This window comes from Bacillus sp. EB106-02-03-XG38 (assembly GCF_058792175.1).
In genome coordinates this window covers 137,546-195,216 of record NZ_JBYTED010000007.1, presented here as the reverse complement: position 1 = coordinate 195,216, position 57,671 = coordinate 137,546, and the positions used below count along the sequence as shown (strand labels likewise).

The 57,671-nt window shown below is 36.7% G+C and carries 54 protein-coding genes and 2 riboswitches (2 of these 56 running past the window's edge); of the genes, 36 read left to right on the top strand and 18 right to left on the bottom strand.

Annotation, left to right across the window (positions count from 1 at the left end):
- From purN to purD, 3 genes are all read left to right on the top strand, one after another.
- Window positions 1–45: the 3' portion of a phosphoribosylglycinamide formyltransferase gene (purN, locus tag AC3WTI_RS25190; RefSeq protein ID WP_087957391.1), read on the top strand. The gene continues 543 nt to the left of window position 1, outside the view; the window shows 45 of its 588 coding nt (coding positions 544–588); its start codon lies beyond the left edge, outside the window; it ends in the stop codon at window positions 43–45.
- A 24-nt stretch (window positions 46–69) separates the two neighbouring features.
- Window positions 70–1,605, top strand: a complete 1,536-nt coding sequence (gene purH / locus AC3WTI_RS25185; RefSeq protein WP_097840599.1) for a bifunctional phosphoribosylaminoimidazolecarboxamide formyltransferase/IMP cyclohydrolase — start codon at window positions 70–72, stop codon at window positions 1,603–1,605.
- A 221-nt stretch (window positions 1,606–1,826) separates the two neighbouring features.
- The gene (gene purD / locus AC3WTI_RS25180; protein ID WP_087957389.1) at window positions 1,827–3,098 is read left to right on the top strand and encodes a phosphoribosylamine--glycine ligase; all 1,272 of its coding nucleotides are present in this window, start codon (window positions 1,827–1,829) and stop codon (window positions 3,096–3,098) included.
- A 52-nt stretch (window positions 3,099–3,150) separates the two neighbouring features.
- On the opposite strand, the gene AC3WTI_RS25175 is transcribed toward purD, so the two are convergent.
- The 4 genes from AC3WTI_RS25175 to AC3WTI_RS25160 form a co-directional block, all read right to left on the bottom strand.
- Window positions 3,151–3,633 carry a DUF4362 domain-containing protein gene (locus AC3WTI_RS25175; protein ID WP_097840598.1) on the bottom strand — a complete coding sequence of 161 codons (483 nt, stop codon included), beginning with the start codon at window positions 3,631–3,633 and terminating at the stop codon, window positions 3,151–3,153.
- A gap of 108 nt (window positions 3,634–3,741) precedes the next feature.
- The gene (locus tag AC3WTI_RS25170; RefSeq protein ID WP_087957387.1) at window positions 3,742–3,906 is read right to left on the bottom strand and encodes a type II toxin-antitoxin system antitoxin; all 165 of its coding nucleotides are present in this window, start codon (window positions 3,904–3,906) and stop codon (window positions 3,742–3,744) included.
- Between the two features lie 16 nt (window positions 3,907–3,922).
- Window positions 3,923–4,768, bottom strand: a complete 846-nt coding sequence (locus AC3WTI_RS25165) for an SPFH domain-containing protein (RefSeq protein ID WP_087957386.1) — start codon at window positions 4,766–4,768, stop codon at window positions 3,923–3,925.
- Window positions 4,769–4,977: 209 nt separating this feature from the next.
- Window positions 4,978–5,355: a YgaP family membrane protein gene (locus AC3WTI_RS25160; RefSeq protein ID WP_097840597.1), complete on the bottom strand. Its 378-nt coding sequence runs from the start codon at window positions 5,353–5,355 to the stop codon at window positions 4,978–4,980.
- 338 nt (window positions 5,356–5,693) lie between these two features.
- Between AC3WTI_RS25160 and pcrB the strand changes: the two genes are divergently transcribed.
- The 7 genes from pcrB (at window position 5,694) to AC3WTI_RS25125 (ending at window position 14,766) form a co-directional block, all read left to right on the top strand.
- Window positions 5,694–6,383 (top strand): heptaprenylglyceryl phosphate synthase, encoded by a 690-nt coding sequence (pcrB, locus tag AC3WTI_RS25155; RefSeq protein ID WP_000272090.1) that lies wholly within the window; start codon window positions 5,694–5,696, stop codon window positions 6,381–6,383.
- A 12-nt stretch (window positions 6,384–6,395) separates the two neighbouring features.
- Window positions 6,396–8,645: a DNA helicase PcrA gene (gene pcrA / locus AC3WTI_RS25150; protein ID WP_142305800.1), complete on the top strand. Its 2,250-nt coding sequence runs from the start codon at window positions 6,396–6,398 to the stop codon at window positions 8,643–8,645.
- Between the two features lie 15 nt (window positions 8,646–8,660).
- A complete protein-coding gene (ligA, locus tag AC3WTI_RS25145) occupies window positions 8,661–10,670 on the top strand; it encodes an NAD-dependent DNA ligase LigA (protein ID WP_071757775.1) in 2,010 nt (669 codons plus the stop codon).
- A 16-nt stretch (window positions 10,671–10,686) separates the two neighbouring features.
- Complete coding sequence (locus AC3WTI_RS25140) at window positions 10,687–11,871, top strand: CamS family sex pheromone protein (RefSeq protein ID WP_001979866.1); 1,185 nt, start codon at window positions 10,687–10,689, stop codon at window positions 11,869–11,871.
- A gap of 95 nt (window positions 11,872–11,966) precedes the next feature.
- Window positions 11,967–12,737, top strand: a complete 771-nt coding sequence (locus AC3WTI_RS25135; RefSeq protein WP_097840595.1) for a TSUP family transporter — start codon at window positions 11,967–11,969, stop codon at window positions 12,735–12,737.
- 152 nt (window positions 12,738–12,889) lie between these two features.
- Entirely contained in the window at window positions 12,890–14,437 is a 1,548-nt protein-coding gene (gene pruA, locus AC3WTI_RS25130; protein ID WP_060629323.1) for an L-glutamate gamma-semialdehyde dehydrogenase, read from the top strand.
- 179 nt (window positions 14,438–14,616) lie between these two features.
- Window positions 14,617–14,766, top strand: coding sequence for a hypothetical protein (locus AC3WTI_RS25125; RefSeq protein ID WP_000521652.1), 150 nt, complete (start codon window positions 14,617–14,619; stop codon window positions 14,764–14,766).
- A 230-nt stretch (window positions 14,767–14,996) separates the two neighbouring features.
- Here AC3WTI_RS25125 and AC3WTI_RS25120 read toward each other — a convergent pair whose 3' ends face one another.
- Window positions 14,997–15,560, bottom strand: a complete 564-nt coding sequence (locus tag AC3WTI_RS25120) for a cysteine hydrolase family protein (RefSeq protein WP_097840594.1) — start codon at window positions 15,558–15,560, stop codon at window positions 14,997–14,999.
- 242 nt (window positions 15,561–15,802) lie between these two features.
- Window positions 15,803–15,909: riboswitch (SAM riboswitch) on the top strand.
- Between the two features lie 123 nt (window positions 15,910–16,032).
- On the opposite strand from AC3WTI_RS25120, the gene AC3WTI_RS25115 reads away from it, so the two are divergent.
- From AC3WTI_RS25115 to AC3WTI_RS25105, 3 genes are read left to right on the top strand one after another with little or no spacing between them, the layout of a single operon-like run.
- Complete coding sequence (locus tag AC3WTI_RS25115; RefSeq protein ID WP_097840593.1) at window positions 16,033–17,052, top strand: methionine ABC transporter ATP-binding protein; 1,020 nt, start codon at window positions 16,033–16,035, stop codon at window positions 17,050–17,052.
- Complete coding sequence (locus tag AC3WTI_RS25110; RefSeq protein ID WP_087957380.1) at window positions 17,042–17,707, top strand: methionine ABC transporter permease; 666 nt, start codon at window positions 17,042–17,044, stop codon at window positions 17,705–17,707. Before AC3WTI_RS25115 ends, AC3WTI_RS25110 begins: the two co-directional genes overlap by 11 nt.
- Window positions 17,708–17,728: 21 nt before the next feature.
- Window positions 17,729–18,583 carry a MetQ/NlpA family ABC transporter substrate-binding protein gene (locus tag AC3WTI_RS25105; protein ID WP_098903162.1) on the top strand — a complete coding sequence of 285 codons (855 nt, stop codon included), beginning with the start codon at window positions 17,729–17,731 and terminating at the stop codon, window positions 18,581–18,583.
- Window positions 18,584–18,751: 168 nt separating this feature from the next.
- On the opposite strand, the gene AC3WTI_RS25100 is transcribed toward AC3WTI_RS25105, so the two are convergent.
- The 4 genes from AC3WTI_RS25100 to AC3WTI_RS25085 all read right to left on the bottom strand — a co-directional run bounded on the left by AC3WTI_RS25100 (window position 18,752) and on the right by AC3WTI_RS25085 (window position 21,206).
- Window positions 18,752–19,219, bottom strand: a complete 468-nt coding sequence (locus tag AC3WTI_RS25100; protein WP_142305802.1) for an HXXEE domain-containing protein — start codon at window positions 19,217–19,219, stop codon at window positions 18,752–18,754.
- Window positions 19,220–19,280: 61 nt separating this feature from the next.
- Window positions 19,281–19,472, bottom strand: a complete 192-nt coding sequence (locus tag AC3WTI_RS25095; protein ID WP_087957377.1) for a DUF3926 domain-containing protein — start codon at window positions 19,470–19,472, stop codon at window positions 19,281–19,283.
- A complete protein-coding gene (locus AC3WTI_RS25090) occupies window positions 19,465–20,646 on the bottom strand; it encodes an ArsA family ATPase (RefSeq protein ID WP_087957376.1) in 1,182 nt (393 codons plus the stop codon). The genes AC3WTI_RS25095 and AC3WTI_RS25090 overlap by 8 nt, the downstream gene beginning before the upstream one ends.
- A 77-nt stretch (window positions 20,647–20,723) precedes the next feature.
- Window positions 20,724–21,206: a MarR family winged helix-turn-helix transcriptional regulator gene (locus AC3WTI_RS25085; protein ID WP_000942477.1), complete on the bottom strand. Its 483-nt coding sequence runs from the start codon at window positions 21,204–21,206 to the stop codon at window positions 20,724–20,726.
- A 231-nt stretch (window positions 21,207–21,437) separates the two neighbouring features.
- Here AC3WTI_RS25085 and AC3WTI_RS25080 point away from each other — a divergent pair, with 231 nt between their 5' ends.
- The 10 genes from AC3WTI_RS25080 to AC3WTI_RS25035 all read left to right on the top strand — a co-directional run bounded on the left by AC3WTI_RS25080 (window position 21,438) and on the right by AC3WTI_RS25035 (window position 32,101).
- Window positions 21,438–21,674 carry a YiaA/YiaB family inner membrane protein gene (locus AC3WTI_RS25080; protein WP_001254393.1) on the top strand — a complete coding sequence of 79 codons (237 nt, stop codon included), beginning with the start codon at window positions 21,438–21,440 and terminating at the stop codon, window positions 21,672–21,674.
- 141 nt (window positions 21,675–21,815) lie between these two features.
- A complete protein-coding gene (gene gatC, locus AC3WTI_RS25075; RefSeq protein ID WP_000086999.1) occupies window positions 21,816–22,106 on the top strand; it encodes an Asp-tRNA(Asn)/Glu-tRNA(Gln) amidotransferase subunit GatC in 291 nt (96 codons plus the stop codon).
- A gap of 15 nt (window positions 22,107–22,121) precedes the next feature.
- A complete protein-coding gene (gene gatA / locus AC3WTI_RS25070) occupies window positions 22,122–23,579 on the top strand; it encodes an Asp-tRNA(Asn)/Glu-tRNA(Gln) amidotransferase subunit GatA (RefSeq protein ID WP_000051449.1) in 1,458 nt (485 codons plus the stop codon).
- A gap of 14 nt (window positions 23,580–23,593) precedes the next feature.
- Complete coding sequence (gene gatB, locus AC3WTI_RS25065; RefSeq protein ID WP_060629333.1) at window positions 23,594–25,021, top strand: Asp-tRNA(Asn)/Glu-tRNA(Gln) amidotransferase subunit GatB; 1,428 nt, start codon at window positions 23,594–23,596, stop codon at window positions 25,019–25,021.
- A 470-nt stretch (window positions 25,022–25,491) separates the two neighbouring features.
- Window positions 25,492–26,397, top strand: coding sequence for a diacylglycerol kinase (locus tag AC3WTI_RS25060; protein WP_000977671.1), 906 nt, complete (start codon window positions 25,492–25,494; stop codon window positions 26,395–26,397).
- A gap of 137 nt (window positions 26,398–26,534) precedes the next feature.
- Window positions 26,535–27,281 carry an HAD family hydrolase gene (locus AC3WTI_RS25055; RefSeq protein WP_087957375.1) on the top strand — a complete coding sequence of 249 codons (747 nt, stop codon included), beginning with the start codon at window positions 26,535–26,537 and terminating at the stop codon, window positions 27,279–27,281.
- Window positions 27,282–27,435: 154 nt separating this feature from the next.
- Complete coding sequence (gabT, locus tag AC3WTI_RS25050) at window positions 27,436–28,800, top strand: 4-aminobutyrate--2-oxoglutarate transaminase (RefSeq protein ID WP_087957374.1); 1,365 nt, start codon at window positions 27,436–27,438, stop codon at window positions 28,798–28,800.
- 117 nt (window positions 28,801–28,917) lie between these two features.
- Window positions 28,918–30,285 carry a sigma-54 interaction domain-containing protein gene (locus tag AC3WTI_RS25045; RefSeq protein ID WP_087957373.1) on the top strand — a complete coding sequence of 456 codons (1,368 nt, stop codon included), beginning with the start codon at window positions 28,918–28,920 and terminating at the stop codon, window positions 30,283–30,285.
- Window positions 30,278–31,729 carry an NADP-dependent succinate-semialdehyde dehydrogenase gene (gene gabD, locus AC3WTI_RS25040; protein WP_071757782.1) on the top strand — a complete coding sequence of 484 codons (1,452 nt, stop codon included), beginning with the start codon at window positions 30,278–30,280 and terminating at the stop codon, window positions 31,727–31,729. Before AC3WTI_RS25045 ends, gabD begins: the two co-directional genes overlap by 8 nt.
- Window positions 31,730–31,777: 48 nt before the next feature.
- Complete coding sequence (locus AC3WTI_RS25035; RefSeq protein WP_097840589.1) at window positions 31,778–32,101, top strand: DMT family transporter; 324 nt, start codon at window positions 31,778–31,780, stop codon at window positions 32,099–32,101.
- 40 nt (window positions 32,102–32,141) lie between these two features.
- Here the strand turns inward: AC3WTI_RS25035 and AC3WTI_RS25030 are convergent, their stop codons facing one another.
- The 3 genes from AC3WTI_RS25030 to AC3WTI_RS25020 all read right to left on the bottom strand — a co-directional run bounded on the left by AC3WTI_RS25030 (window position 32,142) and on the right by AC3WTI_RS25020 (window position 35,821).
- Window positions 32,142–33,371: an aminopeptidase gene (locus tag AC3WTI_RS25030; RefSeq protein ID WP_087957371.1), complete on the bottom strand. Its 1,230-nt coding sequence runs from the start codon at window positions 33,369–33,371 to the stop codon at window positions 32,142–32,144.
- 116 nt (window positions 33,372–33,487) lie between these two features.
- Window positions 33,488–34,570 (bottom strand): polysaccharide deacetylase family protein, encoded by a 1,083-nt coding sequence (locus AC3WTI_RS25025; RefSeq protein ID WP_087957370.1) that lies wholly within the window; start codon window positions 34,568–34,570, stop codon window positions 33,488–33,490.
- 147 nt (window positions 34,571–34,717) lie between these two features.
- Complete coding sequence (locus AC3WTI_RS25020) at window positions 34,718–35,821, bottom strand: polysaccharide deacetylase family protein (RefSeq protein WP_087957369.1); 1,104 nt, start codon at window positions 35,819–35,821, stop codon at window positions 34,718–34,720.
- A 152-nt stretch (window positions 35,822–35,973) separates the two neighbouring features.
- Between AC3WTI_RS25020 and AC3WTI_RS25015 the strand changes: the two genes are divergently transcribed.
- Entirely contained in the window at window positions 35,974–36,135 is a 162-nt protein-coding gene (locus AC3WTI_RS25015; RefSeq protein ID WP_179192024.1) for a hypothetical protein, read from the top strand.
- Here the strand turns inward: AC3WTI_RS25015 and AC3WTI_RS25010 are convergent.
- A complete protein-coding gene (locus AC3WTI_RS25010; RefSeq protein WP_087957368.1) occupies window positions 36,103–37,299 on the bottom strand; it encodes a NupC/NupG family nucleoside CNT transporter in 1,197 nt (398 codons plus the stop codon). The genes AC3WTI_RS25015 and AC3WTI_RS25010 overlap by 33 nt on opposite strands.
- A gap of 202 nt (window positions 37,300–37,501) precedes the next feature.
- Window positions 37,502–37,603: riboswitch (purine riboswitch) on the bottom strand.
- Between the two features lie 121 nt (window positions 37,604–37,724).
- Here AC3WTI_RS25010 and rlmD point away from each other — a divergent pair.
- The 5 genes from rlmD (at window position 37,725) to AC3WTI_RS24985 (ending at window position 44,210) form a co-directional block, all read left to right on the top strand.
- Window positions 37,725–39,101 carry a 23S rRNA (uracil(1939)-C(5))-methyltransferase RlmD gene (gene rlmD, locus AC3WTI_RS25005; RefSeq protein WP_087957367.1) on the top strand — a complete coding sequence of 459 codons (1,377 nt, stop codon included), beginning with the start codon at window positions 37,725–37,727 and terminating at the stop codon, window positions 39,099–39,101.
- A 96-nt stretch (window positions 39,102–39,197) separates the two neighbouring features.
- Window positions 39,198–40,187 (top strand): tRNA dihydrouridine synthase, encoded by a 990-nt coding sequence (locus tag AC3WTI_RS25000; protein ID WP_087957366.1) that lies wholly within the window; start codon window positions 39,198–39,200, stop codon window positions 40,185–40,187.
- A 157-nt stretch (window positions 40,188–40,344) separates the two neighbouring features.
- Window positions 40,345–42,363 (top strand): GAF domain-containing sensor histidine kinase, encoded by a 2,019-nt coding sequence (locus AC3WTI_RS24995; protein WP_097840587.1) that lies wholly within the window; start codon window positions 40,345–40,347, stop codon window positions 42,361–42,363.
- A 525-nt stretch (window positions 42,364–42,888) separates the two neighbouring features.
- Window positions 42,889–43,407, top strand: coding sequence for a YehS family protein (locus AC3WTI_RS24990; protein ID WP_063262717.1), 519 nt, complete (start codon window positions 42,889–42,891; stop codon window positions 43,405–43,407).
- Between the two features lie 95 nt (window positions 43,408–43,502).
- Window positions 43,503–44,210, top strand: coding sequence for a M48 family metallopeptidase (locus AC3WTI_RS24985; RefSeq protein ID WP_097840586.1), 708 nt, complete (start codon window positions 43,503–43,505; stop codon window positions 44,208–44,210).
- A gap of 188 nt (window positions 44,211–44,398) precedes the next feature.
- On the opposite strand, the gene AC3WTI_RS24980 is transcribed toward AC3WTI_RS24985, so the two are convergent.
- Both AC3WTI_RS24980 and AC3WTI_RS24975 read right to left on the bottom strand, forming a co-directional pair.
- The gene (locus tag AC3WTI_RS24980) at window positions 44,399–45,094 is read right to left on the bottom strand and encodes an N-acetyltransferase (RefSeq protein WP_097840585.1); all 696 of its coding nucleotides are present in this window, start codon (window positions 45,092–45,094) and stop codon (window positions 44,399–44,401) included.
- Window positions 45,095–45,109: 15 nt separating this feature from the next.
- Complete coding sequence (locus AC3WTI_RS24975; RefSeq protein WP_087957362.1) at window positions 45,110–46,219, bottom strand: mandelate racemase/muconate lactonizing enzyme family protein; 1,110 nt, start codon at window positions 46,217–46,219, stop codon at window positions 45,110–45,112.
- A 92-nt stretch (window positions 46,220–46,311) separates the two neighbouring features.
- Here AC3WTI_RS24975 and AC3WTI_RS24970 point away from each other — a divergent pair, with 92 nt between their 5' ends.
- Window positions 46,312–47,583, top strand: a complete 1,272-nt coding sequence (locus AC3WTI_RS24970; RefSeq protein ID WP_087957361.1) for a transcriptional regulator — start codon at window positions 46,312–46,314, stop codon at window positions 47,581–47,583.
- Here AC3WTI_RS24970 and nhaC read toward each other — a convergent pair.
- Complete coding sequence (gene nhaC, locus AC3WTI_RS24965; RefSeq protein ID WP_253621466.1) at window positions 47,572–48,993, bottom strand: Na+/H+ antiporter NhaC; 1,422 nt, start codon at window positions 48,991–48,993, stop codon at window positions 47,572–47,574. The genes AC3WTI_RS24970 and nhaC overlap by 12 nt on opposite strands.
- A 278-nt stretch (window positions 48,994–49,271) precedes the next feature.
- Between nhaC and AC3WTI_RS24960 the strand changes: the two genes are divergently transcribed.
- The 3 genes from AC3WTI_RS24960 (at window position 49,272) to AC3WTI_RS24950 (ending at window position 51,960) form a co-directional block, all read left to right on the top strand.
- Entirely contained in the window at window positions 49,272–50,387 is a 1,116-nt protein-coding gene (locus AC3WTI_RS24960) for a M20 peptidase aminoacylase family protein (protein ID WP_087957359.1), read from the top strand.
- A 214-nt stretch (window positions 50,388–50,601) separates the two neighbouring features.
- The gene (locus AC3WTI_RS24955) at window positions 50,602–51,210 is read left to right on the top strand and encodes an SAM-dependent methyltransferase (RefSeq protein WP_087957358.1); all 609 of its coding nucleotides are present in this window, start codon (window positions 50,602–50,604) and stop codon (window positions 51,208–51,210) included.
- 3 nt (window positions 51,211–51,213) lie between these two features.
- A complete protein-coding gene (locus AC3WTI_RS24950; protein WP_097840584.1) occupies window positions 51,214–51,960 on the top strand; it encodes a hypothetical protein in 747 nt (248 codons plus the stop codon).
- A 41-nt stretch (window positions 51,961–52,001) separates the two neighbouring features.
- On the opposite strand, the gene ahpF is transcribed toward AC3WTI_RS24950, so the two are convergent.
- Both ahpF and ahpC read right to left on the bottom strand, forming a co-directional pair.
- On the bottom strand, window positions 52,002–53,528 hold the full coding sequence (gene ahpF / locus AC3WTI_RS24945; RefSeq protein WP_087957356.1) for an alkyl hydroperoxide reductase subunit F: 1,527 nt from the start codon (window positions 53,526–53,528) through the stop codon (window positions 52,002–52,004).
- Between the two features lie 14 nt (window positions 53,529–53,542).
- Window positions 53,543–54,106 carry an alkyl hydroperoxide reductase subunit C gene (gene ahpC, locus AC3WTI_RS24940; protein WP_097840583.1) on the bottom strand — a complete coding sequence of 188 codons (564 nt, stop codon included), beginning with the start codon at window positions 54,104–54,106 and terminating at the stop codon, window positions 53,543–53,545.
- 589 nt (window positions 54,107–54,695) lie between these two features.
- Here ahpC and mtnK point away from each other — a divergent pair.
- The 3 genes in view from mtnK to AC3WTI_RS24925 are tightly spaced (at most 54 nt apart) and all read left to right on the top strand, a layout consistent with a single transcriptional unit that may run on beyond the window.
- Entirely contained in the window at window positions 54,696–55,925 is a 1,230-nt protein-coding gene (gene mtnK, locus AC3WTI_RS24935) for an S-methyl-5-thioribose kinase (protein ID WP_087957354.1), read from the top strand.
- Window positions 55,926–55,937: 12 nt separating this feature from the next.
- On the top strand, window positions 55,938–56,981 hold the full coding sequence (gene mtnA / locus AC3WTI_RS24930) for an S-methyl-5-thioribose-1-phosphate isomerase (protein ID WP_492304472.1): 1,044 nt from the start codon (window positions 55,938–55,940) through the stop codon (window positions 56,979–56,981).
- Window positions 56,982–57,035: 54 nt separating this feature from the next.
- Window positions 57,036–57,671, top strand: the 5' portion of a protein-coding gene (locus AC3WTI_RS24925) for an L-fuculose-phosphate aldolase (RefSeq protein ID WP_000926562.1). 6 nt of this gene lie beyond the right edge of the window; the window shows 636 of its 642 coding nt (coding positions 1–636); the start codon lies at window positions 57,036–57,038; its stop codon lies off the right edge, out of view.

The window sequence follows — 57,671 nt, the reverse complement described above, 5'->3', positions numbered from 1 at the left end:
GTGAATCAAATTGTTCAATCTGTGAAAGAACCAACTGTTAACTAACATACAACCAGGGGTGAAGGATAAATGAAAAAGCGTGCATTAGTAAGTGTTTCAGATAAAACAGGAGTAGTAGAATTTGTTAAAGGTTTACTAGAACAAGGGATCGAAGTTATATCAACAGGTGGTACGAAAAAATTACTAGAAGAAAACGGCTTACAAGTAATTGGTATTTCTGAAGTAACTGGATTCCCAGAAATTATGGATGGCCGCGTAAAAACATTACATCCAAACATTCATGGTGGTCTATTAGCAGTTCGCGATAATGAAACGCATGTAGCGCAAATGAATGAGTTAGGTATAGAGCCAATTGATTTTGTTGTTGTTAACTTATACCCATTCAAAGAAACAATCGCTAAGCCTGATGTAACATTTGCTGATGCAATTGAAAATATTGATATCGGTGGCCCAACAATGATTCGCTCTGCTGCGAAAAATCATAAATTTGTATCGGTAATTGTAGATCCAGTAGATTACGATGTTGTATTAGCAGAACTGAAAGAGAACGGTGAAGTGAAAGAAGAAACAAAACGTAAATTAGCAGCGAAAGTATTCCGTCATACAGCAGCATATGATGCGTTAATCTCTAACTACTTAACAGAGCAAATGGGTGAAGAAAGCCCAGAAACATTAACAGTGACATTTGAGAAAAAGCAAGATTTACGTTATGGCGAGAACCCACATCAAAAAGCAACTTTCTATAAAGCACCATTTGCTGTAACTTCTTCTGTTGCGTACGCAGAACAATTACACGGTAAAGAATTATCTTATAACAATATTAACGATGCAGATGCAGCGCTTAGTATCGTGAAAGAATTTACAGAGCCAGCAGTAGTAGCAGTAAAACATATGAATCCATGTGGTGTTGGAGTAGGAACTGATATTCATGAAGCATACACGCGTGCTTATGAAGCAGATCCAGTATCAATCTTTGGAGGTATTATCGCAGCAAATCGTGAAATTGATAAAGCTACAGCAGAAAAGTTACATGAAATTTTCTTAGAAATTGTTATCGCACCTTCTTTCTCAAAAGAAGCTTTAGAAGTGTTGCAAAGTAAGAAAAACTTACGCTTACTAACTGTAAATATTGAAAAAGCGACAAGTGCAAGTAAAAAACTAACTTCTGTACAAGGCGGTCTTCTTGTTCAAGAGGAAGATACGTTATCATTAGATGAAAGTACAATTTCAATTCCAACGAAACGTGAACCGTCAGAGCAAGAGTGGAAAGATTTAAAACTAGCTTGGAAAGTTGTAAAACATGTGAAATCAAACGCAATTGTTTTAGCGAATGATAACATGACAGTTGGTGTAGGGGCAGGACAGATGAACCGTGTAGGTTCTGCAAAAATTTCCATCACACAAGCTGGTGAAAAAGCACAAGGTAGCGCGCTTGCATCAGATGCTTTCTTCCCAATGCCAGATACAGTAGAAGCAGCAGCAAAAGCAGGAATTACAGCAATCATTCAACCAGGCGGATCAATCCGTGACGAAGATTCTATCAAAGTGGCAGATAAGTATGGGATTGCGATGGTGTTCACTGGCGTACGTCATTTCAAACACTAATAGAGGATGTTTAAAAGGTCCGATCAAGATAATTGTCGCAAGTTGTCGTTGCATTGCCAGTGCGGTACTCATGTAGGAAAACTACACTCCGTGTCCTCCTGTCAAATGCGCCTCGACCTGCTCGGCTCTCTTGAACCTCCTTTTTAAACTTGTATTGATATGAAAACAAACTAGGAGCATAGCTTCTAGTTTGTACTTATTTAAGTATTGGGGGATGAAATATGAATGTTTTAGTAATCGGCCGCGGTGGGCGTGAGCATGCTTTAGCTTGGAAGTTTGCACAATCTGCAAAAGTGAAAAAGGTATATGTAGCACCGGGTAATGAAGGGATGCGCGATGTTGCAACACCGGTTGATATTGATGAGAATGATTTTGATGCATTAGTTTTATTTGCTAAAGAGAATAAGGTTGAATTAACTTTCGTTGGACCAGAAATTCCTCTTATGAATGGAATTGTTGATCGCTTTAAAGAAGAGGGACTTCGTGTATTTGGTCCAAATAAAGCGGCTGCTGTTATTGAAGGTAGTAAAGCTTTTACGAAAGAATTAATGAAAAAATATAATATTCCAACTGCGGCATATGAAACTTTTACAGACTATGAAGAAGCAGTACAGTATATTGAAAAAGTTGGTGCGCCAATCGTTATTAAAGCTGACGGTCTAGCTGCTGGTAAAGGTGTAACAGTAGCGATGACGCTTGAAGAGGCATTACAAGCTGCGAAAGAAATGCTACAAGATGTAAAGTTCGGCGAAGCGAGTAAGAAGGTCGTTATTGAAGAGTTTTTAGATGGACAAGAATTTTCATTAATGGCATTTGTGAATGGAACAACTGTGCATCCGATGGTAATTGCTCAAGATCATAAACGAGCTTTTGATGGTGATAACGGTCCAAATACAGGCGGAATGGGTGCATATTCTCCAGTACCACAAATTTCAGAATCGGCAGTTCAAGAGGCGATAAAAACAGTATTACATCCAACTGCTAAAGCGATGATAGAAGAAGGTCGATCGTTTACAGGAATTTTATATGCAGGACTTATTTTAACAAATGATGGTCCAAAGGTAATTGAATTTAATGCACGCTTTGGTGATCCTGAAACGGAAGTTGTATTACCTCGCTTAGAAAATGATTTAGTGGATGTATGTAACGCTGTATTAGATGAAAGTGAATTAACGTTACAATGGTCAGAGGAAGCGGTAATCGGTGTTGTACTTGCTTCGAAAGGATATCCAGAAGCATATAAAAAAGGTGACATTATTAAAGGATTAGATGCATTGCAAGATGTAATTGTGTTTCATTCAGGTACAGCAATGAAACATGGTGATTTTGTAACAAACGGTGGCCGTGTACTATTTGTTGCTTGTAAGGCAAATAGTTTACAAGAAGCGAAAGATAAGGTGTATAAAGAAATCGGTAACATTGAGAGTGATGGTCTATTTTACCGAAGTGATATAGGATATCGTGCAATTGGGCATGAGATGACGAGAAGCTAGTAATATAAAAAGCGGAGAATGATGTAGTTCATTCTCCGCTTTTTATATTATTCTATTTAGGAACTTTTACAAGATCAATAATGTCAGGGCATTGTAATTGATAAGTTATTGCTGTTGATGAAACTTTCTTTGGAATTTTTTGACAAGTACTATTGGAATATTGAATGTCTTTGTTTTCTGTATTTCGATCGCTTGTTTTTGAGTAATCAACATCATAATACAAAGATGTTGTTTCTTTTCCTTTTTTTACTGTTAAATCTATGATGAGAGGCTCATCTTTTTCGTTAAATCGAGTGATTCGAACGGAGTGACTCTTATTTGAATTATATTTTTTAATGAAGGTATCTAATTTTTCGATATTGTACACTGTGTAATTTCTTTGAATGACATCACCATATTTTTCGGCGGTTTCAAAGCTATATTCTTTATTCGATGTATCAATCGTTGGGCGTTTATTTGAGCAAGCGACAAGATTGAATGAGAGTAATGCAATATAGAATAAACAAGTTTGTTTATAGTAGTGTTTTACAGTCAAATCTAATCACCTCTATTAATAATTTTATATATTAATTTTACGATATAATTATAAAGAAAACATCATTATAGTATTAAAAAAATCCCACTGATTTCTCAGCGGGATTTTTTATGCCTCTTTATCTTTTTTCAATTTTCCTTTTTGCTTTGCCATTTCTCGAAGTAAATACTCGATGTGTGCATTGACGCTACGAAACTCATCATTCGCCCATTTTTCGATGACTGCGTGTAATTCAGGATCAATACGTAATGGAAAGCTTTTCTTTTTAGCCATAATGATTTACAACCTTTTAGTATAGGCTTCCTGTATTAATAACTGGTTGCGCACCTTTATCTGAAACGATGGCAACTAATAAGTTGTTTACCATATTTGCTTTACGCTCGTCATCGAGTTCCAGTACGCCTTCTTCATCTAACATATGGATTGAATCTTTTGCCATCTTCACAGCACCTTCAACAATCTCTTTTCTAGCAGCCAATACTGCTTTTGCTTGTTGACGTTGTAGCATTGCATGGGCAATTTCTGTTGCGTAAGCTAAATGTGTTAAACGAGTTTCTAATACTTCTACGCCAGCGATTTCAAGGCGTGCTTCTAACTCACGTTTTAATTCTTCAGATACTTCCTCAGTATTTCCACGCAATGTAACGCAATTATCATCTTGGAAATTGTCATAAGGATACTTCGTTGCAACGTGGCGGATTGCCGTTTCACTTTGAATTTCTACAAATCGATCATAATGTTCAACGCCGAACATTGCTTTTGCAGAATCAACAACTTTATAGACGATAACAGCTGCAATTTCAATTGGATTTCCATCAACATCATTTACTTTCAATTTCTTACTATTAAAGTTTTCGACACGTAACGATACAGTTTGACGGAACGCGAATGGAATCGTTAAAAATAAACCGTTTTGACGAATTGTTCCTAAATAATTACCGAAAAACGTAATGACTTTCGCTTGGTTTGGTTGAACAATACCAATGCCTGTAGCAAGAACTGCGGCTAAAATAATAGTTAATGCTGCTCCTATAAAAATTTCTTGCACGAGGAAAAATACACCGATAGCGGCTAAAATTAAAATCCCGATAATACCGAGAAAACCATTTACATAAAATACTTGTTTTTCTTTCATATGATCGCCTCCTGATATAAAAATGATATCACTTTTATATCATTTTAAGCAAGGGGTTTACACCTAATTTTCTGAAATTTGTTAAGTGATATCTTTTATGTATGAAAAACAAGAATATACGTTCTGTTTTATGGTAAAATAAAGAAGACTTAACCGCCCACTGCAGCAGCTAAGTCTCTTTGAGAGCATCTTGCATCGTGACAAATGATTCAAAGCGGTTTTGCCAGGATTATATCTTCAATCGCTGACTCAATCTCTTTGTCAGAAGCGTCATAACTTCCATTTGACCGTGGTTTGTCATGATTGGAAGTTTGGTTCACTTCTTCTTTAGTATGTCCCTTTTCAGCAAAATTCATGCTAGGCATTTTAAATGCCCCCATATTCATGTATTTTCCGAATTTCCACATTTCAACAATAGGGCAGAAACGAACAATTCCCTCTGCAATTTTCATTGCACCAATCCATAGCAAGACGTTAGACCAAATGCACCACGGCTTGCGTACAAGTTTAGCGCTACTACAGCCGAAGAGGACAAGTCCGAGTGTAATTCGAATTAGTGCATTTATTGTACCGATGTTTTGCTTCATTAGAAAAACACTCCTTTTTATGAAAGTTGAAATAGATAATACTATTTCTCTTATTAGTATCCCGTGTGTTTTTTTGTATATGTAATCCAACATTTGACGTTGAAAAAGATGTTGGAATGTGCGTGTGTGCAAGTAGCTTTTTTTGTTATAATGAAAGAATGCATAAAAAGAAGTTCAAAATTAAATCCTCTCGTTTGAAAAAATGTGGAAGAGGGAATTCCAAACTTAATTCTCCGTTTTAAACAAATATTTAAGATGAAGTAAAAAAAATCCTAATGAAAATAAACTGTTATTTTGAACAGAAATATACATCAATAGAGAAAAGAAAGGGTGTTTTCATGTACGATATTTCCGGGTGGAAACATGTATTTAAGCTTGATCCAAATAAGGAGTTAAGTGATGAACATTTAGAAATGATTTGTGAGTCTGGAACAGATGCTGTTATTGTAGGCGGAAGTGATGGAGTAACAATTGATAATGTACTACACATGCTAGTTAGCATTCGTAGATATGCAGTTCCTTGTGTGTTAGAGGTTTCTGATGTAGAAGCAATTACACCAGGATTTGATTTTTATTATATCCCAAGCGTTTTAAATAGCCGAAAAGTAGAATGGGTAACAGGCGTTCATCATGAGGCTTTGAAAGAATTTGGGGATATTATGGATTGGGACGAAATTTTCATGGAAGGGTATTGTGTTTTAAATCCTGAAGCGAAAGTAGCCCAGCTTACAGATGCGAAATGCGATGTAACAGAAGATGATGTGATTGCATACGCGCGTTTAGCAGACAAGCTCTTACGTTTACCGATATTTTATTTAGAATATAGCGGTACGTATGGAGACGTTGAACTTGTTAAAAATGTGAAAGCAGAATTGAAACAAGCGAAGTTGTATTACGGCGGCGGTATTTCTAATGCTGAACAAGCGAAGGAGATGGCGCAGTACGCTGATACGGTAGTTGTTGGAAATATTATTTATGATGATATAAAAGCAGCGTTAAAAACGGTTAAAGCAGTAAAAGGAGAGTAGGTGCAGGCGTATATGAGTACGACAGATAGGTTATTAAATGGTTTAAATCCGCAGCAACAAAAAGCAGTACAAACAACGAACGGACCACTTCTATTAATGGCAGGCGCAGGTAGTGGTAAAACACGTGTGTTAACACATCGTATTGCGTATTTACTTGGTGAAAAAGGTATAGCGCCGTGGAATGTACTAGCTATTACCTTCACAAATAAAGCCGCTCGTGAAATGCGCGAGCGTATTGATACACTTGTCGGACCAGAAGCAGAAGATATTTGGATTTCTACGTTCCACTCTATGTGTGTACGTATTTTACGACGTGATATCGATCGTATTGGTATTAATCGTAACTTTACAATTTTAGATTCAGGCGATCAGTTAACTGTAGTCAAAAAAATTATGAAAGAGCGCAATATTGATCCGAAGAAATTTGAACCGCGCTCTATTTTAGCTGGTATTAGTAATGCGAAAAATGAATTGTTATCTGCAGATAAATACGCAAAAAAAATTACAATCGCTGATCCATATGAAAAATTAACGAGCGATGTATATACAGAATATCAAAAACGTCTTCTGAAAAATAACTCATTAGACTTTGATGATTTAATTATGACAACGATTCAGTTATTTGAACGTGTTCCAGAAGTACTAGAGTTTTATCAGCGTAAGTTCCAATATATTCACGTGGATGAGTATCAAGATACGAATAAAGCGCAGTACCTTCTTGTTAAACATTTAGCTGCACGCTTTAAAAATTTATGCGTTGTAGGTGACTCTGATCAGTCTATTTATCGCTGGCGTGGTGCTGACATTTCTAACATTTTGTCATTCGAAAAAGACTACGAGAATGCACAAGTTATTTTGTTAGAACAAAACTATCGTTCGTCACAAAATATTTTAAATGCAGCGAATGCTGTTATTGAAAAAAATACGAATCGTAAGCCGAAGAAGTTATGGACAGATAATGAAGTTGGAAGCAAAATTTCATACTACCGTGCTGCAACGGAAAAAGACGAAGCGTACTTTGTTGCGAAAAAAATTCGTGATGATATTCAAATGGGAAAACGAAAATATACTGATTTTGCAGTGTTATATCGTACGAATGCGCAGTCTCGTATGGTCGAGGAGATTTTCCTGAAATCTAATATTCCTTACAAAATTGTCGGCGGTACGAAGTTCTATGATCGTAAAGAGATTAAAGATATTTTGGCGTATTTACGTTTAATTGGAAATCCAGATGATGAAATTAGTTTCGCACGTATTATAAATGTGCCAAAGCGTGGAATTGGTGCGACTTCTATCGATAAAATTATTAATTACGGTGTGCAAAATGGAATTTCATTAACGGCTGTATTCGATGAGATTGAGCATGTTGGAGTAAGTGCAAAGGTTACAAAGGCAGTGAAAGAATTTGCAGGTTTATTACACAATTGGGTAAATATGCAAGAGTATTTATCTGTTACAGAATTGGTAGAAGAAGTTATTGAAAAAACAGGCTATCGCGATATGTTGAAAAACGAGCGTACGTTAGAAGCGGAAGGCCGTCTAGAGAACTTAGATGAGTTTTTATCTGTTACGCAAACATTTGAATCTCAAAGCGAAGATAAGAGCCTTGTTGCATTCTTAACAGACTTAGCACTTGTTGCTGATATTGATCGTGTAGATGAAGATCCAACTGCTGGTGAGGAAGTTATTTTAATGACGATGCACTCAGCGAAAGGATTAGAATTCCCAGTTGTCTTTATTGTCGGTTTAGAGGAAGGAATATTCCCGCATACTCGCTCTCTAATGGAAGAAGATGAAATGCAAGAAGAGCGCCGTCTTGCTTATGTAGGTATTACTCGTGCAGAAGAAGAGCTGTATTTATCAAATGCACAAATGCGTACTTTATTTGGTAGAACAAGTATGAACGCCGCATCTCGATTTATTACAGAAATCCCGGCAGAATTAGTGGAATCATTAAATGAAACAGCACCAAAGCGTGAAACTTCGTTTGGTGCAAAAGGAAGAACGGCTAGTAGCAGTAAAACGACAGTCACAACTACAACACGCTCTCGTTCAGCTTTCGCGCGTCCTGCAGCTAAGACGACAGGCGGTGAACAAATCGGCTGGGCAGTAGGCGATAAAGCTTCTCACCAAAAATGGGGAGTTGGTACAGTTGTAAGTGTAAAAGGTGAAGGTGATGCAAAAGAATTAGATATTGCGTTCCCAAGCCCAATTGGTGTTAAACGTTTGTTAGCAAAATTTGCACCTGTGACGAAACAATAGGAAAGGAATGAGGATATGTCAAAAGAGATAGCAAAACAACGTATAGAAGAACTGCGTGATTTGTTAAATACATTTAACTATCAATATCACGTATTAGACAATCCTTCTGTTTCTGATGCGGAGTATGACCGTAATATGCAGGAGCTTATAAAATTAGAAGCAGAGAATCCAGAGTTTATGAGTGAAGACTCTCCCTCAATTCGCGTTGGGGGAACTGTTCTTGATATATTTGAAAAAGTAACACATAAGTCACCGATGTTAAGTTTAGGAAACGCATTTAACGAGGGAGATTTACGTGATTTTGACCGACGAGTACGCCAAGGAATTGATGATGCGAATGTAAGATATATTTGTGAATTAAAAATTGACGGACTTGCTGTTTCACTTCATTATGAAAAAGGGCGCTTCATTCAAGGGGCAACACGCGGTGATGGTGTAACAGGTGAAGATATTACTCAAAATTTAAAAACGATTAAAGCGATTCCGCTTCGTTTAAATGAAGAAGTAACGTTAGAAGCACGAGGCGAAGCTTACATGCCGAAGCGTTCATTCGTTAAGCTAAATGAAGAAAAAGAGCAAAACGGTGAAGATGTATTTGCGAATCCACGTAATGCGGCAGCAGGTTCAATACGCCAACTGGATCCAAAAATTGCAGCGAAGCGTAACTTATCTATGTTTGTATACGGTCTTGCGAATGTAGAAGAAAAAACAATTCCATCACATAGTGAATCGCTTGATTTCTTAGGTGAACTTGGATTCAAAACAAATCCAAATCGTCGTACATGTGAAACAATTGAAGAAGTTATCGCTTATGTAGAAGAATGGCAAGAAAAACGTCCGCATCTTGATTATGAGATTGATGGAATCGTTATAAAAGTAGATGATGTTGCTCTTCAAGAAAGTTTAGGAACTACAGCAAAGAGCCCAAGATGGGCAATTGCTTATAAATTCCCAGCTGAAGAAGTTGTAACAAGATTAACAGGCATTGAATTAAGTGTTGGTCGCACAGGGGTTGTAACACCGACTGCAGAGCTAGAGCCAGTGCGAGTGGCTGGTACGATCGTTCGTCGTGCTTCTTTACATAACGAAGATTTAATTCGTGAAAAAGACATTCGAATTGGTGACTACGTTGTTGTGAAGAAGGCTGGAGATATTATTCCTGAAGTTGTGAACGTTATTTTCGATAAGCGTACTGGTGAGGAAGAAGAATATCATATGCCAACGCATTGCCCAGCATGTGAGAGTGAACTAGTTCGTTTAGAAGAAGAGGTAGCACTTCGTTGTATAAATCCAACTTGTCCAGCTCAAATTCGAGAAGGGTTAATCCATTTCGTTTCAAGAAATGCAATGAATATTGATGGACTTGGAGAACGTGTCATTACACAACTCTTTGATGCTGATTATATTCGTACATTTGCAGATTTATATTCGTTGACGAAAGAGCAATTATTGCAGCTAGAACGATTCGGCGAAAAATCAGCAACGAATTTAGTACAAGCAATTGAGAATTCTAAAGAAAACTCATTAGAGCGGTTATTATTTGGTCTTGGTATTCGCCACGTTGGAGCAAAAGCAGCACGTACATTTGCAGAGCATTTTGAAACGATGGATGCGCTTGTGAAAGCAACGGAAGAAGAACTAAAAGCAATTAACGAGATTGGTGAAAAAATGGCTCAATCCGTCGTGACGTATTTTGATAATGAAGATGTATTAGAGTTATTACAACAATTTAAAGAGTATGGCGTGAATATGACATACAAAGGTATAAAAATTGCTGATTTACAAAATGTTGAGTCGTACTTCGCAGGGAAAACTGTCGTTTTAACAGGTAAATTAGAAGTGATGGGACGTAGTGAAGCGAAGAAGAAGATTGAGGCATTAGGTGGAAAGGTAACCGGAAGTGTTAGTAAAAGTACGGATTTAGTTGTTGCAGGTGAAGCGGCAGGTTCGAAATTAGCACAAGCGGAGAAGCATAATGTTGAGGTTTGGAATGAAGAGAGGTTCTTACAAGAGCTAAATAAGTAAGAGGTGCAAACTTACCATGAAAAAAATAGCATTAGCGGTATTAAGCCTTGGCCTACTCGTAAGTGGGTGTAGTGCAGGTGCCGATAAAGATGAAAAAGTGGTTGAGAAATCGGGGAAAGCAAAAGAGCAAGCAATCGTCCCAAATTACTCTATTTCGGATGAATATTATAAGACGACTATTCCATTTTATGGAGGAGAGGCACGTGGATTAGTTGTGCAAGGAGTAAGTAATCGTCTTGATATAGATGAATTTGAAACAGGATTAATGCGTATTGCGAAAGAATCATTTAGTACGAAAGATAATGTTTTCAAAGGCGGAAAATCCCTAAAAACTCAGGATATACAGATGCTTGTTAAAAGAAAACGTACAGATGCAGAACAAAAGGAACTAGAAGATACATTAAAAAAAGATGCGGTTAAATTCCCAAATATAGGGTTGAATCCTGCATTAGGTACAGGATCCGAATCATTAGAAGTGAAAAATAAAAAAAATCCAATATATATTTCAAATATTTTAGAGCATGATTATTATGTGAACAAAGATGAGCGAAGTGGCATTGTAGTTGGATTAGCGATGAATTCGGTTCATTATTATGAGGAAGAGCATGGGTATCCGCGTGAGGCTGCAATTTCGAATGAAAAAATGTTAGCTGAAGGGAAAAAAATGGCGCAAGAAATTTTGAAAGTTATGCATCAAAAAGATCCTGAAACAAAAAACCTTCCGATAACATTTGCAATTTATCGTCAGGCTCCGAAGTCTTCGCTCGTGCCAGGTAACTTTGTTTCTTATGCGAATGTCGAAAAAGGTAGTGAAACGGTTGAGGATTGGAAACAAATTAATGAGAAATATTATTTGTTCCCATCTGAACAAGCGAAAACAGATAATAAACGTGAAGACTTGGCGAGAGTATCAAACTTCAAGGCAAAATTAAGCGATTATTTCCAAGGTGACTATACAGCTGTTATCGGTACTGGTATGTATAGAGACGATGAATTAAGAGAAATAAAGCTTGATATTCCTGTCCAGTTTAATGGCAAAGCAGAAATAATTGGCTTTACACAATATGTAGCCGGGCTTGTTATGGAATACTTCCCGAATTATATGAAAGTACAAGTAACGATTAAATCTGTAGAACGTCCAGAAGCGATTATTATACGTGAAGCGAAGCAAGATGAGCCGTATGTGAAAATTTTAGATTAAATAGAAGGGCCGTTCCTTTGTGGAACGGCTTTTTTTCTTGGGTAATTTTGTTATAATTTAAAATGTTATAAATAATGGGGTAAGGGGTAAAGCGCATGGACGAATTAAGTTTTCAAGTCATTATTTTATTAATTGCATTCGGTTTTTTAGCAGCTTTTATTGATTCAGTTGTTGGCGGTGGAGGGTTAATTTCGCTTCCGGCACTTATGTTTGTTGGTTTACCGCCAGCTTCGGCAATTGCAACGAATAAATTAGCTGCAACGATGGGGACGTTTACGAGTGCGATTTACTTTATTCGATCGGGAAAGGTCGATTTTAAAATTGTAGGAAAGTTAATCCCGTTAATTGTTATAGGAGCAGTAGCAGGTGCTTTAGTAGTAAAGTTTATTCCTCCAGATATTTTACGTCCGTTAGTGCTTGTAATGTTGGTATTTATTGCTATTTATATTATTGCGAAAAAGGATTGGGGAAGTGTGTCTACCTATAAGAAGATGACGAAAAGAAAAACATTAATATTTTTCTTTGTTATTTTAATGATAGGGTTTTACGATGGATTTTTTGGACCAGGGACAGGATCCTTTTTAATTTTTGCATTTTTATTAATTGGTTTGGATTTTATTCAAGCGGCAGCATCTGGAAAACTTTTGAACTTTGTTAGTAATATCGTATCGTTAATCACTTTTTTATTTTTAGACGTAATTCATTTTGAATACGGTATTATTATGGGGTTATCGATGATTTTTGGCGCTTATTTTGGATCGAAGTTTGCAGTTCAAAAAGGTGTTGGATATGTAAGGACTTTATTTTTGTTAGTAACTATTTTATTGATTGGCAAAAACGTTTTGGAATATACTCATATTTTGTAGAGTTATACATTTGTATAACTCTGTTTTTTTATTATATTTTAAAAATTAATTAATTTTTAAAATATAAGTCTAGGAATATTTGAATAAATCTAAATTATCGTGTAGAATAATGTTGTAAAATGTAAACGTTTTTCTAAGGGGAGGCTAAAAGGATGGTAGTAGCATACAAACATGAGCCATTTACAGATTTTTCAGTGGAGGCTAACAAATTAGCGTTTGAAGAAGGTTTAAAGAAAGTAGAATCTTATCTTGGACAAGACTATCCATTAATTATTGGGGGAGAAAAAATCACTACAGAAGACAAAATTGTTTCTGTAAACCCTGCAAATAAAGAGGAACTTGTTGGTCGCGTTTCAAAAGCAAGCCGTGAGTTAGCTGAAAAAGCAATGCAAGTAGCGGATGAAACATTCCAAACTTGGAGAAAATCAAAGCCAGAAATGCGTGCAGACATTTTATTCCGCGCTGCAGCAATCGTTCGTCGCAGAAAACATGAATTCTCTGCTATTCTTGTAAAAGAAGCAGGTAAACCATGGAATGAGGCAGATGCTGATACAGCAGAAGCAATCGACTTTATGGAATATTATGGTCGTCAAATGTTGAAATTAAAAGACGGAATTCCAGTAGAAAGCCGTCCAATTGAATATAATCGTTTCTCTTACATTCCATTAGGAGTAGGTGTTATCATTTCTCCTTGGAACTTCCCATTCGCAATTATGGCAGGTATGACAACAGCTGCTTTAGTTTCTGGTAACACAGTATTACTAAAACCAGCTAGTACAACTCCTGTAGTAGCAGCGAAATTCATGGAAGTATTAGAAGAAGCTGGCTTACCAGCTGGCGTAGTAAACTTCGTTCCAGGTAATGGTTCTGAAGTTGGTGACTACTTAGTAGATCACCCTCGTACACGTTTCGTGAGCTTCACGGGATCTCGTGATGTAGGTATCCGTATTTATGAGCGTGCAGCGAAAGTAAACCCAGGCCAAATTTGGTTAAAACGCGTTATCGCTGAAATGGGTGGTAAAGATACAATCGTTGTTGATAAAGAAGCAGATCTTGAATTAGCAGCTAAATCTATCGTTGCATCAGCATTCGGATTCTCAGGACAAAAATGTTCTGCATGTTCTCGTGCAGTAATCCATGAAGATGTATACGATCACGTATTAAATCGTGCTGTTGAATTAACGAAAGAATTAACAGTTGCTAACCCAGCTGTATTAGGTACAAACATGGGTCCTGTTAATGACCAAGCTGCATTCGATAAAGTAATGAGCTATGTTGCAATTGGTAAAGAAGAAGGTAGAATCTTAGCAGGTGGCGAAGGGGACGATTCTAAAGGTTGGTTCATCCAACCAACAATCGTTGCTGACGTTGCAGAAGATGCTCGCTTAATGAAAGAAGAAATCTTCGGACCAGTAGTAGCATTCTGTAAAGCAAAAGACTTTGACCATGCACTTGCAATTGCAAATAATACAGAATACGGTTTAACAGGTGCTGTTGTTACTAACAACCGTGACCATATTGAAAAAGCACGTGAAGACTTCCACGTAGGTAACTTATACTTCAACCGTGGATGTACTGGTGCAATCGTAGGATACCAACCATTCGGTGGCTTTAACATGTCTGGTACAGACTCTAAAGCTGGTGGCCCTGACTACTTAGCACTTCACATGCAAGCAAAAACTACTTCTGAAACTTTATAAGAAATAGTAGAAGAGATCTTCGCAGTCTGCGAAGATCTCTTTTTTTTGAAAAAATTTTTATATGTGGATTAAGATACATATCAGTAGAAAAACTAATATAAGGTGTACTTAAGTAAAATAAGGTATATTATATTGGTTGAATACATTCTCTTTCAAGATAAGAAAAGTAGGTGAACAAAGTGGGAAAATATCAATTGGATTACAAGAGTCAGGTAGCTGTGGCAAAGTTTCATGAAAAACAGACGCCTGCCAAATTTGATAAAAAGCAGCAAATTGAAAATTTGCGTGCAGAGTATTTGAAAAAGAAGCAAAAACAAACAGATAAATAATAGGAGAGACTAGTTAATTTGAATTTAAAACACTTACCATATATTACTATTTGGTAAGTGGAACTAGCTAAACCCTATTCATATCGGGATAAACATGGAAATAGAAACAAAGCAACGAGAAAAGTTGACTTATTAGTCACATTTTTTAGTATTCATTTTAAGGATTTCCTGTATAATACAATTTGAAAGAAAATCTATGGTTTGACAAGAAACACTCCTTTCGGTTTTGCTCACTGAAGGGAGTGTTTTTTTGTAGCTACAAACTCCGCTGTACTCATTACATTTGCATATACGCCATTTAAACTAGCCAAAATTGTATTATGAATATAAACGGCTGGTATAGTAGCATTCTTAAAAGAAAGATCTTTTGTAGCACAAGCATCATGTATAACAGTACATTGAAAGCCGAAATCAAAAGCAGCCCTTACGGTAGCATCGATACACATATGAGTCATCATCCCGCATATGACGACGTGCTCAATAGCTAAACGTTGTAATTGTTCTAGGAGATCAGTTTCCCGAAAACTATTTGGATAATGTTTGAGTATAACGGTTTCTTCTCTAAGTGGACGTACGCTTTCATGAATATGTACACCTTCAGTATTGGGTAGGAAAAAAGTAGCGTCATCTTTTATTGCTACATGCTGGATATGAAAAATAGGTTCGTTTTTCGTTCGAAAGAGTTTTAGTAGCTGACTAGCATAGTCACTTGCCTCTACAGGATTACGCAATTCCATCTTTCCATGCGGAAAATAATCATTTTGAATATCAACGAGTAAAAGAGCAGTTTTCATATATTTATCTTCCTCCAATTTCATATTCAAATAATGGTATTCAATGTATAGAGAGGATTCTCCTTTTAAAAAAATATGAAGGAGAAGAATTTTACATAACTTTAAAAACCAATATTATATTGTGATTTTTTATTTGAAAATTTTAATAGAGAAATAATTAATATTTTTCTAAAAAATGTATTGACTCTCATTATTCTGAGTTCTATAATGAGAATTAATTAAATGACAATTAAATCGATACATTCTTATCCAGAGAGGTGGAGGGACTGGCCCTACGATACCTCAGCAACGGGTTTTTTAATACCGTGCTAACTCCAGCAAGTCTTATAAAAGGCTTGGAAGATGAGAAGATGTGACCGAGTACATATAAGTGCTCTCCTTCTTATCTTTATGTTTGATAAGAGGGGGAGCACTTTTTATTTCACCTCGAAAGCTCTACTTCAAGTTTTTACAGCATATAGGAGGGAAGAAAATGATTTCTTTTAACAATGTAAGTAAAGTATATGAATCAGGTGGGCAATCTGTTCATGCGGTGGAAGATGTAACATTATCCGTTGAGAAGGGCGAAATTTTTGGCATTATCGGTTTTAGTGGCGCTGGAAAGAGTACGTTGTTACGCTTAGTAAATATGTTAGAGAGACCGACGGCAGGAACGATTTCAATAGATGACAAAGATATTACATCACTATCGACGAAAGAATTACGGAAGCTAAGACAAAGAATCGGGATGATTTTTCAAAGTTTTAATTTATTTAACTCAAGAACAGTGTTTGGGAATATTGCGTACCCATTAAAGTTAGCGAAAGTACCAAAGAATGAGATAAAAGAAAGAGTAAATGAACTGCTGAAGTTTGTAGGATTAGAAGATAAAGCAGACTATTATCCAGAGCAACTATCAGGTGGTCAAAAACAACGGGTTGGCATTGCAAGAGCACTTGCAACATCACCAGATATTCTTATATGTGATGAGGCAACGTCAGCTCTAGATCCAGAAACAACGACAGAAATTTTGAACTTATTAAAGAAAGTAAATCGAGAATATAATGTAACAATTCTTCTTATTACACACGAAATGCATGTTGTGAAAGAAATATGTCATCGTGTAGCTGTAATGGAGAAGGGGAAAGTTATTGAAGAAGGAAAACTGTTTGACGTTTTCACACAACCAAAAACAAAGACAACTCAAAACTTTGTACGCTCTATTATTAATGATCATTTACCGGAAAGTGTTCTAGGGAAAATTCAAAACGGAGGACAGATTTATCGCTTAACATTTACTGGTGAAGAGACAGGACAGCCAGTACTATCATATATCGCGAAAAACTATAACGTCGATGTAAATGTACTGTATGGAAATATTATTGAACTTCAAAATGTGCTATTTGGAAATCTTCTCTTAGAACTGCAAGGTGAACAGAAGGAAGTTCAAAAAGCATTACAACATCTAAGACTACAAGTGCAGCTGAAGGAGGTAGAAGCTCATGCGAGTTGATTGGAGTATATTTTGGCCTCGCATAGTAGAGGCAACGGGGGATACCCTCTTAATGGTAATCGTAACCCTTATATTTGCTACAATTCTTGGTATACCTCTAGGTTTACTTTTGTATGTAACGAGAAAAGGAAACTTTTTAGAAAATAAATTGGTCTTTTCTATTCTTAATATCATTATTAATACAATTCGTCCAATTCCGTTCATCATCTTCTTAGTAGCTTTAAGCCCACTAACAAGAAGTGTTATTGGAACGACGATTGGAACAGCAGCAGCAATTTTCCCAATGACGTTAGTCGCTTCGATTGGGATTGCGAGAATGGTTGAAACAAATCTTGTTTCTGTTCCAAAGGGAGTCATTGAAGCAGCACAAGCAATGGGTGCTTCACCAATTAGAATTGTATTTGAAATTCTTGTGCCAGAAGCGTTAGCACCATTGATCTTAGGGGTTACGTTTATGACAGTTGGTTTAATTGAATTTTCTGCAGTTGCTGGGCTTGTCGGTGGTGGCGGTCTTGGTGACTTAGCGATGACATATGGTTATCAACGCTTTGATACATCGGTTATGTTCGTAACGGTCGTTTTACTTATTATTCTCGTACAGGTAGCTCAAAATTTAGGAAACTACTTTGCGAAAGTCTTTTTACGCAGATCATAAAAAGGAAGAGGGGAAAAGTAAATGAAGAAAATTTTAGCATTTGCATTATCAGCGATTGTAGGGATTTCAGCGTTAAGCGGCTGCTCAAGTGGAGAAACGGGGGCAGGGGCGAAAGAAAAGGTAGTTCGCGTCGGTGTAACCGGAACAGATGGAGACGCTTGGGAGATTTTAAAGAGAAAAGCTGAAAAAGAAGGAATTAAAATTAAACTGGTTGAGTTCTCTGATTATACAACGCCAAATAAAGCGTTAGCTGATGGAGATATTGAACTAAATTCATTTCAGCATATTGCTTTCTTAGAGCAATTTAAAAAAGAGCATAAGTTAGATATTACAGCTGTTGGTACAACGCAAATTGCACCGATGGGCTTATACTCTGAAAAATATAAGAAGGCAAATGAAATTCCAGATGGTTCAGAAATTGCGATTCCAAATGATCCAACGAACCAAGCGCGTGCATTAAAACTTCTTGATGCAGCTGGATTATTAAAGCTTAAGAAAGACTTTGGCTTATTCGGAGATCCAAGCGGCATTGCTGAAAATCCGAAGAAGTTAAAAGTTACACCGGTTATCGCACAGCAAACACCTCGTGTATTAAAAGATGTTGCAGCTTCAGTTATTAATAATGGTGTTGCTGGTCAAGCTGGATTAGACCCAGCGAAGGATCCAATTTTCTTAGAAGATCCAAAGAATGAAAATGCGAAGCCATATATTAATATTTTCGCAGCTCGCACGAAAGATAAAGATGATCCAACACTGAAAAAAGTAATTGAACTATATCATTCAAAAGAAGTAACAGATGCAATTAAGAAAGAAACAAATGATGGTTCCATTTCAGTAGATCTTTCACTTGAGGAGCTTGAAAAAATCGTAAAATAATGATTGAGTTTAACGGGCTAGCAGAAGGAACCCCTCCGCTGTTAGTTCGTTCAACATATAATCTACTTAACAAACAAACCCTAATTCTGTACCTTCCAATTCTGTATAACGTAGAATCCAATGTTTGTTAAGTAGAGTAATGGACCAGGAGTTTTCCTGGTCTTTTTTTTATAGATGAAAGTAGCTAGCAAATAGTAAGGTAATCCAAATTATAACAGGGTAAGAAAATAAGCTGAAAATGAGTGTAATTATGAATTGTTTTTTATGAATGAGGTGTTTTTCGGATAAAAAAAAGAAAATCGAAAAGATGAAAATGAAAGCTGCCGATATTACGCCAGGGTTATAGGAACGGTAAATGAAAAACAAAATAATATGTTGAACGGAGTTGAAGAATATAGCCCCTTGTATAAAAATAATCCAGTATATAGAAGACAAGAAGTTTAGTTGATATAGAAAGACGATAAGTAAGACAAAGATTGTTAATGCGGAAATGGCAATGAAAAATTGTTGGCTTGTTATAAAATGAATTGAAAATCGATTAGCAAGATATTGTGGCATTTGGAAAGATTCTTCAAGGTTATGAATGAAAAATAACAAGGGAATAATCCAAAACATAATAGTGGAATGTTTTTTCATCAACTTAGATCACTCCAATATGGAGATAGAAAGCCTACAAAGGCCCTCTATCCAGAGATGTTCATTCAATTATGATACTTTTTAAATTATCTTCATGATGCTCTCGTTTTTTCGGATAAGCAGCTAGCTCCTCTTGTAAAATATTTAGCATTTGCTTAGCTGATTGCTGGATTGGTGTAGGCAACTCTTCTAATATATTCATAACGACTTTTATTTTTGCATGAATTACCTTTCTTAGTAGTTCCTCACGCATGTACTACACCTCCAAAACGAATGTTTAGTACATCATCTTCGAATTTTGCTCCTTGAATAGAAAGGTGTGTTAACGTTTTTGGTAATGTGATATTTCGTTTAACAGAACCAGCGCGAATGATAAGCTCATCACCTTTTTGATTTAATGCAAGTTCACTTTTGTTAGAGAAGGGAATGGACAGAACGAAAATATATTCATCGCCATCTTTTTTTACATATTGAGTGCGGCCGTTAAATTTTACTTCAGTAGGAAAATGATCAGTTTTAAATAAAGCATCTCCTACGCGTTCTAACATAGGTAAACCAACAACTTCTTGTTCAAACATTGGAGCTTCGTAAATAGGAAGTGGATCAAAACTATCTTGAATTAATGTTTTATATTTCTTTTGGGTATCTTTCCATGCTTGAAAATAAGGATCGGTGACAGTTTTAGGAATGACACGATTGATCATAATGGCATCTACGTTATAATCGTATAAATTTAAATACGTAAAGCTGCGCTGTGCTTCTTTAATGACCATTTTTTCAGGATTTACAACGATGCGGATACTTGTTACGCCTCGGTTTGATAAAATATCTCTCATTTCTCCGAGCTGTTCAAGTGTATTCGTTAATTCGTCCATAATATCATCGGTTGGAAGGGGGACACCAAGAAGTGGTTGAGCTACAGGGCGAACAACTTTTAAAACTTTTCTTTTAATAGGAAAGAGTTTTTCCATCCACCAGCCGAGCATGTCTGGAAAGCTGAGCATTGCTAATGTTTCTCCTGTTGGAGCACAATCAATGATAATAACGTCATATGTGTTTTGTTTATAATAATCGAGTACGCGAAGTAAACTAATTAAATCTTCCATACCAGGAAACATCGTTAACTCTTCGGTTGTAATATCATCTGCTGCTTTGGAAGTGAAGAGTAGTGTAATATATTTCTGTAACTTTCCCCAGCCTTTTTCCATCTCATAAATCGTATTAATTTCTTGTGCCCATAAATTTTCACGAATTTCTAATGGCTCAGAAGAAAGTTTTATACCAAATGAATCTCCTAAACTATGAGCAGGGTCTGTGCTCATTACTAAAGTTTTTAAGCCTTGTTTTGCGCTTTGAAGTGCAGTTGCTGCTGAAATACTAGTTTTTCCTACGCCGCCTTTACCTGTATACAAAATAATTCTCATCATCATATCCCCCTTTGTTTCGAATATCGAATATTACGAGTACCGAAATATTTTTTTGAATAAAAACCCTATTAGGGTTTTTATTCAATCGGAATGTTTTTCATTTTAGGTGTAGAAACCTTTTCTTCAGTTTTTTGCTGTGACGTAGCAATGTGATTCATGATCTTTTGGAAGATCTGTAGTAAGAATGCTTTTTCTTCTTCTGATAATGCTTCTGTCACTAGGTTAAAGTAATGGGCTGCATTTTGTTTTACTTCTTGAACGAGCATTACACCGTTTTCTGTTAAACGAATTAATACAATGCGTCGGTCGTTTTCATCACGGTACCTTTCGATATATCCCTTTTTTACAAGGCGATTTACAACACCTGTCGTTGTACTCATCGGTATATCAAGAAGGTCAGCGATTTTTGTCATTGTAATATCTGTATTTCGCTCCATCCAAAGTAAACAAAATACTTCTGTTTTAGAAAGTGTTAAATCTAGGCTTACCCATTCTTCAGGATAGAAAAGTTTCTTGGCGTTATCTAGCAGTAAGTCTAAAAAATGTTCATATTGCAACAATTAATTCCACTCCCGTATATTTCGAGGTTCGTAATATTTGTTTTTATTTTATGTAGAATTGAAATAAATGTCAATTATTTTAACTGTTTTTTCAGATTAGGCAGAAAACTAACTTTAAAATAGTATTCTTTTGTGATAGATTTATAAATATAAAACTAGAATTTACATAAAAATCCATCATGATAAATATACTTATCTATAATGGATGTACAGCTAACGAGGGGGAGAACGATGAGAAGACGTAATACGCAAGCGTTCACGTTTTTAGCATGGACTTCATTTGTTTGCGCGCTTTCAGGTATGCTAATTGGAATTTATACGTTAGATGAAACGCTTAGTGTAAAAGGATATTATTTAATTGGAACATTATTTTTAACGATGTCTTGTTTTGTATTACAAAAAACAATTCGTGATAATGAAGAAGATAACGAGAGATTTCCGAAAAATAAACCGTTAGATAAAGAGTAAATCGTAAAGAAAGGCGTTTGCCTTTCTTTTTTTATGTAAAAATACCGTAAGTGCCGTGTGTTGACTTGCTTGAAGTACTGAAAATTTGGTATCATCAATAGTATTGTAGATTGAACGATATATTATGGAGGTGGCCTAGCCGTGTCAAGAATTTCCGTTGAGAATGTAAAGCACGTAGCACATTTAGCACGTCTTGCAATTACTGATCAAGAAGCAGAAAAATTTCAAAAACAACTAGATGCAATTGTTACATTTGCAGAACAGTTAAATGAATTAGATACAACTGATGTAAAACCAACAACTCATGTATTAACTATGAAAAATGTTATGCGTGAAGATGTACCAGAAAAAGGTTTACCAGTCGAAGAAGTATTAAAAAATGCACCGGATCACAAAGATAATCAAATCCGTGTTCCAGCAGTATTAGAATAGAGGAGGGGAATTTCGATGTCATTATTTGATCATTCAGTATCAGAGTTACATAAGAAATTAAACAACAAAGAAATTTCCGTTACGGATTTAGTAGAAGAATCTTACAAACGTATTGCGGATGTTGAAGATAACGTAAAAGCTTTTCTTACATTAGATGAAGAAAACGCACGCGCGAAAGCGAAAGAATTAGACGCGAAAATTGGTGCTGAAGATAATGGTTTATTATTCGGTATGCCAATTGGTGTAAAAGATAACATTGTAACTAACGGTCTTCGTACTACTTGTGCGAGTAAAATGTTAGCAAACTTCGATCCGATTTATGATGCGACAGTTGTGCAAAAGCTAAAAGCTGCTGACACAGTTACAATCGGTAAATTAAATATGGACGAGTTCGCAATGGGTTCTTCAAACGAAAACTCAGGTTTCTACGCTACGAAAAATCCATGGAACTTAGATTACGTTCCAGGTGGATCTAGTGGTGGTTCTGCGGCAGCTGTAGCAGCAGGAGAAGTATTATTCTCTCTAGGTTCTGATACGGGTGGTTCTATCCGTCAGCCAGCTGCATATTGCGGCGTTGTAGGTTTAAAACCAACTTATGGACGCGTATCTCGTTACGGATTAGTAGCATTCGCATCTTCACTTGACCAAATCGGACCGATTACACGTACAGTAGAAGATAATGCATACTTATTACAAGCTATTTCAGGCATTGACCGTATGGATGCAACTTCTGCTAACGTTGAAGTAGGAAACTACTTAGCTGGTTTAACAGGCGACGTTAAAGGTTTACGCATTGCTGTACCGAAAGAATACTTAGGAGAAGGTGTTGGCGAAGAAGCTCGTGAGTCAGTACTAGCTGCTTTAAAAGTATTAGAAGGTATGGGCGCAACTTGGGAGGAAGTATCTCTTCCACACTCTAAATACGCTCTAGCAACGTATTACTTATTATCTTCTTCTGAAGCATCTGCTAACCTTTCACGCTTTGATGGCGTACGTTACGGTGTTCGTTCTGATAATGTAAATAACTTATTAGACCTATACAAAAACACACGTAGCGAAGGTTTCGGTGATGAAGTAAAACGTCGTATTATGCTTGGTACATTTGCACTAAGCTCTGGTTACTATGATGCATATTACAAAAAGGCACAACAAGTACGTACATTAATTAAAAACGACTTTGAAAATGTATTTGCTAACTACGATGTTATTATTGGACCAACAACGCCAACTCCGGCATTTAAAGTGGGCGAAAAAGTTGATGATCCAATGACAATGTATGCAAACGACATTTTAACAATCCCAGTAAACTTAGCGGGTGTTCCAGCGATTTCTGTTCCATGTGGATTCGGTGCTAACAACATGCCACTTGGTCTACAAATCATTGGTAAACACTTCGATGAAGCGACAATTTACCGCGTTGCACATGCGTTTGAGCAAGCAACAGACTATCATACAAAAAAAGCAAGTCTGTAAGGAGGCGAGCATAGATGAATTTAGAAACAATTATTGGTTTAGAGGTTCACGTTGAGTTAAAAACAAATTCGAAAATTTTCTCTGCGAGTCCAACAGAATTCGGAGCGGAGCCAAATACACAAACAAGTGTAATTGACTTAGGATACCCAGGGGTACTTCCTACTTTAAATAAAGAAGCAGTTAACTTTGCAATGAAAGCTGCAATGGCATTAAACTGTGAAATCGCAACGGAAACGAAGTTCGACCGTAAAAACTATTTCTATCCAGATAATCCGAAAGCTTACCAAATTTCTCAATTTGATAAGCCAATTGGTGAAAATGGCTGGATTGAAATCGAAGTAGACGGTAAAAAGAAACGTATCGGTATTACACGTCTTCATTTAGAAGAAGATGCTGGTAAATCAACGCATACAGCTGATGGTTCATTAGTAGACTACAACCGTCAAGGTATGCCTTTAATCGAGATCGTATCTGAGCCGGATATGCGTACGCCAGAAGAAGCATATGCATACTTAGAGAAGTTAAAATCAATCATTCAATACACTGGCGTATCTGATTGTAAGATGGAGGAAGGTTCTCTACGTTGTGATGCGAACATTTCCCTTCGTCCAGTTGGACAAGAGAAGTTCGGTACAAAAGCGGAACTGAAAAACTTAAACTCATTCACTTACGTACAAAAAGGTCTTGAGCACGAGCAAGTACGCCAAGAAAAAGAATTATTATCTGGCGGTATCATCCAACAAGAAACACGTCGTTATGATGAGGCAACGAAGAAAACAATCTTAATGCGTGTGAAAGAAGGATCTGACGATTACCGTTACTTCCCAGAGCCAGACTTAGTTGAACTTTACATCGACGATGAGTGGAAAGAAGCAGTTCGAGCTTCTATTCCAGAACTTCCAGATGCGCGTAAAGCTCGCTACGTTTCAGAAATTGGCTTACCAGCTTACGATGCACACGTATTAACATTAACGAAAGAAATGTCTGATTTCTTCGAAGCAACTGTTGCAGACGGTGCTGATGCGAAATTAACATCAAACTGGTTAATGGGTGAAGTGCTTGCATACTTAAACAAACAACAAAAAGAATTAAAAGACGTTGCATTAACGCCTGCTGGTTTATCTAAAATGGTTCAATTAATTGAAAAAGGTACAATTTCTTCTAAAATTGCGAAGAAAGTATTTAACGAATTAATTGAAAAAGGTGGAGACCCAGAAGAAATCGTTAAAGCGAAAGGTCTTGTTCAAATTTCTGACGAGGGTACACTTCGTAAAGTTGTAACAGAAATTCTTGATAATAATGAGCAATCTATCGAAGACTTTAAAAACGGTAAAGACCGTGCAATTGGCTTCTTAGTTGGTCAAATTATGAAAGCTACAAAAGGACAAGCAAATCCACCGCTTGTTAACAAAATCTTACTTGAAGAGATTAATAAGCGATAATAATAGTAACTTGTAAAGATTAAGCAGAAAAACACCCGTACATGGGTGTTTTTCTAGGTTAATCAAACGTTTGTTTAAATGAGAGAAAATCATTTAAACAAACGTTTGATTAACTGTCAAAAGTGGAAAAATGTTTGTATAGCAACTATGGTATGATAGTTGCAAAAAGGTGGGAATAATGATAAATCTAGACATAGAGGTTTTTTTCATCTCATGAAATAATAGATAATTATTATTCTTTATATGTAAATTGTTACGAGGAAATAGATGGACATAAATTTTTTGTCAAATAAAACAAAACCATCGAAATGAATATTTATTTTTGATGGGCTACACGAATCGGGTTCTTACTGCCTGTTTGAGCGAGATAAGAAAAGGATAGGAAGATGAGAGGAGGTAGGCATGGGAATACTGAATAAAAGTTCGGTATGTTCTTTTTCAATACATAAAGAAACTTCCTGTGCTAATAAATGATGAAGCGAGCAAGAATTATTTATAATCCTACTTCTGGGCGTGAGCTATTTAAGAAGAGTTTACCAGAAGTATTACAAAAATTAGAACAAGCTGGATATGAAGCGTCTTGTCATGCGACAACGGGTCCTGGAGACGCAACTGTGGCGGCGAGGCAAGCTGCGGATCGTAAATTTGATGTTGTTATCGCAGCTGGTGGTGACGGCACGTTAAATGAAGTGGTGAACGGTTTAGTGGGGCATGAACATCGTCCAAAGTTTGGAATTATTCCAGTTGGAACGACTAATGACTTTGCACGTGCAATCGGTGTACCTCGTTCTATTGAAGAGGCAGCAGATATTATTTGTGAAGGAAAAACTGTACCATTAGACCTTGGTAGAGCAAACGATACATATTTTATTAATATCGCTGGTGGCGGTCGTATTACAGAATTAACATATGAAGTACCGAGTAAGCTAAAGACAGTATTAGGACAACTTGCTTACTATTTAAAAGGTATCGAAATGTTACCATCATTACATCCAACATATGTTGAAATTGAGTATGATGGAAAATTACTACAAGAAGAAATTACGATGTTTTTAATTACGAATACTCGTTCAGTAGGTGGCTTTGAAAAAGTAGCACCATATGCATCAATTAACGATGGCTTATTTGATTTATTAGTGCTGAAAAAAGGATCTATCGCTGACTTAATTAAAGCAGCAACACAAGCGCAGCGTGGTGAACATATTAACAATCCAAAAGTGTTATACACACAAGCAAATCGAATTAAAGTACATTCACCAGATAAACTAATGATTAATTTAGATGGTGAATACGGTGGAGATGCACCGATGGAATTCGAAAATATATATCATTGTCTCGAACTATTTGTTCCTGAACATCAAGAGGATGCCCTGTAAAGGCATCCTTTTTATTATGTAGAGGAATTGTAAATTGGAAGTTAGTTTGATTTTTATGGTATTTTTACAATTCGTTTATTTTATATCCATACTTTATTGATACACTGGAGGAGAGAAGAAACGAGAGGTAGGGTGCTATGGAGAAGGTAAAAGCAATATTATTTGATAAAGATGGGACATTAATGGATTTTCATTCAATTTGGATAAAAGTAGCTGAAGAACTTGTGGCGGAATGTATCAATTTATATGAACTGCCAAAGTCAATGCAGCCCACTTTACTAAAAGAAATTGGTGTGGATGGGGCATTTGTTCATCCTCGTAGCGCAATAGCGGCAGGAACAAGCCTTGATGTTGCAAAGGGGCTTTGTAAGTATATTACGTCATCTAAGGAAGATGAGATGCATGAGTGGGTAAGTGAAAAGTTATTCTCTCTTATGTATGAGCATCGTTCCTATATGAAAATGACGGCGGATTTACCGAGAATTTTACAAGGTTTAAAGGATAGAGGGTTTATTTTAGGTGTTGTTACAGCTGATGATTTTGCACCGACAGAATTGTTTTTGAAACAGTATCAATTAGAGTCTTTTTTTGATTATGTTGTAGCTTCAGATACGTTTCCAGCACAAAAACCAGATAAAAGAATTATAGAATCGTTTTGTGAGAATTTTCATTTAGAAGCATGTGAAGTAGCCGTCGTTGGAGATACACCAACTGATTTATATTTAGCGAGAAATGGCGGCGATTGCTATGCAATTGGAGTACTATCTGGTACAGGAGATCGTCAAACATTAGAACCACTTGCTGATTTAGTAGTACAATCTGTTGGGGAGTTTATTTCTCATTCGGGTGAGTTCATTTGGGAACAAGGAAAGTCTAATGTGTAAGAAAAATAAGTCTATAAGGACTCTTAATGAGTCTTTATAGACTTATTTTTTATGTCGACATAGAAGGTATGTAGGATGAATGCTGGAAAAGAATGTTGGCATACATTTTGCAAAGAAAAGAGAAAACAATGTAAAGAAAAGGATGGGGTACGTAATGAACACAAAAAAATTTGCTAAAGTAAATGAACAAATTCCTGGACCGAAAGCAGCGTCTTTATTAGAACGCCGCCAAAATATAGTACCAAAAGGGGTAAGTAACGGCATCCCAACGTTTGTACAATCTGCAAATGGTGCTCTTGTAACAGATGTTGATGGCAATCAGTACATTGATTTCGCGGGAGCAATTGGAACAATTAACGTAGGACATTGTCATCCAGCTGTGAAAGAAGCGCTTCATAAACAAGTAGATCAATACATTCATACTGGATTTAATGTCATGATGTATGAGCCATATATTGAATTAGCAGAAAAACTTGCAGCATTAGCGCCAGGAAGTTTTGATAAGCAAGTACTATTTTTAAATAGTGGTGCAGAAGCAGTTGAGAATGCGGTGAAAATCGCTCGTAAATATACAAAAAGATCTGGTATTATTGCATTTTCTAAAGGTTTCCACGGACGTACATTAATGACAATGACGATGACAAGTAAAGTAAAACCATATAAATTTGGATTTGGCCCATTTGCACCGGAAGTATATAAAGCGCCATTCCCATACGAATATCGTCGCCCAGAAGGACTAACTGAAGAGCAGTACGATGACTTTATGATTGAAGAGTTTAAGAATTTCTTCATATCAGAAGTAGCACCAGAAACAATTGCAGCCGTTGTCATGGAACCTGTTCAAGGGGAAGGTGGATTTATCGTTCCAAGTAAGAAGTTTGTGCAAGCAGTACGCAATATTTGCTCAGAACACGGCATCTTATTTGTAGCGGATGAAATTCAAACAGGATTTAGCCGTACAGGAAAATACTTTGCCATTGATCATTATGATGTCGTTCCAGATCTAATTACGGTATCTAAATCATTAGGCGCTGGTGTACCAATTAGTGGTGTCATTGGGCGTAAGGAAATTATGAATGAGTCTGCACCGGGAGAGCTTGGTGGAACGTATGCAGGAAGCCCACTAGGATGTGCGGCGGCATTAGCAGTACTTGATGTAATAGAAAAAGAGCATTTAAATGATAGAGCGATAGAATTAGGAAAAGTCGTAATGAATCGATTTGAAGAGATGAAAAATAAATATAATTGCATCGGTAATGTGCGCGGTTTAGGAGCAATGTGTGCATTCGAGCTCGTTCAAGACCGTAAGACGAAAGCGCCAGATAAAACGTTAACGGCTAACTTGTGCGCAGAAGCAAACAAACGCGGCTTACTTCTACTATCAGCAGGGACATACGGTAATGTTATTCGTGTGCTAATGCCATTAGTGATTACAGATGAGCAACTTGAAGAAGGATTAACAATCATTGAAGAATCATTGCAAGTCTGTTATGAGAAAGCAAATACTGCTCGTGTTTAAAAGCTAAATAATAAATCGCAAACATTCTAGCTGACTCTATATAAAATGCAGAAAATTCACTTTATAATGAAAGTAGTGAAGTGAATCGATGGATTTTGGAAGTTAGGGGTGGCTAGGATGGTTGCAGAAAAGGAACGAGTGTTAATGGATTTACAAGATGTATTTGAATATGCGTTTGACGAAATTTTTGTGACTGATGAAAAGGGAATCGTTGTGCGTGTAAATAGTACATGTGAAAGGCACTATCAATTAGCTGCTAAAGAGTTAGTAGGTAAGCATGTAAAAGAGTTGCAGAAGGACGGTATCTTTTATCCATCTGCAACGTTAGAAGTAATTGAAAAAAAGAGGCCGATTGAACTCGTCCAAACGACAAAATCAGGAGAGTATTTACACGTTCGTACAAGGCCTGTTTTCGATGATGAGGGAAATTTAAGAAGAGTAATTAGTTACTCTCGTGATCTTACAGAGCTCTACCAATTACGTCAAAAGGTAGAGGAAATGGATAATCAGTTAAAAACATATAAAAAAGAATTAAGAGAAACGTATGAGCATGAAGGACTTATTTTTAAAAGTATCGCTATGCAAAAAATAGTCGAGACAATTAAAAAAGTATCTGTAGTAGATAGTACTGTTCTCGTTTTAGGTGAGACAGGAGTAGGGAAGAGTCGATTAGTACGTCATTTACATGAAGTGAGTAACCGGAAGAATGAAAGTTTCTATGAAATTAACTGTGCGGCATTGCCAACAAATTTAATTGAATCAGAGCTTTTTGGATACTCAGGTGGATCTTTTACAGGTGCGAATCGTGAAGGGAAAAAGGGACTATTAGAATCCGCGCATAAAGGAACGCTTTTCTTAGATGAAATTGGCGAAATGCCGCTTGAAATTCAAGCCAAGCTTTTGCAAGTGTTGCAGGAGAAGACGTTTCGCCCGGTAGGAGGAAGGGAATTAAAAAAGGTAGATGTTAGAATTGTAGCGGCAACAAATCGAGATTTAAGTATGATGGTGAAACAAGGAACATTCCGGAAAGATTTATATTATCGTCTGAATGTCATTCCAATTGTAATTCCGCCACTTCGGGAAAGAACTGAAGACATTTTGCCACTCATTTATCATTATTTACAGCACTTTAACGAGAAATATGGCCGGAATGTAAAATTAGCGCCTAGCACATTACAAATGTTTGTTAGTTACCCGTGGGAAGGAAATAATAGAGAAATTGAAAATGTGATTGAGCGAATTGTTATAACTGCTGACGATATCGTTACGATAGAAGATTTGCCGATAGCGATGCAAGAATCAACGGTTGAAAAGTCCGGTCAAAGTCTCTATAAAATGTTAGAAGAAGTAGAACGGAATATTATTTTGAAAGCATATAAAACATATGGATCGAGCTATAAAGTAGCGGAGTTTTTAAAAATAAGTCAATCTGCTGCCACGAGGAAAATAAAGAAACTTATAGAGGAGGAAGAAAACATTGGATAAAAAAGCGACGTTTGTAAATGTAGAGAAAAAGGCGATGTATATAAATGGTGAGTGGATTACATTGCAAGAACAAATCGAAGTAAACAATCCAGCAACGAAGGAAATATTTGCGACGGTACCAAAGGGCGGAGTAACAGAGGCAAAGCAAGCTGTTGATGCTGCCCATGAAGCTTTTAAATCATGGTCTAAGTTAACAGCAGCAGATCGTGCAATGAAGTTAAAAAAATGGTTCACACTTATTGATGAAAATAAAGAAGAGATTGCAGCGATTATGACGAGAGAACAAGGAAAGCCATTTGCAGAAGCGCTTGGTGAAGTGAATTATGCAAATAGTTTTGTTGAATGGTATGCAGAAGAAGGAAAACGCGTATACGGTGAAATGATTCCTGCTTCTCATCCGAATAAACGTATTTTAGTTATGAAGCAACCTGTTGGGGTTATGGCAGCTATTACACCTTGGAACTTCCCGGCCGCTATGATTACGAGAAAGGTAGCACCGGCGCTTGCAGCAGGATGTACGGCAGTTGTAAAACCTGCAAGTCAAACGCCGTTAACTGCGCTTAAATTGGCTGAATTAGCTCATGAAGCGGACATTCCAAAAGGTGTAATAAATATTGTAACAGGTAGTGCGAAAGCAATTGCGGATACGTGGATGGAAGATGGACGTGTTCGAAAGGTTTCCTTCACAGGATCAACGGAAATTGGGAAGGAATTAATGGCCAGTGCTGCACAAACGATGAAAAAGGTTTCACTTGAGTTAGGTGGTCACGCGCCGTTTATTGTTATGAACGATGCGGACTTAGATAAAGCGGTAGATGCGGTAATTGGTTCGAAATTCCGTAACGCAGGACAAACGTGTATATGTACAAATCGAGTATTCGTTCAAGAAGAAGTATACGAAGTATTTGCAGAGAAGTTCCAAAAGGCAGTAGGGCAGTTGAAAGTAGGAGACGGTTTCGGTGACGGAACGACTGTAGGACCACTTATTGACGAGCATGCAGTTTCGAAAGTACAGGAACATATCGAAGATGCTATTAAACAAGGTGGAACAGTTTTATATGGTGGCCAAAAGGTTGCAGAGCTAGACGGACACTTTATGCAACCAACTGTAATTGGATTAGCAAATGATACGATGCTTTGTATGAATGAAGAAACATTCGGACCAGTTGCACCAGTTGCGAAATTTAAAACAGTGCAAGAAGTAATTGAACGTGCAAATCATACACCATATGGATTGGCTGCTTATATTTTCACAAAAGACATTAGTCAAGCATTCCAAATTAGCGAAGCGTTAGAGTACGGAATTATCGGTTTAAATGATGGACTTCCATCGGTTGCACAAGCGCCGTTCGGTGGCTTTAAAGAGAGTGGTATTGGCCGTGAAGGAGGCCATTTCGGTATCGAGGAATATTTAGAAATTAAATATATTTCATTAGGGCTATAAGGTAGTATACTAGAATCTCTATAAGGTAACAGAGAAGGAGAGTCTAGTATGATATATTGGCTATTATTACTCGTAACAATTATTTTTGAAGTAGCTGGAACAATTGCGATGAAATTATCGAATGGTTTAACAAAGCTCGTTCCAAGTATACTTATTTTCGTATTTTATGGAATTTGTTTCAGCGTATTTGCCATCGTTGTCAAAAAAATTCATTTAAGTATCGCTTATGCCATTTGGTCTGGCGTAGGGACATTACTTATTACAATCATTAGCGTGTATTTTTTTAAAGAGCACATTAGCTTATTCCAAGCGTTTTGTATTCTCTTTATCGTTTTAGGAGTAATTGGACTTAAGGTTTCATCGGCATCATAAAAGGCTATCTTCCGGTGTGGAAGATAGCCTTTTATTTGTATTAAAATGCCCAGTTACCTTTACGGAAGATTGGTTCATGTCTTCCATCATCTGTAATACCGTCGATATCAAGCTCGGCTGATCCGATCATGAAGTCGTTATGTGTAATACTAGTGTTTGCTCCGTTTTCAGCAAGCTCTTCTTTAGACATTGTTTTTCCGCCAACTAAGTTGAAAGCATAAGCACTTCCGATTGCAAGGTGGCAAGATGCGTTTTCATCAAATAGCGTATTGTAGAATAAAATATTTGTGTTTGAAATTGGTGAGTCATGAGGTACTAAAGCTACTTCACCTAAGTAGTGAGAACCTTCATCTGTTTCTACTAAATGTTTTAAAGCTTCTTCACCAGTTTCAGCTTTATAGTCTACGATACGTCCGTTTTCAAATGTTAACGTGAAGTTATCGATAATGTTACCTGCAAATGCTAACGGTTTTGTACTAGATACTTGGCCGTTTACACCTGTTTTAAGCGGCATTGTAAATACTTCTTCAGTTGGAATGTTCGCCATAAATGGTACGTTCTTTTCATTTAAGCTACCAGCACCAGCCCATACGTGCTTTTCTGGAAGTTCGATCGTTAAATCTGTTCCAGGACCTGTATAGTGAAGAGCTTTATAATGTTTTTCGTTTAAGTAATCAACTTTTGTATGTAATGTTTTATCGTGTTCTTTCCATGCTTCCACAGGATTTTCTAAATCAGCACGAGTAGCTTTGAAAATAGCATCCCATAGTTTTTCTTCTCGTTCTTCTGGTGCAACGTCAGGGAATACTTTCGCAGCCCATTCTTTCGTAGGAACAGAAATGACACACCAGCTTACTTTATCAGCTTGTACGTAATCACGGTATACTTTCATTGCTTCACCAGCTACTTTATGAGCTGTTGCGATGCGCGTTGCTTCTACACCTTTTAATAAATCTGGGTTTTCTGCATAAATAGACATGAATGCAGCGCCTTCTTTTGCTAATTCTTCACGAGCGTGTGCTTTCCAAGATGGGAACTCAGCAAATGCTTCTTCAGGAGCTAGATCGAACTTTAAGCGTGTTAACGTCTCATCATTCCAATCCACATATACGTGTTTTGCACCAGATTTATATGCTTTTTCTGTAACGAGGCGTACAAATTGTACAGCTTCAAGAGGTGCACTAATTGATAAGGTTTGTCCTGGTTGAATATTAACACCAACATTGACTGCAAGGGCAGCATATTTCTCTAACGTTTGTTCAAATGACATATGTATAATCTCCTTTAATTTGAAAGATTTCTTACTATATATAATACAAGAAAATTCAAAAAATATATATAAATATAGCGTGAAAAGAGAGCTCAAAATATATTGAGCTCTCATCGTTATTTAATTGAAGAAGCAAATTGTTCTACGGTCGTCGTATGGTGTATGCGAACACGCTTCATTTTTAACAACTCATCGGGTTCACCTTTTGTAATGAATTTTCCGGGTTTTGTTGTCGTTGCGAATTGATAATATTTCTTCGTCTCTGCAACGACTTTATCATCTACATGACCGAATGGATAAGCAACTGCCATAACAGGTTTACCTGTTATTTTCTCTAGCGTTTCCTTTGATTCTTTTAATTCTTTTTCATAGTTTGTAATTTTCGGCAAGTCTGCATGTGTTGCAGTATGAGATTGCATAGAGAAAATGCCGGAATCAACCATTTCTTTTATGTCAGATGTAGATAGTGATCCTTCTACATCAACGTTATCAACAATCATATATTCTGTTGCTGTCGGTTTAAACGTATCGTCTTTTAGCTTTTGTAAAATATGAAATGCATTCATATTATTTTTCATACCGTCATCAAATGTAACGAAGATAGGTTTATTTACTTTATTAATGTCGCCCCAACGTTCGAAAGTTAGTAATGTATAACCGTTGTCCTTTAAATATTTCATTTGGGCTTCAAAGTTAGCAGGTGAGACGAATAAATCTTTAATACCTTGTCCGTGATAATCATCGATTGCATGATACATAAGAACGGGAACCTTTTGCTCGAAAGTAATAGTAGATTTTGTGAGCGGAATGGTCTTCCCATCTTCTTTTATTCCTATTGCTTCGATTTGGAACTCACCGCGTTTTCCTTCAAATTCTTTTATGTCAAAAGGAAGTGAAAATTGTTTTTCCTTTTCTTTTGAAGATAAGGATTTAGCAGTTTCTTTTCCAGCAGCAGTTCGCCAAATTTTATATTGTACCTCAGTTAAAGTATCTTTTATATCTGCCATGTGAATAGTAGTGTTAGTAGATTCATATGTAATTGGGTTATAAGAAATTTTTCCTTGTTCTTGTACGGTCACTTCTTGTTTCTTAGTCTCTTGAACCTTTTTCTCTTTTTTAGGCTCTTGACTTACATTGTTAGTAGTACAACCTGCTAGAATAGCAGACGTGCATAAAGCGATTGCTGCGTATTTTTTCATAAAATCACCTTCTATTGTGTATTATGTTGCATACTCATATTTAAAATCCCCACCGCTGTAAGAGAGGTGGGGATATACCCTTGTTTATCATAGCATTTTAGTAATGAGATAGGTTAGTAGCTTTTAATAGAGCTATTTTAGTAAAGTTTATTTTATAAGAGATATGAATTTTTCCATCGATGTATTAGGTCCTACAAAGTGGCGTTTAATTAAATATTGTTCGTTTGGCATCCCTTTTGTAATATGATTACCGTGATCGGTCGTTACTGCGAAATCATAATATTTTTTCGTTTCTTCAACCGCTGAATCATTATAAGAACCTACTGGGTAGGCAAGGGCGATAACTCTTTTGCCAGTAAGAGCTTCAATTTTTTCTTTCGAACCACGTAATTCCTCATCATAATTGCTTGAATGAGCCATCATCGTATGATTAGCAGTATGTGATTGAATAGAAAATATGCCTGAATCCATCATTTGTTTTATCTCATCTGTTGATAGACGATTTGGTTTATCTATCTCGTTTGCAGTAAGAAATTCAGTAGCCGTAGGTTGAAATCTATCATCCTTTAATTTTTGTAAAATATGAAGAGCATTCATATTATTTTTTCGACCATCATCCATCGTTACAAAAACAGGTTTATTTACACGATTTATATCATTCCAACGTTCAAATGTAAGCATCGTATAACCGTTATCTTTCAAATATTGCATATGCTTTTCGAATTGCTCAGGTGGTACATATAAGCCGTAATCCCCATCACTTGGCCCAGGGTATTTTTCAATTGCATGGTACATTAAAACCGGTACATGTTGCTGGAATGTAATTTTAGATGTTACTAGATTTGTTTCAGTATTATCTTCCTTGATTCCTACTGTTTCAATTTGAAATTCGCCACGTTTTAAATGAAATGATTTTAAATGTAGTGGGAGGGCGAAGTCACGTTCTTTTTCTTGTGAAGTAAAAGTTTGTTTGCTTTCAGGACCATCAGCAGTACGCCAAATATTGTAACGTACTTGTGTGAATGAATCTCTTAAATCCTTTGTATAAAGCGTGGTGTTTTGTGCGTTATATTCATATGGATCCCATGTAATAATTCCTTGTGTTAAAGGAAGTTCAACTGCTTTCGCTTTTTTTTGTTCAACTGTTTGTTTCGCCGTTGCTTCTTTTATTTGTTTATCACTAGTGCTACTAGTGTTACAACCTACGAGAATAGCAGAAGAAAGTAAAGCGATATGTGTATATTTTTTCATTCTATCATCCTTCTATTGTGATTTGATTATCATCACTTATGTCATGAAACCATCGTTCGTATAAGCGACACTAAATCAAATTTTTGGTTTTAAAAATTTGATTTATACCCTTGTCCATCATATCACTATAGAATATGTAGGGGAATATATTTTTGGGATATTTAGGTAAAAATGCCTTATTTTTTTCTGGTGGAGTTTACATAAAAATACATATAGAAGAAAGTAAAAAAACTCCACCTCAATTTCCTTTTGAAAAAGGAGAAGTAAGGTGGAGTTTTTTGTTAAATAAACAATCCAGCGATTGTTGCAGATAAAATAGAAGCAAGTGTTGATGCAAATAGCATTTTCCAACCAAATTTAGAAACGATGCTTCCTTGTTTTTCAGAAAGGGCACGGATTGTACCTACAATCGCACCAATTTGGCTAATACTTGCGAAGCTAATTAAGAATACTGTAACAATTCCAACTGTACGTGGAGATAATGTTGCTGCAACATCTTTTAAATCAAGAATTGCTACAAACTCGTTTAATACAATCTTCGTACCCATAATACCACCAGCTGGGATAATATCTTGAGTTGGAATACCCATTAAGAATGCGAATGGAGCAAGTATATAACCGAAGATTTGTTGTAACGTAACAGCATATCCCATTGCACCTGAAGCTGCACTAATTACGTAGTTTACAACTTCCATCACACCGATGAAGGCGATCATTAATGCGGCAACGATACCAGCTACTTTTAAACCATCAAGCGCACCGTTAATCATTGCACCGATAAAGCTGTCTCCGAATAAAGTTCTATCAAATTTTTGAATCACTTCATCTTCTTTCTTCGTATCAACGGGTGTTAATAGCGAACAAACGATTAAGCTTGAGAATAAGTTTAGCGGAAGAGCTGCTAGTACATATTTCGCATCTAACATCATTACATATGATGCTGTAACAGAAGCAGAAACTGAGCTCATCGCAGAACAACAAATGATAAACATACGGTTTTTGTTAAAATGCTGTAAATCGTTTTTAATAACGATTAACGCTTCACTTGAACCGAAGAATACAGAGTTTACTGCGTGGAATGACTCGACGCGTGGTAAACCAGTAATTTTTGAAATGGCACCGCCGACAACGCGAACGATGAATGGTAAAACACCTAAATAACTAAAGATAGAAAGTAGTGCTGAGAAAAATACGATAATTAATAGTACGTTTAAGAAAAAGACAAAATCTCTTTGAATTCCATTAAAGAGAAAATCGACACCTGTCGTACCAAGTTTAATTAGTTTGTTGAAAACTTTACCAATGAAAATAATGATTTGTTGACCAATCTTTGTGCCAAACATAAACCAACCGATTAAAATTTGAAAACCAATCATAATAGCAATTGCACGGAGGTTGATTTTACTTCTATTGTTTGACAAAGCAAAGCATAAACCTAAAACGACAAGAATACCGATAATGCTCATTACATATTGCATGTAGTTGCCCCTTTCAGAAGTTCGTATAAAGTTTGTACATAAAAAGCTCGTTATATTACTAAAAATAAAACAAAGAGGTTTTATGTCATACGTAAGATGTCTGACCTTTTAGAAAAATAAAAATAAAAAAAGACCCATATGGATTCACTTTCATCTATGAGAGAAAGCTAATCAATATGAGTCCTTTTTTGCACATAGGCTAATATTCATTAGTTTTCCCCATAGTCCAGCAATTTAAGGTTGCCGGGTAGAAACTCTCGATCCATATTATCGAGTATATATGAGGTAACATCGTCCGTATTAAATTAGTAGTAGCGTAACATTAACAGAGAACTATCGTCAATAGCTTTTTTTCTTCCGATAGAAATAGACCATATAAGTATGATAAAATGTAACGCAGTGTTATGAAAAAGAGAGGTCGGAAAATGAGTACAAAAATGACGCCACCAGTTGAGAAAAACGAGTTTATAGATGTAGTATTTGAAGATTTAACACATGATGGTGCCGGTGTTGCGAAAGTAAAAGGCTATCCTATTTTCGTTAAAAACGGATTACCAGGTGAAGAAGCACAAATTAAAATTATTAAAGTGAAGAAAAACTTCGCATTCGGTCGTTTAATGAAGCTTCATACAGAGAGCCCGTACCGTAAAGATGCAGAATGCCCAGTGTACAATCAGTGCGGCGGTTGTCAGCTTCAGCACTTAACATATGAAGGACAATTACAAGCGAAAGAAAAACAAGTACGTGACGTTATGCAGCGCATTGGCGGACTAAGTGATGTTCCTGTTCATCCTGTACTTGGCATGAAAAATCCGTGGGTATATCGTAACAAAGCACAAGTACCAATTGGAGAACGTGAAGGTGGACTTGTAGCTGGTTTCTATCGCCAAGGAACACATGACATCATTAATATGGAATCATGTTTAATTCAGGCAGAAGAAAACGATACATTAATTCAAGAAGTAAAACGTATTTGTGAAAAACATGGTATTTCGGCATACAACGAAGAGCGTAATAAAGGAACACTTCGTCACGTAATGGCGCGTTATGGACAAGTCACAGGGGAAATTATGCTTGTCTTCATTACTCGTACAGCAGAACTACCAAACAAGAAAGCAATTATTGAAGAAATTGCTGCGAAATTCCCTGAAGTAAAATCGATTGTTCAAAACGTAAACACGAAACGTACAAACGTAATCTTCGGAGACACAACGACAGTACTGTACGGATCGGAATATATTTATGACTTTATCGGTGACATTAAATTTGCGATTTCAGCACGTTCATTCTATCAAGTAAACCCAGAACAAACGAAAGTGCTGTACGATAAAACGTTAGAATACGCAAAATTAGATGGTAACGAAACAGTAATTGATGCCTATTGCGGAATTGGATCAATCTCCTTATTCCTAGCACAAAAAGCGAAAAAAGTGTACGGCGTTGAAATCGTCCCAGAAGCAATCGAAGACGCAAAACGAAACGCAGCACTCAACAACATGACAAACGCTGAATTTGGCGTAGGAGAAGCAGAAGTAGTCATTCCAAAATGGTACAAAGAAGGCGTAATCGCTGACACAATGGTCGTAGACCCACCGCGTAAAGGGTGTGATGAGGCACTACTAAACACAATCATCGACATGAAACCAAAACGCGTCGTATACGTATCATGTAACCCAGCAACATTAGCACGAGACTTAAAAGTACTAGAAGAGGGCGGATATAAAACGCAGGAAGTACAACCTGTTGATATGTTCCCGCATACGACTCATGTGGAGTGTGTAGCTTGGCTTAAGTTGGTATAATAGGAAAGCAGTTGATATAGGAAAATCTATACCATCTGCTTTTTGGTTTATTGAGAGTTTGAAATTGTATTCATAGTGAGAGGATTTGAATTTGAAATGATAGATAATTTTTGGCGTGATTTACCACGACCATTTTTCGTGCTTGCACCAATGGAAGATGTAACGGACGTTGTTTTTCGTCATGTAGTAAGTGAAGCTGGTCGCCCAGACGTGTTCTTCACAGAGTTCACAAACTCGGATAGCTATTGTCATCCAGAAGGTATGAAAAGTGTACGTGGCCGTTTAATTTTCACAGAAGATGAGCAACCAATCGTGGCGCATATTTGGGGAGATAATCCTGAATATTTCCGTCAGATGAGTATTGGTATGGCAGAGTTAGGATTTAAAGGCATCGATATTAATATGGGCTGCCCAGTACCGAACGTTGCATCAAGAGGAAAAGGTAGTGGCCTTATCTTGCGTCCAGATGTTGCGGCAGAACTTATTCAAGCAGCAAAAGCAGGCGGACTACCTGTCAGCGTAAAAACAAGACTTGGCTTTAAAGAGTTAAGTGAGTGGGAAGATTGGTTAACGCATATTTTCAAACAAGATATCGCGAATCTTTCAATTCACTTACGTACAAGAGAAGAAATGAGCCAAGTGGATGCGCACTGGGAGCTAATTCCGGAAATTAAAAAATTACGTGATCGTATTGCACCAAATACACTAATAACAATTAACGGAGACATTCCTGACCGTAAAATCGGACTGGAACTTGCTGAAAAATACGGCATTGATGGTGTTATGATCGGACGAGGTATCTTTAAAAATCCGTTTGCTTTCGAAAAAGAGCCAAGAGAGCATAGCAGTAAAGAACATTTAGATCTTTTAAGACTACAACTTGATCTTCAAGATCAATATGCAGAAGTATTACCACGCTCTATTACAGGACTACATCGCTTCTTCAAGATTTATGTAAAAGGCTTCCCTGGAGCTGCTGAACTAAGAAATCAATTGATGAGCACGAAATCAACGAATGAAGTGCGTGCATTGCTTGATAAGTTTGAGGCGAGTGTGAATGTGGTAGAAGGTAGTGAAACAGTGTAACTTTTGAAAGTTACACTGTTTCACTTTAATTAAGGTGAACTGTATCATAAAACAAGGGTAAGAAAAGAATACAGGAGAAAAGCGGAAATGGTTGGTCTTGATTTTCAATGATAGTATCATGTTTATTTTATTATGCCTATAATTGGAGGCCATGTGAATGTTAAGTGATCAGGCGAGATATTCTAGGCTCGCGAATATAACAAAAATAATAAATACAAAATTAGAACTACGTGAAGTATTGCAGCGTGTAACAATAGCGATATCAGAGGAGATTGTTAAGTGCAACGCTGTTGGAATTTATTTACCCCAGGAAGATGGAACATTTAGAGGATTTGCAGGAAAACCAGAGACAATAAATGGCGTAACGCTCGATACGCAGGTAATTGATCCTGAAATAGACTTACTGGCAAAAGAAGTTATTGAAACAAAAAAAACTATTTATATCCCTGATACATCAAAGGATGATCGACCGGATTCAAGACCAGTTGCTGCGTTCAAAATTAAATCCTTATTAGCTTTGCCCATCTCATTTGAGCAAGAGTTATTTGGTTTGGTTTTTTTATTTGATTATGGAGTTCCAATGAACTTAACAAATTCAGAAATTCAAAGTGTTGAAGCTTATGTAAATATGGCTGCGGTCGCAATTCAAAATGCAAATAATTTAAAGCAAAAGGAAAACCTTATTGCTGAGAAGCAGCTGTTACTAAATGTTACCCGTGATTTATCAATGTGTTCCTCGATACAGGAGAGTTTTGATAAATGTTTTTTTTACTTAGGGCAGATTTTAGAGAGTAAAAACATGGCAGCTCACCTTTTAGACACCCTAGACAAAACAACGATTAAAACAACGAAGTTAAGCGAGGAATGTGATTGGACAGAAGCAAATTGGACGGAGAAAAGCTATGAAGCCAAGATCCAAGAGGTTATCCAAACAAAAAATATAGATAGTAATGGTCTACTGATGATTCCATTGGTTTCAATGAGAGAAGTATTAGGGGTAATCGTCGTTAGCAAAGAGGGAAAAGCTCACAATTATGATAATTCCCAAATGCAACTGGCAAAATCCATCGTTGATGCCACAGCGCCTACGTTTTCAAACTTGCTATATATGGATCGACTTGAAAGCATGGTGGAAGAGCGCACGAGAGAACTAGCTGTTGCTAATGAAAAAGTTACAAGTGTGATTGAAAGTATTACGGATGGATTCTTTACTTTAAATAATACATGGGAATTTACGTACGTAAATAAGCATCAGTATTTTCCACAAAGAAAAACAGCAAAAGATGTATTAGGCAAGAATATATGGGAGGTTTTCCCGAGTAGCGTTGACGAAGTTATGTATAAGGAACTTCATCGTGTAATGTCAGAGCGAACTACAGTGTATTTTGAATTTTTTTCTGCCCCTGATGAATATTGGCACGAAGTTATTGCATATCCGTATGATGATGGTATTTGTTGTATTTTTAAAAACATAACGGAAAAAAAGCAATATGAGCAGGAATTGAAAAGGTTATCCAACATAGATTTAATAGGGCAAATGGCAGCTGGTATCAGCCATGAGATTAGAAATCCAATGACAACAGTACGAGGATTTTTACAGTTATTAAAAGAAGAGCCCACCTATGAGAAACATAATAAGCACTTTAATTTAATGATTGAAGAACTTGACCGTGCCAATTCTATTATTACTGAATTTCTCTCAATGGGTAATACAAGGAAATCCAATTTGCAGCTGTTAGATTTAAATTCAATTATCCGCGATATTATTCCTTTAATAAAGATTGATACGCATAATCAAAATAAATATATTCAAGTCGATACAAATGACATTCCGGAATTACTTTTAAATCGTAATGAGATACGGCAATTATTAATAAACATATACCGTAATGGCTTAGAAGCGATGGACACAGAGAAAGTTCTAACCATTAGCACCTATAAAGAAGGTCGAGATTGTGTCGTGCTTGCAGTGCGGGATCAAGGAAAAGGTATCAGGCCTGAAGTATTAGAGAAACTAGGCACGCCATTTTACACGACCAAAGATAATGGAACTGGATTGGGGTTAGGTGTATGTTATGCCATTGCTGCCCGTCATAATGCAAAAATAGAAATTCAAACGGGATCCGAAGGCACTACCTTTTTGGTTAAATTTGATTATGGGAATAATAAAAAATAATCTTATTTAGATTAGTTAAGATGAACCTTAACATAAATAAAAAGTAAAGCTTAAGTAAACATAATCAATATATTTCACATGAATTTTGTGTAATATTCATGTTTGAGTTGCCCGCTAAATTAGAGTTGTATAAAAAGAAATGGACTAACCTATATAAGATTAGTCCATTTACAAGTGTGTTAATTAATAGTAAATGCCCATCCGTAATTTCGCGCGATTATCTCATCTTTTTTGATTTATTAATATCATCCCAAAATGAAGGAGTTATCCCACTACCAACTAAAATACCTTTTATAGTATTTAATTTGATTGAAGGCGTTTCTAGAAATAAGACCTTTCTTAATTTCTACTAAAATAAATTCGTTATTAGAAGTATTTCTTAATAATAAATAAAACCATCCCCATGAGCATTAATCCACCTAAGACTACAAAACATCCCTCTAAAATGTTAAAGTAGTAACTTAACGACATGAATTTACACATGCTAAAGGCATTATTATATTTAACATTTCAGGAGGAAACACAATGGCAATGAGCAACAACGATATATTAAAAAGAGTAAGGTACGCTTTAGATATAAGAGATATAGATATGGTAGAAATCTTTAAACTTGGCGGGATGGAAGTAACGAAAGAAGACGTAGTTGATATGCTTACAAAAATAAAGAGAGCGCCTCAGCATGAAGCTGAAAATGATGATGTAGCTGAAGATGAGTACGTAAAAACATGCGATATGATGATGTTAGAAGCATTTTTCAATGGATTTATTACTTTAAAAAGAGGGAAGCAAGATCCGAAACCAGGACAACCAGCACCTGTACAAAGCAAAGAGAGTGCGAATAACCTCCTTTTAAAGAAAATGAAAATTGCACTATCTTTAACGAGTGAGGATGTACTTGATATATTAGATAGCGTAGGCGTTACGGTAACAAAGGGAGAACTAGGAGCCCTATTAAGAAAAAAAGGCCATAAAAATTACAAAGAGTGCGGCGATAGATACGCAAGGAACTTCATTAAGGGATTAGGTGTGAAGTATAGAGGATAATGAGTCCGTTAAAGCGGTAAATGATATAATAGATAGAGTAGGACGTTCGTATCCTACTCTTTTTTTATATGTAAAATAATACGTTAGGTGATGAAATGGTACATACATATTTAGGTGAGACAATTAATTTTCATATAACTTATAAAAAGAAAAAGTCGGTGCGTCTTTTTGTAGATTCGTACGGAAATGTGGAAGTGCAAGCTCCGAAGGGAACGCCCGTTGAATACTTAGTCCAGTTGTTAGAGGAGAAATGGGATTGGATTCAGAAAACACGTAAGGAAATGCAGGAGCGAGCGCTTGGACCACAGGAAAAGGATTATGATCAAGGAGAGGGCTTTCTGTATTTAGGAAATACGTATCCGATACAGATCTCCCAAGATGCAAGTATTACACAAGACAATGCAGTGTTTGAAGGGGATAAGTTACATATTTATGTGAAAGAGCTTAAGGATGAGAAAATCCAGCAGGCTTTAAAACGATTTTACTATAAGCAGTGTAAGTCATTAGTAGAGAAGAGTATTAAAGCGCATCAAAGTAACTTCAAAACAAAACCACGTTCTATTCGTATTACAGATAGTAGTCGTACGTGGGGCACTTGCGATTCAAATTTACAGCTAACATTCAATTGGAAGTTAGCGATGGCACCACAGCGAGTAATTGATTATGTAGTTGTTCATGAAATGTGTCATATGGTTCATTTAAATCATGATCGATCTTTTTGGCGTCTTGTCGGGAAAATAATGCCTGATTACGAGGAAATGGAGAATTGGTTAGCGTTATCTAGTTGGAAGATGACGGTTTAGTGGTGCGCTTTATTGCAATTATTGTCAATACTTGTCGGTAAGTCGATATATTTCAAAAATCGCTGATATATTTGGAGTTGCGCCGATATATTTCGAAAACCACTGGTATATTTGAAATTGCAATCAATATGTCCAATAAAGAGAAAGGAGATGTCATAGTAGACATCTCCTTTTTTCTGGCGTAGCAATCATCGCCCAAACTTCACAACAAAATCTCCGTCCACATTCTTCATTTCATACCCGCGATACCCTTCCGAAATCAACGCCTGTTGTCCACTAGCATCACTCATCGGAACACTTTTAACATCCGTCCAATCGTTCTCCTTATCCCCGCGCAATTCCTTCACAAACACATACCGCATACTTCCGCCATACTTCTCTTTCAGCGCAGCAATCTCCATACCTTGCGCAAACTTATCCTTCAAACTCGGAATGTTAAAAGGGGCAACGGTGCAGCAAACATAGTCGTAGTTGCTATCTTCTTTTTGTAATTCATCCATGATGACTGTCGCTAATATTTTTTGCATCCCATTTCCTCGGCTGTTCGGGTGAACATTTGAGATTTCTTGATAGATGACGCGATGTAGTTCGCTTTCTGCTATGCCAATATCAAGACCTAAATGTTCATCGTCGATAGGAGGGACGAGTAGGGCACGAAATGCGATGAGTTCGTTTTCGATAAAAGCACCGATCATCATGCCGTTTCCTTCTAGAATGTATTGAAATTCTTCTAACGAGAGTGGTTGTAAGCGACTTTTATCTTCTAGCGCTTCAACTACGACGTTTTGTAGTGATAAGATTTGTTCGATATGCTCAAGTGATAGTAATGTAACGTGAAATGGATCGTTATTTTGTTTTAATGCTCCTTTATATAGCACTGTCATGTTGTTAGTCCTCCTTTAGCGTACAACGTCTTGAAATACGGTTAGTTCTTGTAATGTATCTTCATTTATCTCGATACCTAGTCCTGGCTTTTCGTTTAAGCGAATAAATGGTACGTCATAGTGTAAGTTTCCGATGTCTTTCGTGAATTTCAATGGACCTGTTAGCTCGACGCTCGTAATAATTTTTTTCGAGAAAGCGACATGGAATCCTGCGGAAGAGGCAATAGATGATTCGACCATGGATCCAACTTGGCATTCAATGCCGGCCATTTCTGCTTGATGAGCGAGTTTTACAGCGGGATATATGCCACCGCATTTCATTAGTTTTATATTTACTTTATCAGCCGCGTCTAATTTAATGATTTGGCGCATTTCACGAGAACCTTTTAATCCTTCATCAATCATAAGCGGAAGGTCTGTTTTAGAACGAATGTGAGCCATTGCGTCAATATCGTCTGCGACAACGGGCTGTTCAATCCAGTCGATGTTTACATGACCTAATGAACGAAGTGCTGTTAATGTGTTGGCGCTATTTTTCCAACCTTGATTTACATCAACACGAATCGCAATATCATTTCCTACACGTTCACGTACCGCTTCAATTCTTTTTACATCCTCTTTTACATTTGTACCGACTTTCATTTTGAATGATTGATAACCTTTTTGAATCATAGAAGCAGCCTCTTCAGACATGGCTTCAGGTTCGGCGATACTTAAGACGTGAGTGACAGGAAATTCTTCATGGTAACGCCCGCCAATTAATTGATATACAGGTTGATTTAGTTTTTTGCCCATTATATCAAAACAAGCAATATCTATTACGGCTTTTGCAGTAGGAACACCGTAAATTGTATTATCCATCATATCGTGTATTTTCTCGATATTCATTGGATTTTTCCCAATGAGCGCAGGAGCAAGTGTATGTTTTAAAGTATGGAAAGTACTTTCCCATGATTCGCCTGTAACGTGATCATCAGCAACGCCCTCACCGTAGCCGACAATGCCTTCATCTGTTTCCATTTTGACGATAATAGAAGGCATATCAGAGTAAGAACCATAACTAATAACAAACGGATCGCGAAGTGGTAAACGAATTGCGTAAAGATGAATAGCTGTAATTTTCATTAGGTAGAGACCCCTTCCTGTTTACAATAGTTTTGTACATTTGATATAGTTGACGTTAAATAGTCGTTAATTAATGATAAGGAGTTAGAGAAATGATGATAAAAATTGCAGTTGTCGGTTCAAAAGAGTTTATGGAGACACTTTTACCTGTTGCTCATAAACTAGAAGAAATAGAGATTGATCCATATATTTACCTCCATCCGGCAGAATCTTCTGAACTATTGAAGCGTTTAAAGCCTTGTGATTTCATCTTTTTCTCAGGTGCTTTACCTTATTATATGGCAAAAGAAATAAGAGAACAATTACGAATTCCAAGTACGTACTTACAGCAAGACGAGACAACCATCGCATCTTCCATTCTTTCTGTCATGTATCACCAAGGAATTCAACCACATCAAATTTCAATTGATTTAGTAGACCGTTCCTTCATTACAAATGTGTTCCATGATATCGGCATAAAAGAAAAGCCACAAGTGTTTGATTATAAAAATATGCTGTGGAGCAAAGATGAAATAAATAGAGTTATTGATTTTCATGTAGCTAAATATCAATCTGGAGAAGCACATTTAGCTTTAACTAGTATTCACGCTGTCTATGATGAACTTCAAAAAATAGGTATTCCTTCAGAGCGTATGATAGATCCGAAGCAATCTATTATACATGGGTTAAAAGATGCGAAAATAAAAGCTGAGTTAGCAAAAAGCCATTCAGCTACTGTTGGTGCTTGTATGATTTCTTCTTTAGAATTAAGAGAAGGTTTGCTTGAGCAATTAGATGCTATTTCCAAAGCACTACATGGTTCATTTAAAAAAGTTGATGAAATGACATTCATTTTGTATACGACTCGTGGTGATATTGAATCGATTATAAAAACGAATATGATAAATAATTTATTTGCGAGTATAGAAGGAACGATAGCTATTGGATTTGGTTACGGAAAAACTGTAAAAGAAGCGGAGAAAAATGCTAAAATCGCTCAAGATTTTGCGAAGAACAATCCAATAGACCACTGTTTTTATATACTAACAAGTGATAAAGAACTATTTGGTCCGTTCCCGAAAGAACAGAGAGTACAAAGTTTGAAGAATGAAAACCCAGAACTAATGAAAATAGCGAAAGAAACGAAACTTAGTCCAGCAAACTTATCAAAAATTATTCAATTTAGTCAATCACATTCGTCATTGAAGTTTACTGCAGCAGACCTCTCTGAATACTTACAGGTGACACGCCGATCAACAGAAAGGTTATTAAAGAAACTTGTTGATTATGGATATGCTCATATTTGCGGCGAGGAAATGCCTTATCAACAAGGACGCCCTCGCGCAATATATGAACTGAATTTACCATTATCTTTAAGCTTCTAATTGAGCTTTTTGTTTTTTTAGTAGTTCTGCTTTTTCAATGTCAGATAGTTTTGTAATTGTGAGATCAGTTATACCATAAATGATTGAGATAATAGGTACGATGAAATTCAATATAGCATAAGGAGCATATTCGAATGCGCCAACTCCAAGTGTTGCGAGTATAAATACACCACATGTATTCCAAGGTACAAACACGGAAGTTAATGTTCCACCATCTTCTAATGCTCTGGATAAATTTTTAGAATGTAGCCCCTTTTCTGTGTATGCATTTGCGTACATTCTTGAAGGAACAACAATCGAAATATATTGTTCAGAGCAAGTAAGATTGGTTGCAAAGCAAGATGCGATAGTAGAAGCGATAAGCCCTTTTGCTGATGTCGCTAATTTTAAAATTTGATTTACAATTGAGCGAAGAATACCAGTATGTTCTAGTACTCCGCCAAAAGTCATAGCGACAATTGTCATAGAAACAGTATTCATCATCGAATCTAAGCCACCGCGGTTAAATAGTTCGTCTACTAGCTTGTTTCCAGTGTCTATGACAAATCCAGCTTGGAGTGCACCGACAGAGGCTGAGACAGAACCACCTTGAATAAAGACTTGTGATAAAAATCCTAAAATAATACCTACGAGAATAGCTGGTATAGCTGGCACTTTTTTAGCGACCAATACCATAACGACTACAGGTATGATTAATAGGAAAGGTGAGATAACAAAGTTTTGTTGCAACACTTGTAACGTTTGATCGATGCTTTTTGCATCAATATTGTTAGCACCGAAGCTTCTTCCTAAGAACGCATAGACGATAAGAGTAATAATTAAACCTGGGATTGTAGTAAATAACATATGACGAATATGCGCGAATAAATCTGTATTTGTTAATCCAGCGGCTAAGTTTGTCGTGTCTGAAAGCGGTGACATTTTATCGCCGAAATAAGAGCCTGAAATAATGGCACCAGCAACCATTGGAGCTGGGATTCCCATACTTAGGCCAATTCCCATTCCTGCAACGCCGATAGTTCCCATTGTAGACCAAGAGCTACCGATCGCTAATGCAACGATAGAACAAATCACGGTAATTGAAACTAAAAATAGTGATGGAGTTAAAAGTTTTAAACCGTAATAAATCATTGTTGCGACGATTCCGCCGCCAATCCAAGCACCAATCGTTAAACCTACTAGAATAATGATAACGATAGCGGGTAACGCGAGGCGAATTCCTTTATACATTGCTTCTTCAAGATCGTTCCACTTGTAGCCATAGCGCCAAGCGACGATAGAAGCAACGGTAGTACCGATAATAAGTGGGACGTGAGGGCTTTGTTTTAATACAACAATTGTAACCATCATAACTGCAACTGTAATGATAATAGGGATTATTGCTACGCCAAAAGGTATTTCTTTTTTCATAAACTGCCTCCTCATTATGTATGTTTTTCTATTTTTAGAATTGTCGCAAAATAGACGCTATTAAGTTATAATAACTAAAAAGTTATATAAGCGTCAATAAAAAACAGAAAATAAGGAATGTTCTATCGTTATAAAATGAGTAGGAATAAGTTGTCGATTACATTTGAAAATAAACAATTGACTTTTTTCTTAAAATTCAATATGTTCATAAAAACATCTGTTTTTCATAAGTATAATTAACCTGAATGTTTTTGGAATTTGGGAAGGAGAATGTAGCTTTGAAAACATTAGAACTACAAGAGCGTTTAACTGAAATTTTTCAACATTTACATGAAAACCCTGAAGTGAGTTGGAAAGAGTATGAAACGACAGCGTATATTACTAACTTTTTAAAAGAAGAAGGAATTTCATATAAAATATTTGATGATTGTCCAGGCGTGATTGCGGAAATCGGAAGCGGAAATCCAGTTGTTGCAATTCGTGCCGATATGGATGCACTATGGCAAGAAGTAGACGGAGAATTTAAAGCGAATCATTCATGTGGTCACGATGCTCATATGACAATTGTGATGGGGCTTATTTTACAATTGAAAAATATGAGATGGAATAGTGGAACGGTTAGATTTATTTTTCAGCCGGCAGAAGAAAAGGGAAATGGCTCTTTAAAGATGGTAGAGAAGGGTGCTGTAGATGATGCTGACTTCTTGTTTGGTGTTCATTTAAGACCAATTGAAGAACTGCCTTTGAAACAAGCAGCCCCATCTATTCGTCACGGAGCAGCAGGATTTTTAGAAGGAACGATTCATGGAGATGATGCACACGGGGCACGCCCGCATCAAGGGATAAATGCAATTGATGTCATTTCTATGATCAATATCGGTTTGAAAAATATATGGCTATCGCCGCAAAGTTCATATTCAGTGAAGATGACAAGGTGCCAAGCTGGTGGAGATAATTTAAATATTATTCCGGGGAACGGCCATTTTAGCTTAGATGTTAGGGCAGAGAGTAATACATTATTAGAAGAACTAAAGAAAAAAATAGAACATGTAATAGAATCAGCCGCATCGATGGGATCTGAAACTTCATACAAATGGATTGATCTCGCACCAGGAGCTGAAGTTTCAGAAGAAGCTGAGCGCTTTATGCGAAAAGGCATTCTTGAAGTGTACGGGGAAGAGGGATGTACTGGACCACTGTATACGACAGGAAGTGATGATTTCCATTACTACACAGTGAAGAGACCACATTTAAAAGCTGTCATGCTTGGGCTAGGGGCCAACCTACAACCTGGATTACACCATCCGTATATGAAGTTCGATCATAGTTGTATTATGGATGGGGTAGAAATATTGAAACAAACTGTATTGAAAGTGTTAGAAGACAGGGGCTAGAGAGCTCCTGTTTTTTTATGGTGAATTGTCGGTAAATCGATATTCTTTGTCGAAACGTCGATATATTGAAAAAAACGTTGAAATATTTGAAGTTATGATAGATATATTCAGAAAATCGTTTATATAATTTCACGTACCAGTTAACTTGATGAAAAATGAGTCTCCTGTACATGGTGTATAATAATAAGTACCATTTCTTAATAGGAGAAAATCAATGAACGAACAATATTATGATGCAGTTTTAAACATAAAAACAGTCGGTGAGCAAAAAGGGTTTAACAAGTCTATGCATTATCACCGTTATGAACCGACGCCGTATAGCGGATTAGATGAGCTATTGAATCAATATGAAATAAGAAGTAGCGACCGGGTTGTAGACTTTGGATGCGGAAAAGGACGATTAAATTTTTACATGCACCATAAGTGTGGTGCTTCAGCGGTTGGAATTGAAATGAATGAAGAGTTTTATAAAGACGCGTTGGATAATCTTGATCGTTATGCGCGAAAGGTAAGAAACAGTAAAGATAAAATTGGGTTTGAATGCTGTTTAGCGCAGGAATATGAAATTGATCCACGTGATAACCGGTTTTATTTCTTCAATCCATTTTCTGTACAAGTGTTTATGAACGTAGTAAATAATATTTTACTTTCGGTAGAAGAGACGGAGAGAGAAGTGGATATTATTTTATATTATCCTTCTGAAGATTATATTTTCTTCTTGGAGAATCAGACTGCGTTTGAGCTGAAGAGAGAAGTAAGGTTGCCTGGGGCTTATGAGAAGAATGGGAATGAGAGATTTTTAGTATATAGATTGGAGTGTTAATGTATGGGGGCTTGGGGAGTAGCAATATTATCGGACGATATTGCTGAAGATATTAAGTTACTGTATAAGGATTTGTTAGCAAATGAATATTCAAATGAGGACGCAAGTAGGATTGTAATTGAGGAATACAAGAATGAATTAGATGATGAAGAGACTATTGTGTTTTGGTTAGTATTTGCTTCCGTACAATGGAAGTTAGGGAGACTTCAAGAGAATGTTAAGCAGGAGGCATTGCAAATAATAGAGAGTGGTGCAGATTTAGCCCGCTGGCAAGAAGAACCTAAATTACAGAAGAAACGTGAAGTAGTTTTAAATAAACTAAGAGAACAGTTACATTCTCCGCAGCCAGAAGCTAAAAAAGTGCCGAAGAGATTTATAACTAATACTTCTTTAAAAGCAGGTGATGCTGTTAGTTATGAATTAGTATCAGGGAGTTATATTATTCTTAAAGTCATTGAGATTATTGAGGAATGTCACGGAGATCGGTATCCTCTATTTAAAATATGTGACTGGGAAGGAAGAGAAGTTCCTTCAAAGGAACAAATTAACCAATTCGGTTTAAAGAAAAAGATTTATGAAGGTGGAAAGCAAGAAATGATGAAACTTGCTATTTATCCTTCAGGAAAAAGAGATAATCCAACTAAGAGAATGCAAGTAGTAGCAGAAAATGTAAAAGTAGTATTGAATGTAGGAACACCTTATACAGTAATGAGTTGGAAGGAACTTGATAACTATTTACATGAAATATAATAAAAAAGACGCGCTACCTATTGGTAGCGCGTCTTTTTTTATTAGTTACGGATTAAGTAATCAAATGCACCTAAAGCTGCGTTTGCACCTGAACCCATAGAGATGATGATTTGTTTGTACGGATTATTTGTACAGTCACCTGCAGCAAACACTCCTGGTACGTTTGTAGCGCCGTGCTTGTCTGTTACGATTTCACCGCGAGCGCGTTCAACTGTTTCGCCTAACCAGTCCGTGTTTGGAACAAGACCGATTTGTACGAATACACCTTGTAATTCAACGTGATGAACTTCTTCAGTTTCACGGTCGATGTAAGAAATACCGTTTACTTTATCAGTACCAGTAATTTCTTTCGTTTGAACGTTTTTCAGAACAGTTACGTTTGGTAAGCTGTTAAGACGCTCTTGTAATACAGCATCAGCTTTTAATTCTGGCATGAATTCAAGAACAGTTACGTGCTTAACAATACCTGCTAAGTCGATTGCTGCTTCAATACCAGAGTTACCTCCGCCGATAACTGCTACGTCTTTTCCAGTGAATAATGGACCGTCGCAGTGTGGGCAGTATGCTACACCTTTATTTTTGAACTCAGCTTCACCTGGTACGCCGACGTTACGCCAGCGAGCACCTGTAGAAACGATTACGCTCTTACTTTTCAGAATAGCGCCGTTTTCAAGTTCCACTTCAATAAGTTCTTTTTTCTCTAAACGTTTTGCACGTTGTAGATTCATTACATCGATGTCGTATTCTTTAACGTGCTCTTCAAGGCTTGCTACTAGCTTAGGACCTTCAGTGCGTTTTACGCTGATGAAGTTCTCAATGCCCATAGTATCCATTACTTGACCACCGAAGCGCTCAGCAACGATACCAGTGCGGATGCCTTTACGTGCTGCATAAATCGCTGCACTTGCACCAGCAGGACCGCCACCAACAACAAGAACATCGTATGGATCTTTATCAGAAAGCTCTGATGCATCTGGACCGTTACCCATTTTAGCTAAAATTTCTTCAAGAGTCATACGACCGCTTCCGAAAGATTCGCCGTTTAGGAAAACTGTTGGTACTGCCATGATGTCTTTGCTTTCTACTTCCTCTTTGAATGCAGCGCCATCAATCATAGTATGTGTAATACTAGAGTTTAGAACGCTCATTACGTTAAGAGCTTGTACAACATCAGGACAGTTATGACAACTTAAGCTGATATAAGATTCAAAATGATATTCGCCTTGAATGTTTTTAATTTGATCGATTAATTTTTGTTCAACTTTTGGAGCGCGTCCACTTACTTGTAGTAAAGCTAACACTAATGAAGTAAATTCGTGTCCTAATGGAATACCAGCGAATACAACACCAGTGTCTTCACCAGGGCGGTTTACGCTAAAGCTTGGTGTTCTCTCTAATTCAACTTTTTCTACTGTAATCTTAGATGACATAGTAGCTAATTCGTCTACTAGAGCTAACATATCTTTAGATACGTCATCGTCTCCTGCGCTTACTTTAAGTAAAATATCGTTCTCCATTAACTGAAGATATTGGGATAGTTGTGTTTTTATATCTGCATCTAGTATCATTTTGATCGAACTCCTTAGATTTTGCCTACAAGGTCAAGGCTTGGTTTAAGTGTTGCAGAACCCTCTTGCCATTTAGCTGGGCAAACTTCACCTGGGTTGTTACGTACGTATTGAGCTGCTTTAATTTTGTTAACAAGAATACTTGCGTCACGGCCGATACCGTCAGCATTGATTTCCATAGATTGGATAACGCCGTCTGGATCGATGATGAATGTACCACGAGCAGCAAGACCTTCTTCTTCCATTAAAACGTTGAAGTTTGTAGTGATTGTGCGAGTTGGGTCACCAATCATGATGTACTCGATTTTGCCGATAGTTTCTGAGCTATCATGCCATGCTTTGTGAGTGAAGTGAGTGTCTGTAGATACAGAGTATACTTCAACGCCTAACTCTTTAAGAGCTGCGTATTGGTTTTGTAAGTCTTCAAGTTCAGTTGGGCAAACGAATGTGAAGTCAGCTGGGTAGAAACAAACTACACTCCATTTTCCTTTTAAACTTTCGTCAGTAACTTGGATAAATTCTCCATTATGGTAAGCATTAGCTTTAAACGGTTTTACTTCTGTGCCGATTAATAACATATTAAAATTCCTCCTAAATGTTGGTTTTGAGCATCAAAAAATAGTGTGCTCATAAAATATATTTTTTAATTAACTATAATAATTCTAATTCGATATTAATTATCATATAGAATTGGTTATTTTGTCAAGAGAATAAACCAACTTTATATCAATTTAATTAATATTTATTCTCAATTAAGATTGTTAGGGAATGAAAAGTTAGTTTTGATGTAATAGATTTTCAATGAGTATATAAAAGAGTAGTGCATATGTGAGAGACATGTTGTAAGTATAAATTGATAGGAAGGGAATAATTCTTAGAAGTTGTCGATTTGAAAAGGGATTGCTTAGTTCTATTTTACAAAGAATTTTGTGATAAATAAAATAAAATGAATTAAAATCTTTTTGAACAATTTTTGTCATCTCAAATATATAATTAGGAAGCATATTGCGTTGATATAGAAACATTGACTCCCTTTTTTAACAAGATATAATAAAACCTAGATATACCTTTCAAAAAGAAGAAGATATAATATAGGATGAAAAAATTTTAACCTATTATTTTTTATAGCTTTTAGAAAACGCTTACAATTAGTGTGGAGGGGAAACCATGTCTAAGTTCACAAAGTATTTTTTAATGGAAGCTAACGATGTGATTGTATATGTGAAAGAGAAATTATCTAAGTTCGAGGATGCAAAGGGGTTACAGTGTAAAGAAATAGGCGATGGTAATTTAAATTATGTATTCCGCGTTTGGGATGAACAGGAGAATATTTCTGTCATTGTAAAGCAAGCTGGGGATACAGCACGTATTTCAGATGAGTTTAAGTTGTCGACGAATCGTATTCGTATTGAATCAGATGTTTTGCAGTTAGAGGAGGAGTTAGCACCTGGGCTTGTTCCAAAGGTGTATTTGTTTGATAGTGTGATGAATTGTTGCGTAATGGAAGATTTATCAGACCACACAATATTACGTACAGCACTTATAAATCATCAAATGTTTCCAAAGCTTGCGGATGATTTAACGACCTTTTTAGTAAATACACTCTTATTAACGTCGGATGTTGTAATGAATCATAAAGAGAAGAAGGAGCTCGTGAAAAACTATATAAATCCTGAATTATGTGAGATTACAGAAGACCTGGTCTACGCTGAGCCATTTACAAATCATAATAAGCGTAATGAGCTGTTTCCGTTAAATGAAGGATGGATTAGAGAGCATATATATAGTGATAAAGAGCTTCGTATGGAAGTCGCAAAACTTAAGTTTTCTTTTATGACGAATGCACAGGCGCTTATTCATGGTGATTTGCATACTGGTTCTGTTTTTGTGAAAAGTGATTCCACAAAGGTTATTGATCCTGAGTTTGCCTTTTATGGACCGATGGGATACGACGTTGGAAATGTAGTGGCGAATTTAATGTTTGCTTGGGTGAATGCAGATGCAACCATGCCGCCCGGTACTGAGAAAGATACGTATATGAGTTGGTTACAAACGACAATGGTAGAGGTAATTGATTTGTTTAAGAAGAAGTTTTTAAGTGCATGGGATATTCATGTGACCGAGATTATGGCGAAGGAAGAAGGCTTTAAGGAAGTATATTTACAATCTGTATTAGAGGATACAGCTGCAGTAACAGGTCTGGAGTTAATTCGTCGTATTGTTGGGCTAGCGAAAGTAAAAGATATGACTTGCATTGAGAATGAGGAAGCACGTGCTAGAGCAGAACGTATTTGTCTTCAAGTAGCGAAGAAATTTATTTTACGGGCGAATCAATATAAAACAGGCACAAGCTTTGTAGAAACGTTAAAAGAACAGTCGATGAACTACGCGAAGTAAGGGGAGAAGATGATGGAAGAGCAATTAATACCTATTCAGTGGAAAGATGATTCTTTAGTTTTATTAGATCAAACATTATTACCGAATGAAGTTGTCTATGAATCTTTCAAGACAGCTGAAAGCGTGTGGGATGCCATTCAAGTAATGAAAGTAAGAGGAGCGCCAGCGATTGGTGTTTCAGCAGCGTATGGTGTGTATTTAGGTGCTAAGGAAGTTATCCAAGGTACGGTGGAAGACTTTATAGCGGAAGTCAAAAAGGTGTGTGCATATTTGGCGACATCAAGGCCAACAGCAGTAAATCTATTTTGGGCACTTGAAAGAATGGAGGCAGTCGCGGTAGAGAACTCACATTTATCAATCGCGCAGTTGAAAGATAGATTACTAGAAGAGGCGAAAGAGATTCATAGAGAAGATGAGGAAATTAACCGTCAAATCGGGGAACATGCATTAACGTTATTCCATGATGGAATGGGAGTATTAACACATTGTAATGCTGGTGCGTTAGCGACGACTAAGTATGGTACTGCGACAGCTCCAATGTACTTAGCGAAAGAAAAAGGATGGGATTTAAAAATCTATTCAGATGAAACTCGTCCTAGGTTACAAGGTTCAACGTTAACTGCATTAGAACTACAACGGGCGGGGATTGATGTTACTGTCATTACGGATAATATGGCAGCTATGGTCATGTCGCAAGGAAAAATTGACGCTGTAATCGTTGGGTGTGATCGTGTGGCAGCAAACGGTGATGTAGCAAATAAAATTGGGACATTAGGTGTATCTATTTTAGCGAAATACTACAACATTCCCTTTTATGTAGCGGCACCAACACCGACAATTGACTTAAAAACACCGACAGGAACAGAAATTCCGATTGAGGAAAGAGATGCTTCTGAAGTGATTAATCGTTTTGGACAATATTCTGCTCCAAAAGAAAGTAAAGTATATAATCCAGCATTTGATGTCACGCCACATGAAAATGTAACAGCGATTATTACGGAAAAAGGGATTGTAAAAGCACCGTTTACGGAGAACTTAAAAAATCTGTTTCAATAAATAGATAGAATAAAAAAGTCAGTCATCATAAGCTTCATACTTAGGGGGATGTATATGTTATTACAAAAAGAAAGAGAAGAAATTGTAGCGTATGGAAAGAAAATGATTTCTAGCGGTTTGACAAAGGGGACAGGCGGTAATATTAGTATTTTTAATCGCGAACAAGGTCTTGTTGCGATTAGTCCAAGTGGTTTAGAGTATTATGAAACAAAACCTGAAGATGTAGTTATATTAAATTTAGATGGTGAAGTGGTAGAGGGAGAGAGAAAACCATCAAGCGAGCTCGATATGCATCTTATTTATTATAGAAATCGTGAAGATATAAATGCGCTTGTGCATACACATTCACCTTATGCGAAGACGATTGCATCATTAGGGTGGGAGCTTCCTGCTGTATCATATTTAATTGCTTTCGCAGGCCCGAATGTTCGCTGTGCACCGTATGAAACATTTGGTACGAAGCAATTAGCAGAGGCTGCTTTCGAAGGCATGATTGATCGCCGTGCGGTTTTACTTGCGAACCACGGTTTAATTGCAGGTGCAAATAATATAAAAATGGCATTTACTGTTGCGGAAGAAATTGAGTTTTGTGCGCAAATTTATTATCAAACGAAAAGCGTTGGAGAACCGAAGTTATTGCCAGAAGATGAGATGGAGAATTTGGCGAAGAAGTTTGAAGGATATGGGCAG

Bases quoted from the DNA above. Each gene is read 5' to 3' on its own strand.
- AC3WTI_RS25170 (WP_087957387.1), bottom strand. From the start codon at position 3,906: ATGGCTAAAAAGAAAAGCTTTCCATTACGTATTGATCCTGAATTACAC.
- AC3WTI_RS25110 (WP_087957380.1), top strand. From the start codon at position 17,042: ATGCGAGTTGATTGGAGTATATTTTGGCCTCGCATAGTAGAGGCAACG.
- ahpC (WP_097840583.1), bottom strand. From the start codon at position 54,106: ATGTTATTAATCGGCACAGAAGTAAAACCGTTTAAAGCTAATGCTTAC.
- AC3WTI_RS24980 (WP_097840585.1), bottom strand. From the start codon at position 45,094: ATGACAGTGCTATATAAAGGAGCATTAAAACAAAATAACGATCCATTT.
- AC3WTI_RS25080 (WP_001254393.1), top strand. From the start codon at position 21,438: ATGAGAAGACGTAATACGCAAGCGTTCACGTTTTTAGCATGGACTTCA.
- AC3WTI_RS25090 (WP_087957376.1), bottom strand. From the start codon at position 20,646: ATGATGAGAATTATTTTGTATACAGGTAAAGGCGGCGTAGGAAAAACT.
- pcrA (WP_142305800.1), top strand. From the start codon at position 6,396: ATGAGTACGACAGATAGGTTATTAAATGGTTTAAATCCGCAGCAACAA.
- AC3WTI_RS25025 (WP_087957370.1), bottom strand. From the start codon at position 34,570: ATGAAAAAATACGCAGCAATCGCTTTATGCACGTCTGCTATTCTAGCA.
- AC3WTI_RS24955 (WP_087957358.1), top strand. From the start codon at position 50,602: ATGAACGAACAATATTATGATGCAGTTTTAAACATAAAAACAGTCGGT.
- AC3WTI_RS25060 (WP_000977671.1), top strand. From the start codon at position 25,492: ATGATGAAGCGAGCAAGAATTATTTATAATCCTACTTCTGGGCGTGAG.
- ligA (WP_071757775.1), top strand. From the start codon at position 8,661: ATGTCAAAAGAGATAGCAAAACAACGTATAGAAGAACTGCGTGATTTG.
- AC3WTI_RS24975 (WP_087957362.1), bottom strand. From the start codon at position 46,219: ATGAAAATTACAGCTATTCATCTTTACGCAATTCGTTTACCACTTCGC.
- purD (WP_087957389.1), top strand. From the start codon at position 1,827: ATGAATGTTTTAGTAATCGGCCGCGGTGGGCGTGAGCATGCTTTAGCT.
- nhaC (WP_253621466.1), bottom strand. From the start codon at position 48,993: ATGAAAAAAGAAATACCTTTTGGCGTAGCAATAATCCCTATTATCATT.
- AC3WTI_RS25105 (WP_098903162.1), top strand. From the start codon at position 17,729: ATGAAGAAAATTTTAGCATTTGCATTATCAGCGATTGTAGGGATTTCA.
- rlmD (WP_087957367.1), top strand. From the start codon at position 37,725: ATGAGTACAAAAATGACGCCACCAGTTGAGAAAAACGAGTTTATAGAT.
- gatA (WP_000051449.1), top strand. From the start codon at position 22,122: ATGTCATTATTTGATCATTCAGTATCAGAGTTACATAAGAAATTAAAC.
- pruA (WP_060629323.1), top strand. From the start codon at position 12,890: ATGGTAGTAGCATACAAACATGAGCCATTTACAGATTTTTCAGTGGAG.
- AC3WTI_RS25165 (WP_087957386.1), bottom strand. From the start codon at position 4,768: ATGAAAGAAAAACAAGTATTTTATGTAAATGGTTTTCTCGGTATTATC.
- AC3WTI_RS24950 (WP_097840584.1), top strand. From the start codon at position 51,214: ATGGGGGCTTGGGGAGTAGCAATATTATCGGACGATATTGCTGAAGAT.
- mtnA (WP_492304472.1), top strand. From the start codon at position 55,938: ATGGAAGAGCAATTAATACCTATTCAGTGGAAAGATGATTCTTTAGTT.
- AC3WTI_RS25030 (WP_087957371.1), bottom strand. From the start codon at position 33,371: ATGTCATTTGAACAAACGTTAGAGAAATATGCTGCCCTTGCAGTCAAT.
- AC3WTI_RS25140 (WP_001979866.1), top strand. From the start codon at position 10,687: ATGAAAAAAATAGCATTAGCGGTATTAAGCCTTGGCCTACTCGTAAGT.
- mtnK (WP_087957354.1), top strand. From the start codon at position 54,696: ATGTCTAAGTTCACAAAGTATTTTTTAATGGAAGCTAACGATGTGATT.
- ahpF (WP_087957356.1), bottom strand. From the start codon at position 53,528: ATGATACTAGATGCAGATATAAAAACACAACTATCCCAATATCTTCAG.
- purH (WP_097840599.1), top strand. From the start codon at position 70: ATGAAAAAGCGTGCATTAGTAAGTGTTTCAGATAAAACAGGAGTAGTA.
- AC3WTI_RS25100 (WP_142305802.1), bottom strand. From the start codon at position 19,219: ATGAAAAAACATTCCACTATTATGTTTTGGATTATTCCCTTGTTATTT.
- AC3WTI_RS25020 (WP_087957369.1), bottom strand. From the start codon at position 35,821: ATGAAAAAATATACACATATCGCTTTACTTTCTTCTGCTATTCTCGTA.
- pcrB (WP_000272090.1), top strand. From the start codon at position 5,694: ATGTACGATATTTCCGGGTGGAAACATGTATTTAAGCTTGATCCAAAT.
- AC3WTI_RS25160 (WP_097840597.1), bottom strand. From the start codon at position 5,355: ATGAAGCAAAACATCGGTACAATAAATGCACTAATTCGAATTACACTC.
- AC3WTI_RS24970 (WP_087957361.1), top strand. From the start codon at position 46,312: ATGATGATAAAAATTGCAGTTGTCGGTTCAAAAGAGTTTATGGAGACA.
- AC3WTI_RS24995 (WP_097840587.1), top strand. From the start codon at position 40,345: ATGTTAAGTGATCAGGCGAGATATTCTAGGCTCGCGAATATAACAAAA.
- AC3WTI_RS25045 (WP_087957373.1), top strand. From the start codon at position 28,918: ATGGTTGCAGAAAAGGAACGAGTGTTAATGGATTTACAAGATGTATTT.
- AC3WTI_RS24985 (WP_097840586.1), top strand. From the start codon at position 43,503: ATGGTACATACATATTTAGGTGAGACAATTAATTTTCATATAACTTAT.
- AC3WTI_RS25000 (WP_087957366.1), top strand. From the start codon at position 39,198: ATGATAGATAATTTTTGGCGTGATTTACCACGACCATTTTTCGTGCTT.
- AC3WTI_RS24990 (WP_063262717.1), top strand. From the start codon at position 42,889: ATGGCAATGAGCAACAACGATATATTAAAAAGAGTAAGGTACGCTTTA.
- AC3WTI_RS25035 (WP_097840589.1), top strand. From the start codon at position 31,778: ATGATATATTGGCTATTATTACTCGTAACAATTATTTTTGAAGTAGCT.
- AC3WTI_RS25055 (WP_087957375.1), top strand. From the start codon at position 26,535: ATGGAGAAGGTAAAAGCAATATTATTTGATAAAGATGGGACATTAATG.
- AC3WTI_RS25095 (WP_087957377.1), bottom strand. From the start codon at position 19,472: ATGCGTGAGGAACTACTAAGAAAGGTAATTCATGCAAAAATAAAAGTC.
- AC3WTI_RS25120 (WP_097840594.1), bottom strand. From the start codon at position 15,560: ATGAAAACTGCTCTTTTACTCGTTGATATTCAAAATGATTATTTTCCG.
- AC3WTI_RS25010 (WP_087957368.1), bottom strand. From the start codon at position 37,299: ATGCAATATGTAATGAGCATTATCGGTATTCTTGTCGTTTTAGGTTTA.
- AC3WTI_RS25115 (WP_097840593.1), top strand. From the start codon at position 16,033: ATGATTTCTTTTAACAATGTAAGTAAAGTATATGAATCAGGTGGGCAA.
- gatB (WP_060629333.1), top strand. From the start codon at position 23,594: ATGAATTTAGAAACAATTATTGGTTTAGAGGTTCACGTTGAGTTAAAA.
- gabT (WP_087957374.1), top strand. From the start codon at position 27,436: ATGAACACAAAAAAATTTGCTAAAGTAAATGAACAAATTCCTGGACCG.
- AC3WTI_RS25135 (WP_097840595.1), top strand. From the start codon at position 11,967: ATGGACGAATTAAGTTTTCAAGTCATTATTTTATTAATTGCATTCGGT.